Raw genomic sequence first — 57,671 nt, 5'->3', positions numbered from 1 at the left:
AATTGGGCGGCGGTTCGCTAACTGCCCTGCCGGTTATTGAAACTTTGGCGGGTGATGTAGCGGCCTATATTCCCACGAATGTCATTTCCATTACCGATGGTCAGATCATTCTGGAAAGTGAGCTGTTCTATGCCGGTACACGACCGGCTATTAACGTGGGTCTCTCGGTATCCCGGGTAGGCGGTTCGGCACAGATCAAAGCTACTAAACAAGTAGCAGGCCGCTTGCGCCTGGATCTGGCACAGTACCGGGAATTGGCGGCATTTGCTCAGTTTGGTTCTGATTTAGATAAAAGCACCAAAGATCTTTTAGAAAGAGGAAAAAGGATGACTGAGCTCTTGAAACAGCCGCAGTATAAGCCGGTGCCTGTGGAAGAACAAGTCGTCGCTATTTATCTGGGGGTTAACGGCTATCTGGACGCTGTGCCTGTTAATCAGGTAAATAAGTTTGAACAGGAGTTTCTTCAGTTTGTGCGGGCGTATCCCGCGATCGGCAATGGCATAAAAGAAAAGAAATGCATTGAACCGGCTGAGGAAGAGTTGCTTAAGAAAACGATCCTGCAATTCAAAGATTCGTTCATGGCGAGGTGATACGATGCCAAACGCGTTAGATCTACGTCGCCGCATTAAGGGCATAAAAAACATTCAAAAGATAACTCAGGCCATGAAAATGGTTGCTGCGGTGCGTTTGCGCAAAGCCCAGGAACGGGTTAAAGACAGCCTGCCCTACTATGAAGGCCTGGAGGGTACTCTGCTTGATGTTATCGCAAGCGGTGAGGAGTTTAATAGCAAGCTGTTTGAAGAGCGGGAGATAAACCATACCGGCTATCTGGTAATAGGTGCTGATAAAGGGCTTGCCGGGTCTTACGGAAGCAACCTGGTTAAAGCCGTACAACGCCATAGCAGTGATACTGGCCATGTGAGTTTAGTGGTTGTTGGCCGAAAAGTAAAAGATTATTTCCAGCGCCGCCGGGTGGAAATTGATAAATGGTATGTTGGTATCTCGGAAAAACCCGAATACCGCTGTGCGGCCGATATTGCCCGAAATATAGCCGAACTATTTGTAACAGGCCGTTACGACAGGGTTTATCTGGTTTACACCAAGTTCTTTTCGCCTGCCGTGCAACAAGTCGTCGTAGAGCCTGTTCTGCCGCTGGTCATAGAACCCGAAGCTCTCACGCAAGGCCGGACAGTGCAGCAGATTTATGAGCCGTCGTTAAGCGAAATACTGGATGAAGTGGCAAAAAAGTGGCTGGAGGCAGCTGTATATAAAGGGCTTGTTAATGCGGCGGCAAGTGAAGTGGCAGCCCGGCTGAATGCTATGAGTCTTGCTACTGATAATGCCCAAGAGCTTATCAGCCAATTGGTGCTGGAATACAACAAAGTCCGTCAGGCCAACATCACCAGGGAAATAACCGAAATCGTAGGTGGTGCGGAAGCACTGCGGTGAAAGGAGGGAATCCATGGCTAAGGGGCTAGTCAAACAAGTTATCGGGCCTGTGGTAGACATTGAGTTTCCGCAAGAACATTTGCCGTCAGTTAATAATGCGGTAAAAATAACCGGCCAGGCGGCTGGGTACGATATCAGTCTGACCGTCGAGGTTATGCAGCATTTAGGCGATAATTTCGTGCGTTGTGTAGCAATGTCATCTACCGATGGTCTGGTACGGGGAATGACAGCAATTGATACGGGGGCGCCAATTACCGTTCCGGTTGGCCAGGGGACGCTTGGCAGGATATTTAATGTATTAGGTGAGACGGTTGATAATAATCCGGCTCCGGTCGAGGCCAGCGAATATTGGCCTATTCACCGTCCGGCACCGCCTTTTGTTGAACAGGAGACTTCCACCGAAATATTGGAAACCGGTATTAAGGTTGTTGACCTTATCGCCCCCTATGCCCGTGGCGGCAAAATTGGCTTATTCGGGGGCGCCGGAGTAGGAAAGACCGTATTAATTATGGAATTGATCCGGAACATTGCCACAGAACATGGAGGGTATTCTGTTTTCGCCGGTGTTGGTGAAAGAACCCGTGAAGGCAATGAACTCTGGCGGGAAATGATGGAGTCAGGCGTTATCAATAAGACCGCGTTGGTATACGGGCAGATGAACGAGCCGCCCGGCGCCAGAATGCGGGTAGGCCTGACCGGCTTAACTATGGCTGAATATTTTCGTGATATGGCAGGTCAGGATGTACTGCTGTTTATTGATAATATTTTCCGTTTCATTCAGGCCGGCTCCGAGGTATCGGCGCTGCTCGGGCGGATGCCTTCGGCAGTTGGCTACCAGCCGACCCTTGGTACTGATGTAGGCACCCTGCAAGAACGGATTACCTCGACCAAAAACGGATCCGTTACATCGGTTCAGGCAGTATACGTGCCTGCCGACGACTTAACAGATCCGGCCCCGGCGGCCACCTTTGCTCATCTGGATGCCACCACTGTTTTGTCGAGGCAAATTGTCGAATTGGGTATTTATCCGGCAGTGGATCCGTTGGATTCTACCTCTCGGATACTGGATCCATTTATCATCGGTGATGACCATTATCATGTAGCCCGTGCCGTTCAGGAAATTCTGCAACGTTACAAAGAGCTACAGGATATTATTGCTATCCTCGGGATGGAGGAATTATCGGAAGAAGATAAAGTGGTTGTGGCACGGGCCCGCAAAGTGCAGCGGTTTTTAAGCCAGCCGTTCTTTGTAGCCGAGGCCTTTACCGGAACAGCGGGCAAATATGTGCCTCTTAAAGAGACAGTGCGCGGGTTCAAAGAAATCTTGAGCGGTAAGTATGATGCTCTGCCGGAAAACGCCTTTTACATGGTGGGAACTATTGATGAGGTAATTGAGAAAGCCGCCGCCATAAGGAGGAACGGGTAGTGGGCAAACTGCGGGTACAGATTGTCAACCCGGAGAAAAAAGTGTTTGACGGCGAAGCCGGTATGGTAATAGTGCGGGCCGTAACCGGTGAAATGGGCGTATTACCAGGCCATGCAGCGTTAGTTGCTGTTCTTGATGCCTGGCCTGTCCGTATCCTTAAGGACGAGAGGGAAGTACAATTTGATGTCGAGGGCGGCATTCTCCAGGTAAGACCGGAAGGAGTTACTATTCTGACGCCGGGTTAGGGTGGCAAACGATAAAATAAATAACAAGGCTTAACTCCTGGAAAGCAGGGAGCTAAGCCTTGTTATTTTGTTGTCATAAAAAGGATTATCTTGTATTTTCACGAAGTAATAAACTGGATCTGTTATTAGTCTTGTCCTGTGACTTATCCGCTCTTAACTCGCTTACTGAAACAGAGCGGGTTAGTCACCGGATAAATGAAGGGAGTCCCAAATATGTGCGGAATGAATTGGTTTCGTGAACAAATGGAAAGAGCCGATGAAGATTTAAACCAACTAAACCAACTTAAAAAAATGATGGAGGAGCGGTACAAGCTGCCGCTGGCCGATCCTAGTGATAGAGGAGACCTTAACCCCGATATCATTGCTGTTTACCAGGAAATCGTATCCCGTAAAAATGAGTTGTTAATGCCCAAAACCCCGCAAATTTAATATTGCGGGGTTTTGGTTTGGTGCTATTTAAAAGAATCCTCAAGTCCTTGGTTCGCAGTTGCTTGGGAAACATCTGGAGAGTCAGTTTCGGCACGGGTCAGGTCGTCTTGGTCATAATCAGCAAACTTATCCTCTGTTACGCTTTCGGGTGCATCGTCGTCGTCATCATAAGCGAGAGTGGCAAGGAAGAGTTCGGCATCTGACACACTGGAAAACATTCCCGAAATAAGTTTTTTCATGTAATCCCTCCTCGTGCGCAATTTATTAATAGTGTTCCCAATTAATCTATTTCAATAAAAAAATCATAAAAATGAACAAAGCGGCTTTCAGCCGCTTTGTTCATTACAGGCTGTCGACAAAGTCGGCAGCCTTTTTATATTTGAGAACCTCTTCTAATCCGGTGTGAAATATAGTAAAATAGAGATAATAAGAGATAATAAGAGATAATAAGAGATAATAAGAGATAATAAGAGATTGGGAGAGATAATCGTGCTTAAGAAGAAAAACAGAGTGATAACCGACCAAGTCGAATTTGTTTGTCTAAGCGAGCTAGTTCCACAAGATCATTTACTGCGCTTAGTTGATGCAAGCATAAATTTCGATTTTATATATGATGAAGTTAAAGATTTATACAGTGATACTACTGGCAGACCCAGTATCGATCCGGTCGTTCTGATAAAATTGCTAGTACTGCAGATTTTGTACGGTATTACATCTATGCGTCAAACAATTAGCGATGCTCAAGTCAATCTTGCTTACCGCTGGTTCTTAGGCTACGGCTTTCAGGAGAAGATACCGCATTTTTCTACCTTCGGGAAGAATTATGAAAGACGGTTTAAAGAAAGTGACCTCTTTGAAAAAATCTTTGAAAGAGTGTTATTTGAGGCCATAGAATGTGGTTTTATCAAAGCAGATGCTGTATTTTTTGATGCTAGTCATATTAAGGCCAACGCCAATAAAAACAAGTATGTTAAAAAGATGGCCCAGCATCGAGTACATAAATATAAGCGTGAATTGATGATTGAAATTAACGCTGACCGTGAATCACATGGCAAGAAACCTTTTACCGATGACAACGACAATGATTCTGACGGAACAATGATTGAAGAAAAGGAAGTCAAAGAAAGTACAACTGACCCAGAAAGTGGTATGTTCCATAAAGGTGAAAAAGAGCGTTGCTTTGCTTACACCGCCACAGTGGCCTGTGAGCGCAACAATTTTATTCTTGGTGTTAAAACAGCCCCAGGTAATGTTCATGATAGTCAGGTGTTTACCGATGTATTTCAAGATGTCATTGAAAAATTTAATGACATAAAAGCAGTAGTTGCCGATTCTGGTTACAAAACGCCGGGAGTATGTCGTGAAATTATGCAAGCAAATAAAATACCGGTTATGCCCTACAAACGCCCCATGACTAAAGAAGGATACTTTAAGAAATACGAGTATGTTTATGACGAATACTATGACTGCTATATCTGCCCCAATAACCAAGTGCTAAAATATTCCACTACAAATAGAGAAGGCTATCGGGAATACAAAAGCAATCCCAAGATATGTGTCCAATGCTCACTGCGTATACAATGTACCCAAAGCCAAAACTTTACAAAAGTCGTAAACCGGCATATCTGGGAATCTTACGTTGAATATGCAGAGGATGTCCGTCATACTCACCAAGGCCAAGACCTATATCGCCGCCGAAGCCAAACCATTGAACGTGTCTTCGCAGATGCGAAAGAAAGACATGGAATGCGCTATACTCGCTATCGTGGCTTGAGGAAAGTACAACACTACCTCACGCTTCTTTTTGCGTGTATGAATTTAAAGAAGTTAGCAATGTGGAAAAAAAAGCGCGGTATGTTACCGCCTTTTTCAAGAACTTTTCCGTCTATGTTATCAAAATTTATGAAACTCGTAACTATTAACAAATCCCGCTTGTTGGCCTTCCGGCCTGAAGCGGGATTTGTCTACACTCTGAAATGAACAAAGCGGCTTTCAGCCGCTTTGTTCATTATAAGGGGGTCTATTGGGAAGGTTGGGTATTGGTAAGAGCATTTTTGTTTTGAGGGGCAGCGTTAGTAGCCGGAGCTTGCTGCGCTGCGTTATTTTTCGCGGCAGTCTGGCTTTGGTTACTGTTAGAGCCGCCAGGAAGATCTTTAAATCCCATTCCGCTCACCTCCAATACTAGCATTCCCTATTTTGGATAAAAATACCATAAATTTTAAAAAAATATAAAAAAGGGTGGAAAAATCCACCCTGCTAACTATTTACAGCAGTCTTCCTTTGCTTGTTTCCTTGGTTCAGGGCAGATTTCTTTCCCGAACTCTACGCTGCCCTTACCTTTGCAGCCCTTATTACAATCTTTTTGCTTGTTAGCCATATTGTCACCTCCTTTACTAGTAAGCTGGGAGGCGAGTTGGTTAGTCGTCAGTCATATCATGAAACATGAATTTGGCGGCTTGGTAAATAACAGCGCCTAAAGCTACGGCTTTAAGCATTGATCCCATATCCATATCCATGTCCCAATCCATGCCCAACATCGATTTACGTTTCTTTCTATGAAACATAATTACCACCTCCTCGTTTAATAGTGTAACCAGGCAAAATAAGCACAACACGAAGTAAGAAATGGATAGATAACCATAAAAATTTTTTTGCCGCTTAATATTTTCCCGGAATAGTTCGATAAAACTAATATAGAATAAATTTTTTTCAAGACAAGGAGGGCGTACGAGATGGTAGCAAAAATAATGGCTATTCAACGAGTAGATATTGCAAACAAAAACCATCGCGGCGCTACGGAAGGTGCCAAAAAGAAATACCAAAAAAAAGTTCCCTTTAAAGAAATCTTCGCCCGGGAGATGGCTGACAAGAATGTGCCTCCGGTTAACAAAATATAGAGCCTGCGGGCTCTTTTTCAATTTATCAAGCGCCGGCAGTTGTTTTTACAGTTGATAAAGAGTGAAATTTATGGTGAAATACGGATTTTATGCCGAAAGATTACAAATGAACTTAATATATTACGGATGGCGGTAAGTGAGTGAGTTGATGTATTTTTTTGTGGGTATACTAAGGCTGCAGAATCTTTAGGCAATGGTGATGAAGAAATGAATGTAAAAACAGGCTTAGAAATTGTCCGGATGCATCAGGAATATGTTGATAAAATCAACGAGCTTGATTTGGCCGTCCATAAGTTGGAGGATTTCGGCTATACGAAGACAGTGCTTCAAGAGGAGCTTGGCAAACTGGCAACCGATTTACAGACACTAGAAGGTACACGATTCCAGGCACTTGAGCCGGTTATTATCACGACGTCGCTGCTTGGCGGGCGTTCTAAACAGACATAGTAAAGGAGCTGTCTTATTTCAAGGCAGCTCCTTTTTCCAGTCCTAGCCGAAAGTGAAAGTATCCCTTCTTACAGTTCGTCGGCACAAACGGTTTCGGTGCTCTCTACGCATTTGAATTCACACTGACTGCAGCCTTCACCACTGCCGCGGTAGTCAAAGCATTTGTTGCAGCCGTTCAAGTTCTTGCCATTCCAGAAACTATAAATCGGGCAGTCTTCTTTACTAGACAAACTATCACCTCCCGTTAACTGGTAGTGCTAGTTTACCCCGAAGTGTGCAGCAAAATCCTCAAAGCCAAGCCTGTCAATCATTTGTCCTAAACGTTCACCAGGATGTCCTTGCGTTTGGTAATAGCGTATTATTTTTTCCAGCAAGGGGACAACATCGTCGTCGGCAACTTTCGCAGTTAGAATTTGCCCGGCTTTTGCCTTACGGCCAGAATTACCGCCAACGACGACAGTATACCCGCCAGCTACACCATACAGGCCAATATCTTTGACAAAGGTTTCAGAGCAGCAATTAGGGCAGCCGCTAACTCCTATACGCAGTTTGCCTGGAAGATCGGTTCCGTAAAACTTGTCTTCAAGCAGCAAGCCAAGGGCTGTACTGTCCTGTATTGCCCGGAGGCAATGCGGTTTGCCGGCACACACGGCAACACTGCGAATCGCTTTGGCGGATAGCGACTGAGTTTCTAATCCGAGCTCATGTAAGGCCTGGGTGCGGTCACTAGGGCTCAGCCCTAGGATGATGAGACTATTGCCGGCTACTTTTATTGTTCCACCGTACTGTTCAGCAATATTTGCTAGCTGGTGCAGTAAGGCCGGTGATACGAAACCTCCGGGCAGATGTGGAACCAGTGGCAAATTCCTATTTTGCTTAGACATGGTATTCTCCTCATTTGTTCCGGCTGACCTGCCTGGGCCGAACTGCACTTCTATCAGCCGGATGGTAATAGTGGTTGCTTCTTAACAGGAAGCCAGACTTTAAATGAAGTCAAACATGGCCTCCAAGCAACCTTATGATAGGTCTAGTATAACCGTTTTTATCAGCTCGTGCAGTGATGTTGCTCACGGAAATGATTGAAATTTGTTAATGTCAAATATATCTAGTTTTAGTAGGATAAAGCGTCCGAACCCTTAGCACAAAATAGCTATGATTTTAAGAATCGACATTTTTAAAATGTATTTGGTAAAATACAACAAACCTTGTTAAAATAAAAAGGATAATTTACCTCTAGCTAGAATACAGTTAATAATTTGGAATTTATGTTAGGAAATAAAAAGAATACGGTTTGTGCTCAGCCTTTTTGTGAACGTGAAAACTGGGGTTTAAGATTATAAACAGTATACTAAAAAAATATGGGGTTGATTATATGAAAGGGACTGTTGTTGGAACATGGGTCAATACGGCTCGCAAGGTATGGGGCGACAGCTTGACAGACGAGGCCATGCGCCATGTTGGTTGGGAACAGGATAAAATGTTTCTGCCGACAGAAGATGTGGATGATGCCAAACCCAAGGCATTTGTTGCTTACTTAGCTGAGCGCACAGGCAAGACGCAGGATGAAATTTGGTTGAACGTCGGCAAAGATAATGTTATAACCTTTGCACAAGCGTATCCGGCATTTTTCCGTCAGGAAAGCCTCTACTCTTTCCTGCGCTCTATGTATGATGTGCATATTGTTATGGTTAAACGTATACCCGGAGCCAAACCACCAGAACTGTTGATAGAGCCGGTTTCCGAATACGGTGCTGTCTTAAGCTATCGTTCTAAACGAGGCATGTTTGGCTATATGAAGGGCCTTTTAGCCGGTGCTGCCGAGCATTTTAAAGAAGACATCAAGACAGAGATTACGGAGTCGTCTTCGGAACACCTGAAAATGCTAATTACCTTCTCTAAACCGATTACTCGTACCACTGTATACCGGATAAACCAGCTATTATCCTTTGGTATGGTTAAGAGTATCCCGGCTAAGATTGGAGTGGCCGTAACTGTTCTGTCACTGCTTGTTGATGGTGTTTTGGTTATGGCCGGGGCTACCATTCCGCTTTGGACAGCCCTAGTCAGTGGTGTAGTATCAACGGCCGGCGCGTCATTATTATTGCGGCCGTTTGCTGCAATTAAACAGGAAATTGCCGGTATTCAGGATCGGAAGTACTTTACTGAGACTACCCTCAAATCAAGCGATGAGTTTGAGGAGATTATGGGTATGCTGTCCAAGTATAAACAGCGGGTAAAAAGTGAGTTTATCGGCTTTAAAGGTATAACCGATGAAATGAATAAATATGGCGACAATTTTAATGTCCTTGCTTCCAGGATGCAGGATACTTCAGACGAAATCTCCGGTGTAGTTCATGACGTTGCGACAGCCGCTACTAATCAGGCGATGGAAACCGAGAGCGCGGTTGGCATCCTAAATGGCAATCTTGAAACCCTCCAACTGGTTGTAACCGAACAAAGCCGTAACAAAGAACAACTGGAAGCCGCAGTCGACGAAATAAACAAAGGCTTCGGCGAAGTGCAGACTTCCAGCGCCAAACTGGAACAAAGCCTTAATAAGTTTTCCGAAGTAAAAAAGTCAGCCGAGAATCTTCAGAAACAGGCTACGAAAATCAACGAGATTACCGGGATGGTTGCAGCTATTGCCGGACAGACCAACTTATTGGCACTAAACGCCGCTATCGAGGCGGCTCGCGCCGGGGAACAGGGACGAGGGTTTGCTGTTGTTGCGGAAGAAGTCCGGAAATTGGCGGAACAGTCGCATCATCATTCGGAAAGTATCTCCGGTGATTTAAGAATACTTATGGATATTATCAGTTATGTGGTCAGAATGATCGAGGACGAATTTGATATTCTGGCAGCGGAAAGCCGCCAGATGAAAGAGGTAGTCGCTGGAAATGCCCGCCATGTGGATAATATTCATTTAGTAGCTGAAAATATTGTTGATATGATTACCAAACTAGAACACGAGATGACCGGTCTAAATGAGGTATATGGCAAGATTGAATCTCTGGCAGCTATTTCAGAAGAAAACTCGGCAGCCAGTGAGGAAGTCAGCGCTTCGGTGCATGTCTACAACGAGAAGTTGCATGATATGATGGGCAAAATCACTGAATTCAAGACGGTTATTCAGCATTTCAGTGAAGATATTAGTACGTATCGGACCTAAGATTTTTGCACCAAAGGCGGGGAGGGTTAACCCCGCCTTATGTCTGCCTATTGACGAGTTTCCTTTGGTGGGAATGAAACATTCATATATTTGTGATATTATTGTTAGAAACGTATGGGAGGTATACTATGATTCGCGAACGCCGCAATAAAGCCAAACTAGAACTCTACTATGATAAATTTATCAAGGAAGGGGTTGTTGATCCCAATGTTCACCCCTGGATTGCGGAATCTTGGGAGCGCAGCCATAGTATGGGGGTAGGACAAGATAGTTTTTGTCTTGATGTTAAGTTATCCGGACAAGACTTGCAAAAACGTAGCCAGCGCTATAGTCCCGCTATAACGTTTCTAGACGGATTATACGAGGAGATTAAAGAGCATTTTACTACATATAATCTTAGTATGCTGCTTTTAGACCAGGATCTTTATGTATTAAAAAATTATGCCATGCCCTTCTACCAAAAAACAGCAGGGGAACTGGAAGGCGCCAGAATGCAGGAAGAGGATACTGGTACTTCCAGTATTGGTATAGCTTACAGGCATAAAGTACCTTTCCTGATGTTCGGACCGGAAATGTGGATACGGGACTGCCAGAGCGGGGATGCCTGCTCAGCACCTGTTATCATTGATAATCAGGTAAAGTTCATGATTACCGTAGTGTCCATTCAGCAGGAAGATTTGCCGTATAGCGCTATGGTGGCCATGGTGCTCAGCATCAAGTATGCGATGGAACAGCACCTGCGGCTTGTCTCCAGTCTTAAAGCTAAGCACACTATTTTGGATGCTGTACCGCTCGCAGTCTATCATGTATTTCCCGGTGGTGAAGTCGGGTATGCCAATAAGCTGGGACAAAGCCGACTATCAGGCATTATTCCGCCGGGCAGCGAAGAACGTGGCGATAATCCTAACCTCAGTGATGTATTGCTTAACTACCGCCACACCCCAATATATAAGGGTTTCTTAGGCGTGCCATCTTATAACCGTGAGGTAACCTGGATAACACCCCGTAAAACCTATGAAGATATTACTACTGTTGTGCCGCTAGGTGGGGACGATGGCGATGTAGAGAGCATCGTGGCTGTATCGTTGCCGATTGAAGATCTGCGTACCCTTGTGGCTCATACCGCTGGTTACACAGCGCGTTACAGCTTATCGAGTATGGTAGGTAACAGCCAAGCCTTTACCAATATGCAAGATAAAGCCAGCCGCACGGCCAGACACGACTACCCTCTGCTAATTCAGGGTGAGCCAGGTACTGGCAAACAGCGATTGGCGCATGGTATCCATCAGGCCAGCAGCCGGGCCGCCGGCCCTTTGATTGCCGTTAAATGCGGTGATATGCCGCCGGAACTTCTCGAAATCGAATTATTTGGACGCGGCGGTGGTGAAGGGGAAGGCCGTCCGGGAAAAATGGAGCTGGCCAGCGGTGGTACACTGTTCCTCGACGAAATTGAGAAACTTTCGGCCGTGCTGCAGGACAAGCTAGCCGATGTTTTACAGGAAAGCCAACTGTCGCGCTCCGGTGAAGCAGTTTTCCGGACGATTGATGTCAGGGTAATTGCTGCCAGTGATACCGACTTAAAACGACTTGTAGAAAAAGGAGTATTTTCTGCGAGATTTTACGATATTATTTCCCGCGCCGTTGTTCGGGTACCGTCTCTGCGTGCCCGCCGTGACGACGTACCTCTGTTGGCCGATCATATTATTGATGAACTGGCTGCCCTGCATAACCTGCCTGCAAAGAAATTAGCGCCCGATGCTGGCGAGCTAATTATGAGTTATGATTGGCCGGGAAACATCAAGCAACTGCAAGGCGTTATTGAACAGGCGTTCTTCCGTACTGCTGGTGATACTATTACCAAGGACGATATTGTAATGCCTGGGGAACAAGGACTCTCCAAGGCCTGGAAAGAGGATAAAGATGCCTTTGTTGAGGCCTGGAAAGCTGCCGGCGGCAACATTAGCCGTTTGGCAAACATGCTTGATGTCAGCCGGGTGACATTGTATCGGTATTTGAAAAAATACGGCTTAGATAAGGACTAAGGAGGAAAACCGTTGCGATTGCGGAAAAAGCCATGGGTAGCTGAAGCATTGACCGGCTTTAGTAATATAGTATTACAGAATCCTAATGAAGACCTTAAGGGTAAGTGGGCGGAGGTATTCGGGAACGACCTGCCACTGCATGTCGAACTGGGGACAGGTAGGGGCAAATTCATTGCCGGCATGAGTGAACTCTATCAAGGACAGCTGAATTTTGCGGGAATAGAAGCCCAGCAAGATGTTCTTTACTATGCCGCGCAAAAAGTCCAGGACCGGGAATTGCCCAATGTCCGTCTGCTGGTATTCGACGCAAATGAAATCTTAACGATTTTTGCGCCAGGAGAAATCGACAGATTGTATGTCAACTTTTGTGACCCTTGGCCTAAAAACCGCCATGCTAAACGGCGGCTGACACATGTTAACTTTTTAGAAAAGTACCGCACTGTATTAAAACCGGGCGGTCAGTTATGGTTCAAGACCGACAACCAGCCGTTATTTGAGTTTTCTTTAGAGCAGTTTCAAGAATTTGGGCTCAAGCTGGATAATATTAGCTACGATTTGCATAATAGTGGTTTTGCCCCGAATGTTATGACTGAGTATGAGACTAAGTTTAGCACTTTGGGACAGCCAATTTACCGGTGTGAAATAACTTTTTGAGTCATTGCCGCAATTCGGCGCATACAATACACTAAAATCCTTTTTTGTATAGGAGTGTGTTGCTATGCCGCGTCACTCGTCTAGTACAGGCAAGGTTCTGCCGGTGCCGCCGCTTGATTGTGAAGAAATCAAGTTTTGGCTGCAGATTATGGAAGAACACGCGCTTTTCATTAAGACCGGATTGCCCTGTGATAAACCTGATTTAATTGAAGAAGCAGCTGCTTTTGAAAAGGAATTTAAGGCTCTTCGCTTACGGGCCGAAAAGCTCCAAAGCGAAAAGAAGTTTGCTGAGCTAGTCGCTGATATTATTGGTACCCTCAAAGAATTTATCAGATTCAAGAAACTTTTATTAGGTATGTCGCTTACCAATCGACTTGGCAGCGCGCTGCCGCCCTTGTTTTTTGATCACTTAATTCGCGAAGCCGAATATTTCATGGCTATTTTAGAAAAGCTTCGTGCCGGGAAAAAACTGGCTGTTGTCAAGGCATTAGAGGTTGACTTCTGGCTTCGGATTATGGCTGATCATACCAAGTTTATAGATAGCAGGATAGACCCGTCCGAACGGAGCCTGATTGGTGTCGTCAGAGGGTATGAAGTGGAATTTGACGATTTATCTATGCAGGCCCGGGACTATATAAGCTTTTTCGAGCATCACCATACCGAAGTACCTGCATTTGGACGGTTCCTGCAGGATAGCCGGTCAGCTACCATGCGCCTGAGAGACTTTAAACAGGCAGTCCACGAGATGATAGTCAAATGTAAAATTCTGAGTACAATCCCGGCAATTATGGCCGATCATGTGCGCCGGGAAGCCGAGCATTTTCTGCTAGTACTGGCTATGATGGAAAAAGGCGTAATTAAGATAGAATCGGACGCCAACTGTTTCAAACATAAGCATCAGCCTGCATTTGGCATGGATCTAGAAGAGGATTTTTGTGAAGAGGAATTGCCGATGATGGATGAATGTGACGAGATTGAACAGGACATAATTGATGATATTGATCTGGATTGTACCCCTGGTGCTGAACGGGAGCAGGAAGCGCGTCCGGAAGAGAGTGCTGACACAGAAGAAGTGCCAACTTATGAGGAAAGGGAAGAAGTTACGGTTATACCTGCTGAAGCTGAACCTATCTCCGATTCCAATCTTGAAGAAGACATTGAAGTTAAAGCCAAAGTAGTGGCTGCTGAAAAAGTGGTGCTGCCGCCTAAGCCTGGCGATAAAGCGAAAAAGCCAAATAAGTATAAATGGTCCCCTAGTTGGCCGCGCCAATTAGGGAAAATTAGAGAAGAAAAGTAAAGCCAGTTAGAAAGTTACATTAAAAACAACCCCTCTCGCGGCTGCGGGAGGGGTTTCATATGTTTATAGCGAATTAATACGGCAGAACAGCGATAGTGGAGAGAATTTGCCGCTTAGTATTTGTAACAGCCAGCAAAGTCCCACCGGCTAAATCAATCAGACTCAAATCACCAAACAAGTTGCTGGTGCCTATGGCTAGTTCGCTATCAGGGATTAAGTATAGCCGGGATAGTGATCTGCCAATCAGCATCCGGTCAGTGATTTGGGCGGTTTCAAGATCAACGCGGAAGATCGAAGCTCCGTCTTCATTGACAATATAAGCCGTTTGGTTATCGGCGGCAATAGCTGCATGGCAGGGATAGGTTGCCAGCCCGCTGGGGCAGATGGGGCATTGGATGTTCACAACCGTAGGGGAAGGGCGTTTCTTACTTAGGTTAAAGAAAGCTATCCCTTCACCGGTAAAGGCTGTGTTGGTAAACGGCACGATAAGCCGGGTACCAGCGAGGATAACGTTAGTGGGAATTCCGCCGATATCATATTGCCAGGAGAGGCTGCCGGTGAGATCAAGTTCCATAACCGTACCGCCAGCACTGTGCTCCCAGGCTGTATACATTTTTTCCGAATCAACGGCTAAACCAACACAACTGGCTTTTGTTGCCGGGGCGCCTAATAACTGGCTGGACATGGTGGTTAAATCCAACAAATGTAGGTTCCCACAAGGTTCTGCAAGGTAGGCTTTGGACGGAGTTTCTGGCGATAACGCAAATTGTGCGGGATAAGGGATACTTAGCGGCAGGGTGTATGTAGTCAGACTAGTCAAATTTACAGTTAGTATACTGTTTTGTCCATTGGTACTGACACAAGGCAAATAAGATCTGGTAAGGTCTGGGGTTATGGCCAGTTCCGTCGGAGTCAGTTCCGGATTAAAGCTTAGCTCTGTCAAAATTTCGCCGCTAATTCCGTCGACAATAATTATGGCATGGGTAGAATCATCGATAGCCAGCATCTTATATGGCTTTACCCCATGCGATCACCTCTTTTACCCGAAGGTTATAGTTTCGAGAATCATGTAATCTTGTGACTAACCTTCAGACGGTGTAAAAACCCATCTGAATCTAAGTCTAGTTTATATATACTATTGCCTTATTGGCTTTTTGGTTCTTTCTGATCGAAAGTTTAACTTGCACCTGGATAATGGGTGCAGCGGCTTCCGCTTTCGCCAAGGCTCGGCGTAAGCCGCGGTTTCTTTACAGTGTTTTTTTTGAAGGGAGCGTCCACGTGTGGGTAATACAAATACCAGGGGCTTTCCTAAACTATGGGTGAGTCCGGCTGAAGCAATTTTTTTTATTTCAGTTATTTTATTCTTGATTGGTACAGTTAATGTCTTTAGCGCTAGCTTCGTCTTAGGCGGGGAGTTATTTCATGACGGCTACTTTTTTTTAACCCGCCACCTGCTGTCTTTTCTTGTAGGGTTTGTGGCGTTAATCGCTGCCGCCATAATTGACTATCGCAAGATTCGGCGAGGCTGGCTGCTCTTAGCTATCATAGCAGTAATCGGATTATTGGTGGCTGTTTGGATTGCCGGTGTCGATGCTAATGGGGCCAGGCGCTGGCTAAAACTGGGTGGTTTTCAGTTCCAGCCGTCGGAAGTTGCTAAGCTTATCGCCATAATCACTACTGCCAACTACCTGGGAGCAAGATTAGACCGGGGAAGACGAATAACGCTATATTCATGGCCACTAGGGCTGACAGTTGTAATGGGTATTTTTGTACTTAAGCAGCCAGATATGGGCACCGCCGCGGTAATTGTGGGCCTGAGCCTAGTTTTGTATGTGTTAGCAGGTATTCCCAAGCAAGAACTGTATGCCCTGGGACTTGCGGCTGCGGGTATGACAGTATACTTAGTATATGCTGCTGCGTACCGAGCGGAACGGATATGGGCTTGGCTTGATCCTTGGGCTTACCAGCAGACTACAGGCTATCAAACGGTGCAGTCACTCCTGGCTATTGGCTCAGGTGGGATGTTTGGGTCAGGTCTGGGGATGGGAGCAAGTAAATTTCACTATTTGCCTGAAGCGCACACCGACTTTGCTTTTGCGGTGCTCTGTCAGGAGATGGGATTTGCCGGAGCTGTGCTGGTGTTGATTTTGCTTGGCGCAATGGCTTGGTATGGAATTCAGATTGCCAGCCGCGCTCAGGATGGATATGGATTTATGTTGGCTGGCGGAATAACAACCTTAGTTGTGGGACAGGCTGTTGGCAATATTGCTATGGTATCCGGAGTTATACCTGTCACCGGTGTACCGCTGCCATTTATCAGTTTTGGCGGTACTTCACTTATTGTTAACTGTGCTGCTGTTGGCCTCCTAATTAGTGTAGGTCGACGAAACACTGCTAAAATCTTTCAGCCAGGTACCCGGAAGCCGAGTGATAACCGATCCCGGCTTAGACTGGTAAAGAAGGAATGAAAGCCGTCATACTAATAAACTTAATTTAGTGGTGGCCAGGGTTAGTTCCATCTGGTGTATTAATAAGATAAAGTCATGTTTAAAGGCTCTCGTTTTAGGCAATAATTAGTATTGAACTCGTTTTCTACTAATTATAGGAAGTTGGTTAGTGGCCAATTTCGCCTAAAGGGGGCCTTCTCTTATGATTTGGTTAATTCGAGCAGGCGCATACTTGTTTAGCGGGCTGACTGTTTGGCAGTTTGTTCAAGGTGCAGGAACACCGGATATGGCGGGAATTCACAAACATTTGGCGCTAGACCAGGCGCATGGAATGGTTTTTGGTGTGTGCGCCGGCTTTAGCACCTATACAGGAATTGATGTTACGTTAATCCGCTTGGCTTGGGCGTTGTCGGTACTTTACCGGGGAGCCGGGCTGGCACTATATATTCTTGCTTTTTTAATTATGCCAGTATCTTAATTTTGTTTAGGTAGGGTAAAGCTTCACCTAAAGCTAGGTCTGTTTTATATATATTTAGAAAGTTCGTTCGGTAGGTTATAACCTGCCGAATTTTTTTTGTGTTTGTGGGGTGACATTTGCCGGGCTATTCACATAAAATACAGTAAGTCAATGAGAGGAGGCTTATTTGTGAAGAAAACTACCAGACACACTATGTATACAAAACCTAAGAAAAGTAAAGTGATGAAGATGGAAGAAAATATGGACGAGATGGAAGATATGTGCGATATGTGTGACATGGACGAGATGGAAGATATGGATGATATGGAAGAAATGGAGTGCATGGATGGCATGGGTGCCATGGAAGACATGGAGGATATGGAAGAAATGCACAAAATGCATAAGATGCATAAGATGCACGAAATGCATGAAGATATGTGTGATATGGAAGAACATCATTGCCACGAAAAGCCCATGCATATGGATATGTGCGGGAAGGTTCCGGAGTGCGTAGTGTTAGCTCACGCCTATGTACCGTGGCAATGTTATGAAAAGGCCTTTACCCCGTGCGAGGCCCTGATGAAAGGCACCTTATTCCCAGAATTATGGGGCGTCTATAGAATTCCGAAATAGATTGAACTTGGAGGTGTAAATAAGTGAATTGCGAAAAACAACTAGCCTTACTTAGAAAAATCCAAGAGATGGAATTTGTTGCTATTGAACTTAATTTGTACCTGGATACTCACCCCTGCGATCGAGATGCCATAAACGATTTTAATTGTGCAGTAGAGTTACTGAAAAAATACAAAGAGAAATATGAATGTGAATATGGGCCGCTTTTAAATTTTGGTTTTGGCGGTCCGTCAGGGGAACCCTGGCAATGGATCCAAGGGCCTTGGCCGTGGGAACTTTAATTTTGTAAAAGGGAGCAGTGAATATGTGGATATATGAAAAGAAACTTGAACATCCCGTGCGTGTCACTTGCCCGGACGTAAAATTTGCCAAAATGGTTATTACCCAATATGGCGGCCCGGATGGCGAATTGGGTGCGTCCTTAAGGTACTTAAACCAAAGATACAGCATGCCGACAGATAAGGCCAAGGCCATATTGACAGATATCGGAACCGAAGAATTAGCACATATGGAAATGATCGCCGCTTTAGTATATAAGCTCGTTGATGGCGCTACCTGCGAAGATTTTAAAGCAGCAGGCTGGGAAGGGCAGTATGCTCAACATAATCATGGACTTTTCTGGACAGATGCTAATGGTGTACCTTGGTGTGCTTCGTACATCGCCTGCTTGGGCGACCCGATCGCCGATTTGACCGAAGATATGGCAGCTGAACAAAAAGCACGGGTGACCTACGAGCATCTTATCGCCTGTACGGAAGACCCATGTGTAAAAGATACCCTGCGATTCCTGTGGCAGCGGGAAGTTATTCACTTCCAACGGTTTGGCGAGACCCTGAACGATATTCAGGAGTGGATGCACAAGGCCAAGCATGTTTGGCATGGGCATAAGTGTGAGTGTGACTAAAAGGGTTACTATATAAAGCAAAGTGGGTTGTGCAAAACACAGCTCGCTTTAATATAAAAAAGAGTAGCCAGTATCATTCGGAGTGATGTTGGCTACTCTTATTTAATGATTTAAAGAAAAAATTGATTTTTTATTTTAGCGTGTATACGAATGTAAGACAAGCGACTGTTTTATTGCTACTCCAATTTCATCAAGTAAGGCAAATCTTTTGCGATAATAATTACGTTTGTGTGATACTACTTCATCTATGGTTTTTCGTGGCTCAATTATAGGAAGCTCGAAGAAACGAGGGTCATCACAAACTGATCCGCCAGTTTCGTTCCAAAATATATCAAGAGATGTTTTTAGCTTTCGGTTGAGACGTATATGGTTATTCGCATAATAACCATAATCAGATACTGCAAAAATTTGTTTAATTGACAACTCTTCGGCAATTGTACGCAACCCAAAAAGAATAAAGTTCTTAGGTCTATAGCCGAAAAAATATTTAGTGATTTCACGATTAATTCTTAAACCTTCCCGTGTTCCCTGAAGGGCACCTATTTTTAGTACTGGCTCCCCTTTTTTGTTCAATTCAACCCAGAAGGTTACCGTATAGGCTGCATAACCGCCTATTTTTAAAACTAATCCCATCATTCCTTCTCTATAATAAGTATGAAACAAACATAATTCTAAAGATATACTTTCACCGTGATAATCACTTTCCCAAATAGTAATGCCTTTACCCATATATATCTGTCGTATTGCGTCCTGAGTCAGTTTATTTTCAAAAAAGAATAAGTGTTCTTTAATAAGTGCCATTCTTTGACTAAAGGTAGATCCTCGATAAAAAATGCAACGAGTAGCCTGTTCATAAATTGCCGGATGAGAGGAAAGAATATCGCGTCGTAAAGCATTTGAATGAAGAAATTCTCTTAATTCCTGTATCTTTTTATAATTAACCATTGAACGAATGATAAATACTAATGAACGTCGGTAAGCACTAAAATTATTATCATCGTAAATTTTAGCGCTCATCTTGACGTAATATATCATAATTTTTATACCCCCTAGGTAATATCAACGTGTTTTAACTTTAGTCAGGAATTAATTTACAATCACGACATCTGTCATAATATAGCATTTTGCTATATTTTGTCAACAAAAAATATGATTTATTGTTTATTTAGTTATATAAACTATTCATTCGCTTCCGCCGGATTGGAGCAACCAACGGACTAACACCTTCGCGGGCAAGATGATTAATATTTATTTGATAGTAAGCGACAAAATAAAAAGCAGAAATAACCGAATTATTTCCGCTTTCGAGGTGTCATAATTTATAAACATGTTGTTTTAATATTGTAAGGTAACACTTATTTTATTAGGCTGATTGCAACATTGGTATGGAGATAAATTATCTTGTCGTCTGTTGTTACATTGGAGACGCTAAGTTTGTCCCCGATCGCTTGTCCGATACCAGTGTTGAATAGGGTTGTGGCAAAAGGCTTTAGATTAATATCGATGATGTTACCATTTATTTTGCTGTCAATACTAGCTTGCGCGAGTGGGTTGCCGTAAATATCAGCGATCATCCCTAGGCTTACTTGGTTCATAAGCCAGGAGCCGATAGAGTTGCCGACGAGTTCTTTTTTGTCAATGTGAAGTTTCAGTAAGGCATCGTCTTTATCAAAGTGAAATTCTTTAATAGTGCAATGTAAGCGTAAGATACCCGTCTTTTCGACAGTTGTTGTTAGCGTAAGTTTGTTATTTTTATGGATGGTAATGTTGGAGTCCTTTACCTTCGGGTTATCGGCAAGGGTTGCAGTAAAGTAGGTATTGAGAATATCTTCAGGAATGGCGTAGATACCATTTTGCATGTTAGGCAGGGTTTGTGTCTGAAAGATGGTAGTAGCGATGTCAGGTGTTTCCGCGCTGACGGTCAGGGTTAAGGAGCAGAGTAGTAAACAACACAAAAGTAGCAGTCGTTTCAAGGGAATCATCTCCAGTTTATATCATTATTTTGTTACTGCTTACATAGTGGTCAGAGATATGTAAAACATCTCCATAAAATATACTTCATTCGAAAAGTTTTTTTAAAAAATGTAGCAGGAGTTATTTTCTCTGAACATGCTTTTCCAAGGAAAAGAGGTCCTCTAGCTGCCCAGTCATAAAATAATGGGTATCTTTTAAGGCTTGGTTATAAATTAAAGGGCCAATTTGTTTTAGGATAAAATCAAGCAGCAGCGAGGCTGACAAGTCGGTAATTTCTTCGTCTTTTTCGTTGAAAAAGTAGCTTTTTATAGCTTCTATAGCGTCCGCTTTTTCTTCTTTGGTTAGGTTAATATCCTTCATGCTACCTCCGTGCAAGGTCCTACTAGCCAACCTTAGTAGCTAATAGGGCTGCTATTTCTCTGATATCAGTACCTTTAATAAACTCAAATTCAACAAAGCCGATACCGGATGCCCAAAGTTTGCATTCGGCATCCAAATCCCAGGTTCCGGCGCTTTCTACCGAAAAGGCGGTTATCTTGGAATAGGGCACTACAAGGAATTCTTTCTTTTTTCCCATGAGGCCTTGCACATCGACGGCTATTATCTTTTTTGAGGTAAGGATAACTAAATCCCGCATGGCTTTGTATTCTAAAATAACCGTTTCATTTTCTACCAGCAGGAAATCGTACAAGGCAGCATTAGAAAGAGTATCTACTTTTGTTAAGGTAGTTACTCTTTTAGAAGCTTGCTTTTCAGACATTGATATACGCTCCTTTTGTATATGCTGTAAAAGAAAACACGGCGCGCAGGAATTGCCGTGTTTTTTCATGATGAAAATATGAGATAATGGCAGCGGTAGGCAATTTGTTGGTGTCAGCCTAGCATTGCTTATTTCCGGCGTTCTTATTCGCGATTAATGTTCTGAGGTTCGTATGCTATTTCTTAAAAAGTGTAGTAACTTTTTGCCTGCTTCGTTAAGGACGGTTCCTTGCCCTTGACAGGTTGGACAAGACCCCGTGCCTAGTCGACCGGTGCCCTTACAGGTACCGCAGGGCTCTTCTAAATTTAATTGTTCTTTCATTTTAAAAGTCCCCTTGTAGTTTTCTAAGTGTAACTTTCCTTGGAATAAGTGCATACCAGCCGCCGCTTTTACCAGGTATTGGGGCAAGCTGTGTTTTCTCTAATTTCTCATAATTTGGCAATGTTGTCAATAGCTGTAGCCGGCAAAAATAGAACACGGCGACTTAACAGGACGCCGTGTCTTCGTGATAATTATTATTCAGCCGGATGATTTTCGTCAAATACTTTTGGCCGGGATTTAAGTGGCTGCTCATATTCCCAAGGACTGTTTTTTTGTTTTACCGGTATGATTACCTCAAATTCTTCGGCAAAATCTTTTTTAGATTCGACGTTGTTATTTTTCACACTACCACCTCCGGTGTTAGTGTGTCCTGATTGTAAGCTTTCTAAAATATCCGAGAATATGAATAGAAAGTGCCAAGTTAATTTTCAGAGTCGGCTGGATTGGAATTGCTTGTTGCTGGTGGTTGTTCACTTTCAGATTGCCGTCCGGTGCTAATCTGATTAAGCAAATCAATCATCTGCTTATTTTGAGCAATAATGATGTTTTGATTTTCGATAGCCTTTTCGAGCGGTGAAAGTGCGCGATCAATTCTTTCGGCTAGGTATTTTATTATTTTGTCATAAGAAGCCAATATATAAACCCCCTTTTAACTCTTGCTACAGTATATTGTTGGCAAAGCCAAAAGGTGAAACAAGGAACCATTAAACACCGACAGAGGAATTTAGCTTATTCAAGAGAATTAAGAAGAGAATTTGTATTATTAATGAGAGAGAAAGGCAGATAAGCTGACAGAGGAGAATAGCATGAAACTTGGAGATTTAATCAAAAACCCAAAAGGATTTAAGGTAACAGGTATATATCGTGTTTCGAGATTCGAGGTGAAAACCGCTAAAAACGGTAAAGCTTATGGTGATTGTCTGATTAGTGACCAGAGCTTTGACGTGCCGGCTAAGTATTGGGATATACCGGGTGATATGGTAGGTTTATTTCAAAACAATGGCTTATTGCGGATAGAAGCAACGCTGGACTATTTTAAGGAAAGCCCGCAGTTAACTATTGATGGGGTTAAGATACCGTTACAGCAAGATATCGATGAGTCGCTTCAAAGCCTGGGTTTGATGGCCACTCACAGTTTGGAAAGTATGTATACCAGGCTGAGGACTATCATCGCCGGTGTGGAGCAGCCGATGCTCAAGCAGTTGCTTATGCATATATTTGTAGAGAATAAAACGTTTGCCGCAAAATTTGTTCGCCATCCGGGCGCTGTAAAAAATCATCATGCCTATATCGGAGGCTTACTGCAGCATACTCTGGAAGTAGCGGAAAACGCCTTAGCCTATTGCGGTCATAATGCCAGGATTAATAAAGACCTTTTAGTAAGCGCCGCTTTGATTCACGATATCGGTAAAGTTCGCGAAATTGACATAGATGCCTTGGGCTTGCCGGTAGGCTTTACCAAGGAAGGAAAATTACTGCGGCATATATCACTGGGAATGGAACAGATAGAAGCTGCCTGCCGGGAGATTGGCGTAAATGAAGAGATAAATGTAATTCTCAAACATTGCATTTTATCGCATCATGGTATGCCAGAATGGGGCAGTCCGGTAGAGCCAATGGTTATGGAGGCTGAAATCTTACATTACCTTGACAACTTGAGCGCAAAAGCGGAACAGTTTGCGCGTGAGGAAGATAAGGTTGAGCCAGGGGAATTTAGCAAAAGCTATTTACTGCGGAGGGACGTTTACCGGGCAATTTATTAACGGGTGATTGCCGCAAGCTGTGGGCATATTATATAGATAAGTAAGGTCTGTTGAATTTTTTGTGGGTAGAGCAGGAAAAATCGAGGTAATGTCATATACTTGCATAAGATGTATATTATGGTGGTGTTAAATTGACTGATAATAGTTATTTTGAAAATGCAGTCCGCGATCTTTATGAAGCAATCGTGCATGTCAAATCCGTAGAAACTATTAGTGCTCAACATAAGTCTAATATTCAGGGCAGAACGTCATCCCATGATGTTGATCTCTATTGGGAGTTTACTGATGGCGATCTTACGTACAAAACCGTTATTCAGGTGCAGGAAAAAACAACTCTTGGTGAATTGTTTACCTTCATGAGAACGATTAGAGATATTCCGGGGCAGACGGTTGGGGTTGTTCTTACTCAGCCGGTTTATCAGAAAGATATTAAGGAAATGGCTGCTAACGCCGGAATTATTCTTTACGAACAAATAATACCGGAACAGGACATTGTAGAGCCTGTGCTCAGCAATATCCAGGTAAACGTGGATAAGGACTGGGTTAAAGTAGAAAAAGAGCGGGTTGGTATCGGGGACGAACAGGTGCAAGTCATGAGCAACCCCAAGTATGCTTTTATCTATGACGGTCAAGGCAATTGTATAGATTCGGTGCAAGGTATCTTTGACAGTTATGGCAAACAGCAGAGTGGTCTTAACCAGGGGGAGAAAAAATCTATTGTTCATCAATTTAACACGCCGGTATTTTTAGAGACCAATCACGAATTGGTGCCATTCGTCAAACTCAATGATATAAAGTTTGATCTTGAGCTTGTTAGTGTTAATGAGCTATCCGGCGAGGAAATGGTGGATTATGTTTTAGATAAGGTATTTAGGTATTTCGGCGGCTGATAGAGTAAAATAACAAAAGCCTCATGTAGTATAGTTCGTTTGAACAGAGCTACGTGAGGCTTTCTTTATCTGGATAGAAAGTATATATAACGTTCACCAAAGGCTCGGCGCAAGCCGTGTTTCCTTTATTAAAATTTAGTTTCGCCAAAGGGAATGTCGATAACTTTTGCTACATCATCAGACAGTCGAATATTGAATAGGAATGTTTTTTTACTCATGTGTTCGCTGGGGTTAAGGTCTGGACGGAGTTCAATGGAGGTTATTGGCAGTTTATCACTTAAGTTAATGGAAAGACTACGATCAGATTTTAAAATCATATAGTCTGATAAATTTATAATCTCAGTCACCGGTTTGTCGGGTTTTTTTATGGAATCTGACCAAATAATAGGCTGATATTTTGCCGATGCGGTTGGAATTGTTGCCAGAATAAAGGCGACCAGAACTATGTAAGCTTTAAACAACACGCTAATCACTCCTTATACAGTAACAAAGTATAACATATTAGTAAGACAAAACAAAGAGACTTTTGTCCCAAAATATGGAATTTTATTTGCTTGCCTGGGTACGGCGGATGCGGTATAATTAAACAGAACATACGTTCCAAACTGGTGTTAGGCGAGGTGAAAACTATGCAGCGCTGGGTTATTCATGTAGATATGGATGCTTTTTTCGCAGCAGTGGAACAAAGGGACAATCCGGAGCTGCGGGGTTGTCCGGTGATTATCGGCGGCACCGGAACACGCGGGGTAGTATCTACTGCTTCCTATGAAGCCCGCAAATTTGGCATCCGTTCTGCCATGCCTTCTGTGGAGGCTAGGCGGCGTTGTCCGCAAGGCATTTTTTTGCCGCCTGACCATAAGAAATATAGTAAGGTGTCACAAGAGATTATGCATATATTTGCCGATTTTTCTCCGTTAGTCGAACCGCTATCGCTGGATGAAGCGTTTCTTGACGTAACGGGTATGGAAGGGTTATATTCCGATCCGGCGGATATTGCTATTAAGATTAAAGAACGTATCAAAGCAGAGCTGGAATTAACCGCGTCAGCAGGTGTAGCGCCTAATAAATTTTTGGCAAAGCTGGCGTCTGATATGAAGAAGCCGGACGGGTTAATGGTTATCCGCCCGGACCAGGTAGCCGAGATATTAGCCAATATTCCGGCAACCAGATTGTGGGGAGTAGGACAAGCTACTGCGCAAACGCTGCAGAAGCTGGGACTAACGACGATTGGCCAGGTGGCTGAAGCCGATCCGGAGGTACTTCACAAACATTGCGGACAGTTAGGTTATGTCCTTCATCAGTTAGCTAACGGTCGGGATGAACGGCCGGTAGAAGGAGAATGGCAGCCTAAGTCTATCGGTAAAGAAACTACTTTTGCGGAAGACTTGTACAACCCTGAGGAGCTTAGAACCGAGCTTTGGGCGCTGGTGGAAAAGGTAGGCTGGCGGCTAAGGCGCCAAAACGTCAGCGGGCGGACAATAACGATTAAAATCCGTTTTACCTCATTCCGGACAATTACTCGCAGCCGGACGCTGGCGGTGGCTGCTAATCTTGATGAAACCATATACCGTATTGCCGACGAAATAGTAGCGAATGTAAAGCTGAGTGAAGGTGTACGACTGCTGGGTGTTACGGTAAGCAGTTTAGTGACGGCGGGGGGCCAAATTTCCCTTTTTGATCAAGATGATAAAAAAGGTACAGAGGTTGCCAAAGCTATAGATATTGTTAAAGAACGGTTTGGTGAAGCCGCTGTCGTCCGTGGGAGGACATTGTTGTCGCGTCACCGCTGACTGCGTTACAGATGGGGACGATGCGCCAGATGATGGTGTAAAGAATCTATAATTTCTCTGGTTTTTAAGCCGGTTATATTGAGCATAATAGTACTATTATGCTCAACTGTGGTATAATGGTAATTGCCAATACTAATATCGGCGTGGCCGGGGTGAGCGGTGAGAAAGTCCACTGTATCAGGACGATAACTGGTGTATAGATAGGCGTCAGCTGCCTGCATTGTTTCCAAATACTGTGAACCATCTACTACTTTGAAGCCCTGAGCAATAAGTTCGTTAGCAAGTTTGGGGCTATAGCTGGCTAAGGCGATTGTTTTTGGCACAATGATCACCCTTTCGCGATAGGTAGTAAGTTGGAGCAGTGCTATGTTGGCCTTCTGCCACATAAAAGACTGCTTACTAGTCTTAATATGACTGGGTGCATCGGTAAATATGTAGGGGGGATTCGAAATGATTAATCGTAAACGTATGCTTGGCGAGTTTTATGAGTTGGTGCAAATTAAGTGCTCTACTCGAGCGGAACGGCAAGTGGCTGATGTACTTAAACAGAAAATGGCTGATTTACATATGGAAGTGTCTGAAGATGATGCCGGCAGTAAGATTGGCGGCAACTCCGGCAATGTTTTTGGTTTCTTACCGGGAACTGTGGCCGGCGCCCCGACCTTAATGCTTTCTGCTCATATGGACTGTGTAGAGCCTTGTGCTGATGTTAAACCTGTACTAAAAGACGGCATTATTACCTCAGAAGGCGATACCATCCTTGGTTCGGACGATAAAGCAGGGGTTGCAGCTATTTTAGAAGCCATCAGAGTACTCAAAGAACAAAATATCCCCCATGGCAATGTTCAGGTAGTGTTTACCATTGCTGAAGAAGGCGGCCTGAACGGTTCAAAAAATATGAACCCCAGCCTTTTGAAAGCGGACTTTGGCTACGCGCTGGATTCCAGCGGTGTTCCTGGCGAGATTATCAATATGGCTCCCGGCCAAAATAAAATTAATATAACGGTTACCGGTAAAAAAGCACACGCTGGCGTTGCTCCGGAAGAAGGACTTAATGCTATCGTGCTTGCCGGTAAAGCGTTGGCTGTTGTTAAAGAAGGCCGTATAGACGCTGAAACTACCGCCAACATCGGTATTATCAAAGGTGGTTCTGCTACTAATATTGTGCCTGACAAAGTAGAAATTGTAGCCGAGGCTCGCAGTCGAAACCAAGAAAAATTAGCCGCTCAGACAGAACAAATGCGTAAAGCTTTTGTTGATACTATCGAAGCAGCCGGCGGTAAAGTAGAAGTAGTGGTTGCCAAAGCTTATGATCCCTATGTATTAGCCGAAGATGCACCCGTAATAACACTTGCCCGTAAAGCTGCTGAAAGCATTGGTTTAACCGCTACCACCAAAGGTACCGGCGGCGGCAGCGATGCTAACTTCTTCAATGGTTATGGTGTGCCTACTGCCGTATTGGGAACTGGTATGTCCAAGGTTCATACAACCGACGAATTTATCAAAGAAGAAGACCTGTATAAACTTGGCGAACTGACAGTATCCATTATTAAGACAACTGCACAGGAAAAAAAATAAGAGTTTAAATAAAGTGAAAGACGGGATTGCTCCTTCGGCAATCCCGTCTTCACTTTATTTTTATAATATCGCTTTTTTTCTCAGCAGGCAGCAGAAATTATACATAAGCCGGGGATATAATCCAGCAGATTGCAAAAGGTCGTCACGGATCTCTCGCACCGGCTGGGGGTTAGTTTTTGGGTCGGACAAGTACATGGCTAGCAGCCCATTAACAACCGTCTGAGCGAAAGCAGTGTCCGGCAAGGTCTCAGCCTGGGTGCGTGCTTGGCGGCTAAAGTACTTAAGCCGATCGCGCTTTTCGTCCGGGCTGGAATAGTAAAATACGAAATTTAGGTCGCCGTTTAAACGGTCTTCGGTTTCATCAATAAAATAGTCTAATAAAATATGCAGGCCATTAATCCAGGGAAAGTAAGCGGCAGAAATTTGACTCACCTCTCCGGTTGTCAGCTTAGGGTTATAAGCGGCTGCACTAAGCATAAACATCCCTAAGGTGGAACCGGTGGCAGCGGCAAACTCCCAGGGCATAATTCCAGGATAGTCGGGCAGATGCTCATTAATCCAGGTGAGCATTTTATCTTCTCTTACCTTGAGGTCAAGGTGTTTGTACGTCTGCAGCTCGCTGTATAGTTTTGCCTGCCGAAGAACTTCCGGTTTGACCAAGTGATAGGAAGGCAGCTTCGCTAATTCCCGGCGGCAGGTGGTAACCAGGCTGTCTAAATAACCACCGTCATCTTTGTAAGGATAGGCGGTATAGTAATGATGTAACGGCCTGTCTGGATCTAGAGCGTCAGTCATGGCCAGATGCAGCTGACGAAAAGCCTCTTCGTCGGCAATTCCCGCCCGGTCACAGAGATTATCAAGGTAGTCGCTAATGGTCTGTAATGCCACGACAAATCTGACGAAATCCGGGGTGGTCACGCCCTGGTACAAACTATAGACACTACCTCCCTGGCAGTGAAATTTTTTTGTATTGATACTAGCCAGCGCCTGGTCGGCTAAATCGCGGGAGCCGTAATTGCTGGCGTAATTCTGCCAGACCGACAATTCACTATTGACCAGAGGGAACACCTTGCGCACAAAGCTCGCTAAGAGCTTAAGGCTGGCAGCAGTAGTGGTTACCTGGGTTACCATACATGTCCTCCTTACTACAAACACTTAGGAATATTGTAGCCCGATAGTTGTATTTTCGCAAAGTCTAAATACTGTCACAACATTGTATTATAGGAAAATATCAGCTAAATATACATTTAGATATAACAAAGGCGTACAGCTTCCGAACTGTACGCCTTACCTTTATCCTGTAGGAAAGTATAACTTTCCGCCTGGATAAGGGCAACATCGGCTTCCGCTTTCGCCAAAGGCTCGGCGCAAGCCGTGTTTTCTTTATTGAATAATAAGTTCGAACCCTAAATCTTTTTTAAACCACTTACGATGGTGGGCTGCTGCTTGACGCTCAATACTTACCGGATCATTGGTCAGCAGGGTTAAAACAGCTTGTGACCCCATGATTGACGGTTCAACGTCTTTTACCAGACCCAGCTCGGTGGTTTCCAAACTTTCGGCTAGCGATAGGAGGAGAGCTAATTTCCTGGCGGTCTGCCAGTTGTGTTGATCAAGGAATTCACTGTAGATCCGGTTACGCACATATTTGGATGCCGGACCGTTATGCCAGCCGGCAACTACGGCGATCAGCATTTGTTCACGGTGAGTCAGCCCAAACAGACGTGCGTTTTCTACAAGGTAGGCGCTGTGGCGGGCATGGTCATAATAGTTAATGGTTATGCCAATATCATGCAGCAAAGCCGCTACCCGGAGCAGCCGTCGATCACGGTTGGATAACCGTAGAATGGGCTGCCACTTGTCGAACATGGTTTCCGCTAATTTGGCGACATGTTCGGCATGAGTTTCATTACCCTTATAAAATAACAGCATATTACGGGTGGAGTGCATCAGGATATCAGGAATTATCTCAGGCTGTTCCTGTCTTTTCAGATAATACTCTAAAAACATACCTTCCCGCACGCCGCAGCCGCTAACAACAATATTGGTAGCTTGCGATACCTCAATGAGCGATTTGACAATGGTAGTTCCAGCGATAATAATATCAGCACGTTCACTGCTTAAGCCCGGACATTTGCGGCGTTGGGACAAATTAGTTTTAACAAGTGAGCGCCATAATTCATCAAAGGCCATTAAGCCAAACCGGTAATTATGTACTTTGGGAAAGGGATAGTTCTTATTTTTTTGATCCATTTTGGCAATATTACGAGCAGTACCGCCTACGCCGACGATGGGGATATTCAGGCGTTTAAGCCAGGGAAGGCGCTCCAGCTTGCTGCCGATATAATCACGCATAGAGGTAAGCTGAGATTCGCTTATTTTGTCTTGGGCACCAAACTTTTCCGTCAAGTTAACGGCGCCAAACGGGATGCTGAACATTTCGACTGGCTGGCGATCTCTTACCAATGTCACCTCGGTACTGCCGCCACCCAGGTCAAATAACAGTGCGTCATCAAAATCAATGGTATTAATGATCCCCATATACCCGAGATGTGCTTCTTCCTCACCGCTAATCGCCCGGAGTGGAATACCGGTATTTTGTTGTACCAGGTGAACAAACTCGCGGCCGTTTTTTGCATTGCGTACGGCAGCGGTAGCGACAGCCAAAATCTTGTCCACTTTTATCAGTTCACACATATGGGCAAATACTTTCAATGTGCCGATGGCCCGCCACATGGCATCACGGGAGAGCACTCCGGTTTCAGACATGCCTTCGCTCAAGCGTACGGATTCTTTTTGATTGTATACCAGGTTGTAAGCTCCATTATGATAGATATTCATAACAATCAGGCGGGCCGAGTTTGAACCCAAGTCGATGATTGCCACTCGTTCAGTCAAAATTATTCAGCTCCTAACGATCTGAGTAAAGAATTATATTACTTATTCGCTATTATTGATAAAATTCTTGCTCACATTCAACCTTACTATAGATTTTTTTGTATGATTCTTCACGAGTTAACCGTATGCGACAAAATCCGAGTTTGCCGCAGCGTTATTAGGACAGCTAAAGTTAAATTGTATAAATTTACAGTAAATTTAGCATTAAGTAATAAAAAAATACAGGATTTTTGGTTTTAACTGTCGAATTTATTAATATATATATTATAAATCTCGATTAGGGGGTTCTACATGGCCAGACATGCACCTGACAGGTTTGCCGCCATTCATGTCGGCTCAGAGCAGATTGGCGTCCAGATAGTAGAATATAGCCAATTAGAAGACGTCAAAATTGTAGAACAGAGTTACCGGCAGGTAATGCTGGGTGAAGAGACGTTTAAAACGGGCCGAATTAGTTTTGGCGCTGTTAGTGAAATTTGTGAACTATTGAAGGGCTATCGCCGTATGCTTGCCGAATATGGGGTGCGTGACTATCGTTTAGTAGCTACTACGGCTATTCGCGAAGCCCAAAACCAGCCATATATTATCGATCAGATTAAAGTCAAAACCGGTTTTAACGTTGAGGTCGTTGAAATGCCGCAGGAGATATTTTACAAGTATGTGTCATTGGTGAGAACGGTTCAGGAACACGGATTGATGAACGCGAAGGATGGCATGTTGTTTGTTGATATTTCTTCCGGTGGTCTGGGTTTTACGTTATATGAAGAAGGCAATCTTAGATATCAGCAGAACATTCATATCGGCGCGCTGCGTATTAAAGAGAGTTTTGACAAAAATCAGCGTGAATCTTCCCACTTTCATCAAGCCCTATCTGAGTACATCAGCAGTACCATCGAGCCGGTAGAAAAGGAAATGAGCCGCCATGACATCAAGCGTCTGGTGTTGTCAGGACCTGAGACCAAACTGCTATTGAAAATGCTGGGCAAGGACCAAGGTAAGGTTACTTTTGTCAGTTTGTCCGAGTTTAGCGCTCTTTATAAACAAGTGCGTTATCTTAATTTGCCCCAAATAATAAAAAACTTCGACCTTACAGAACATAAGGCTGAGATTGTGTTGCCTACGATTGTGCTCTATAAACAAATACTGTCGTTAACCAATCCGGAAGAGATCGTTATATTAAGTGATCAATTTATTGACGGTATTGTAATTAAGCACATTGCCGAGAAAACCGGACATCCTCACGACAAACTGATTGAAGATCAACTTATTAATTTGTGTTGGGAAATCGGCAAGCGATTTTACTATGACCCCGTCCATGCGGCTACTGTTGAAAAATGGTCATTGATGCTGTTTGATAAGCTGGCTCGAATCCACGGCCTGGGTGAACGCCACAGGCTATTATTAAAGATATCTGCTATTCTACATGATATCGGAAAACATGTAAACCTGAGGAAGCACTATTTTTATTCTTATCGGCTCATTATTTCTTCCGACATGATGGGCTTTTCGGAAGCCGAAAAGCATATAATTGCTAATGTCGCTTTTTATCATTCCAAAGGAGTGCCATCTGACGCAGATGCTTCTTTTGCTAACTTAACGCCCAATCAGAAAGTTACAATATCCAAACTATCGGGGATAATCCGGCTGGCCGATGCTATTGATCGTAGCCATCGGCAAAAAGTCAGTCATGCAGAAGCTGTACTGCGCGGTGACGAACTAATAATTACCGTCACAAGCAGCGACGATATGTCGCTGGAAGGCTGGACCTTTGCAGACAAAGCTGACTTTTTTGAAGATGTTTTCGGAATAAAAGCCACATTAATCAGACGGACGGGGTGATATAGTGCCAAACAGCAAGAAATGTGATATACATGACAATCCCGAATATTTCTTTAACAGGGAACTGAGCTGGCTTAAATTCAACCGGCGGGTCTTAGGTGAAGCCGACGTCAAAACAAAGCCGCTGCTGGAACGCTTGAAATTTATTGCTATTACCAGTTCCAATCTGGATGAGTTTTTTATGATTCGGTTTGCCGGTTTAAAGCACCAGCTGGAAAGCGGTGTGAACAAGGTTGATGCTGCCGGACTGTCGGTACGCCAGCAGCTGGTTTGCATTACGGAAGATACCCATGAAATGGTCAAACTTGAGTATAAATATTTGAAAAGTATTATGTCTGAACTGGAGAGTTCCGATATTTCGTTTGGTGATATTCCTAAGTTGGATGAGCGGGCGCAGGAATGGCTCGAAAATTTTTTTAATAACACAATTTTTCCGGTAATTACACCGATGGCGGTCGACGCCGGGCATCCGTTTCCCTTTCTGGTCAACCGCAGCTTAAATCTAGCAGTTCTTTTAAGTCAGGAGAAAAAAGACGATCATGCGGCAGTTATCCAGGTTCCGGCTGTATTGCCTCGTATTGTTGAAGCGCCTTCCGGCGGTACGAAACGGCAATTCGTTTTCCTTGAAGATATCATCAAGCACTATTGCGGCCATCTTTTCCACGGTCATACGATAAAAGATGTGGTGCCATTTCGTATCACCAGAAACGCCGACCTTTCCATTGATGAAGAAGACGCCAAAGACCTCTTAGCCGAAGTGGAAAAGTCTCTAAGACAACGCAAAAAGGGGCAAGCCGTACGCTTGGAAATTGGTAAAACCAATAACCGGCCGCTCCGGGAACTACTGATACACAACTTAAATATTGGCGAACAGGACGTTTATGAAATTCCAGGGCCTTTAGATGCCACTTGTTTTTTTAAATTTACCGGTTTTCCTGGTCTCGAACACCTAAAATACAGCCTGGTTATACCACAGCCGCCACAGGAACTGTCCGGAGTAACCGATTTATTTGACGCGATAAGCGAGCGCGATATCTTACTGCACCATCCCTATGAATCCTTCCAGCCGGTTACCGAGTTTGTCCGGCAAGCAGCTCTTGATCCTAAAGTGATGGCGATCAAACAAACCTTATACCGGGTCAGCGGCAATTCGCCGATTGTAAAGGCCCTGGCGCAAGCTGCAGAAAATGGTAAGCAGGTAACAGTACTTGTCGAGCTAAAAGCCCGGTTCGACGAGGAAAATAACATCCTGTGGGCCAGACGCCTGGAGGAAGCCGGCTGCCATGTTATTTATGGTTTGGTTGGTCTAAAAACTCATGCCAAAATGATTTTGGTGGTTAGGCAGGAGCAAGACGGCATTAAACGCTATGTACACATGGGTACAGGCAATTATAATGACGCCACTGCTAAAATTTACACCGATATGGGCTTGTTTACCGCCAACGAACAGTTCGGTGCGGATGCCTCGGCCTTCTTTAATGTGCTTTCAGGCTATTCCGATCCGCCAGTATGGAATAAAATAGTTGTAGCGCCGTTAGGACTGCGGGAAAAAATCAAAGCCCTCATTGACCGTGAGATCGAATTTGCCAAAGCAGGAACCGGCGGCCGCATGATTGCGAAAATGAACTCACTTGTTGACAAGGATATCGTATTGAAATTATATGAGGCTTCCTGCCATGGAGTAAAAATTGATCTTATCGTAAGAGGCATTTGCGTACTCCGGCCGGGAGTACCGGGAGTCAGTGAAAATATAACGGTACGCAGTATTGTCGGGCGGTTTTTGGAGCATCACCGTATCTTCTATTTCAGCAACAACGGTGACGAGCGTATTTTCTTGTCAAGCGCTGACTGGATGCCGCGTAATCTCAATGAACGGGTCGAACTATTCTTCCCCATTGAGAATCCCGACCATATTGCAAGGATAAAAAGTATCTTGGATATAACGATCGCCGACAATCAAAAGGCGTATGTCATGAAAAAAGACGGAACCTATCGACGGGCCGATAAACGTGGTAAGGCTGTAAACTCGCAGATGGAGTTTTTTGCTCAGGCCCAGTCAAAAAACAGAGCAGCAGATATCACAATTGAGCAGAGACTAAAACCTTTATACCGCCGTGCGGAATAAGTAATAATACCGGCAGGAGTTTGTCTCTTGCCGGTATAATATTATACTAAAGGGAAATAATTTGTTTTTAGGGAAAGAGGCGATGTATATGCAAGAAAACTACAAAGTGGCCGTTCAGTATAACAATGAGTGCGGCTATGTTGAATACGACAGAGAAGCGAAAAAAATCATAGTAAAGTTCGACAACGCAACTGTCCGCCAAATCATTGAGACTTATTTGGCGGCAGAACATGTTATCAGGGTAGCTGGGGAAGGGTTGCTTGATTTCAAAGATGTAACAATTCGTCCGGCAGAAAGTGTGGATAATCTAAAAACAGCTCTTACCCGCATATGGGAAAAGACAGGCGTACATGTTGATTGGAGCCGTCCGGTAGCGTGAGATAATCACGCTCCTTTTTTTATCCTTAGAAAGTATAACTTTCTAAGGATAAGGGCAACATCGGCTTCCGCTTTCGCCAAAGCTCGGCGCAAGCCGTGTTTCCTTTATCGTTTTCTTTATTCTAAATAGAATACTTGTTATCCCCAAGGTATGGCATAGGCCTAGTTGGGGATATCTTAAAGGGCTGATAGCAAATGTGCTAAATTCGCATTTGTATTCAGTCTTTTTTTACGAAGTTATTCAAGTTATCCACAAAGTTATCCCCAAAACACCTAAAAATGTGGATAACCTAGTTGATAACTGTGGGAAAATGATGCCTAAGGAATGAAAAATACCCTAAAAATGGGGAATAACATTGTGGATAAATGAGAGTAATGTATGTGTGGATAATCTGAAAAAAGCTTGTTTGGGGATAACTTTAGATAGCGAGAGGGAATTTTTAAAAGTATTTGTTCAAATGTTGATAAACAAAACAGATACCAATGCAAAACCCGGTAGTATGCTATATGTGCAGATACATGTGGGCGCTATTGTGGCTTATCAAGTAGTAGGGTGGTGCCTAAGTTATAATTAGTATTTTTTTTAGCAATCTTTGAATAAAAATAAGCTACTTTTCACCCTAAAATGAAACTTATTAGAGGTATTTTAAGATAGTATGACGAAATCACAAAAAGTAATCATTATTAATATTTATTGATTATTTTTAACAATTTATTCCAACAAAGGAGGAATTTTTACTAAAATTTTATAGCGGCGACGAAGTAAATACAGAAAGAGGAGAATTGGCATGAGTTGGTTTTTAAACATGAAAATATCAAAGAAATTGCTTATTTTAACGATGATATCTTCTATATTAATAGGTTTTGTCGGCTTCGTTGGCTATTACTACACAAGAGCGGGAAATGAAAGTTTCAAAGGGCTGTTTGAAATAGATTTAATAATGCTTGATACTGCTCAAGATATGAGACAGCAAAATAGGGCTCGTCAGGCAAATATATATAAATTAATTGTCACAGATAAAAATGAGCACGCAACAATTGTTGCAGACATGCGTAAACGGGATAAGGATTTTGAAGAGTTGATTACCAAATTTGAAAAAATGAACTTGACCGATGAAGAAAAGGTAATGATAAGCAACATTAGAAGATCAGCCGAACAATTAATAAAGCAGGAAGATACTGTTATATCGTTGGTAACTGCAGGAAAAACGCAGGAGGCATTGCTGCAAGCCAGGCAAGGGGATGCAATTTCTGAAGAATTTGCTGATCGTATTAGAGAACTGGTAAAGTATCAGGAAAAAGAGGCGGAAGAACGATATAAAAAGAACCAATCTGACTTTGCCACAACGAAAACCCTACTGCTTGGTTTAATAGGCATTTCAATTGCTCTGTCCTGTGGTATTGGTCAATTTTTAGCCAAGTTGATATCGAAACCGCTCGAAGGGGTGGTTTACGAAGCTAAATCAATAGCAAGTGGAAACTTATCAACAAAAGACCTAATTGCAGAAAGCAATGATGAGGTTGGTGTGCTTACCACGGAGTTCAACCGTATGAAAGCTAACCTGCGTCAACTGATAAAAAATGTAGCCTTAGCATCAGAACAATTAGCGGCTTCTTCCGAAGAATTAACGGCGAGTGCCGAGCAGTCGGCCCAGGCGGCGACCCAAATAGCAACGACAATAACAGAAGTTGCTGATGGGACGGATCAACAAGCGAAAGCGATTGATGATACCTCCGCGACAGTCGAGCAAATGTCTGCCGGAATACAGCAGGCGGCGGCTAATAGCAATACGGTTGCCCACACCTCTGACAAGACGGCGGGAGCGGCAAAAGCAGGACTGGAAGCGGTAGGAACAGCCATTGAGCAGATGAGTTACATAGAAACGACGGTAAATACTTCGGCAGAAGTGGTTGCTAAATTGGGAGAACGCTCTAAAGAAATTGGGCAAATTGTCGATACTATATCAGGTATTGCGGGACAAACCAATTTGCTTGCTTTGAATGCTGCTATTGAGGCGGCCAGAGCCGGAGAACAGGGCAGAGGCTTTGCCGTGGTTGCCGAGGAAGTCCGCAAACTGGCCGAACAGTCCCAGGAGGCTGCCAAGCAAATAGCGGCTCTAATTAACGACATTCAAATTGATACGGATAAAGCCGTCATAGCTATGGCCGATGGAACGAAGGAAGTAAAAAAAGGGACAGAGGTTGTAACTGTTGCCGGGCAATCCTTTGGGCAAATTGCCAAACTTATCGAGGAAGTTTCAGAAGAAGTTAAAACAATTTCCGCCGCCATGCAGCAAATGGCCAGTGGCAGTCAACAAATAGTTTTAGCCGTAAGAGATATTGATGAGATAGGTAAAACAACGGCAGGTCATACGCAAACCGTTTCGGCAGCAACAGAAGAGCAATCTGCTGCCATGGAGGAAATTGCGGCAAACAGCCAGAGTCTTGCTAAAATGGCGGAAGAATTACAGCGTACAATCCAGAAATTTAAGGTCTGATTCAAAACTAGACGGGCGAAAAGCCCGTCTTATTTTTCTGCCAAGACTGCAATTGGGTAAAGAGTTTTAAGACACGAACGGCACAAGGCTGGTCGTGTCTTTTTTGTGTGAGCCGAGGGGATAAAACAAGAAAATAGGGTTTCATTGTTTTTAAGAGGTGGACAGAAAAAATCATAAAATGGTCAAAAAGTAATACTTATATAGGGAAGAATAAAAATTGCTATAAATTCGGCCGATATCTCAAAATGGCGTTTGAGAATAGATTGTTTAATGGCGCCTGAATTTTTGGGTGCCATTATTATTTGCTAGCATCCCTTCTTCATTTGGCAAACTTGTGAGTTAGAAACTTTATTTGAGACAAAAGGAGTGAAGATTAGCATGACTAATCAACAGAATGCTAAAAAAATTACAAAAGAGGAGGTTTTTGAGATTGTCAGGGATTCAGTAGTTAGTGTTCTAGAATGCGATAGAAATATTTTGACGCTGGAAAGTAACTTTATTAACGATTTGTACGCTGATTCTCTTGACAGAGTCAATTTGATTGTAGCTTATGAAGATGCTATGAAAATGCGTATTCCGGCCGATATGGCGAGAGAATTGCGGACGATAGAGCAAGCGGTTGATTATCTTATGAAACGCTTATGTGAAAAACAATCTGCTTGAAGTTGTGTTTCTGGGGCTATTAATCAAAAAGGACGGGGAGAATAGCGATGAAAAGAAAAAAAGTGTATTTAGGCTATACAGAGGTGTGCGATAAGATACTAAACTCACCATATTGTGCATTAATTGAGAATCAAAAGGAATTTTATACAACCACTAAATTTACGGAGGATCTGGTTCATGAAAGATATTACTATAATTGTTTAGCCCCTTCTTTTCCGGGAATTACGTGGGATCGATATATATCAGGAATTAAACGTATGGCAGAAGGGCATTTTGTTCCATTAATGCTGGATCTTGTTGTAACAGGAAAATGCCATTGTAATTGCTGGCATTGTTTTCGGGGGGACTATCAAGATCAGCGGGAGCTTTCTGTTAAAACGATTGAAAGAGTGCTAAGCGATGCACAGGAAATGGGCACGGCAATAGTAGGGATTACTGGGGGAGAGCCTTTATTGCGAAAGGATATTATGGATATTCTACGGTTGATTCCAAGCAGTATGGAAGGCTTGCTATATAGTACCGGGATTCATTTTCATGAGCAATTTGTGCAAGAGTTGGCCGAGACAAGGATAACCCGGTGTTTTATCAGCTTGGATCACTATGAGCGGGAAAAAGTAAATAAAATGCGGGGCTTTAGTCATGCGTACGATTATGCGCTTAACGCTTTGCAGTTGTTAAGTGATGCAAATATTTATACGGGCGTAACCCTCTGTGCGACGGAAGGAATCGATTCAGTAGAAGAATTCTGGCGGTATATGGATTTTGTTTATAGTTTGGATTGTGTGGATGAAATTAGAATTGTGCTTCCGATCCCGCAGGGCAACTTGAAAGGAAAAGACTTCAAACGTTTCTACCGGGACGTAATTCGTTGGACACGGGAAGCAAAAAAGAAGGCCGACCAAGATACTGACTATCCCAATGTAGTTCTTTTTAATGAATATGAGAGTGAGGATTATGTTGGCTGCGGAGCGGGGTATACCTATTTGACAGTTAATAATGACGGGGCTATAACGCCGTGCGTGTGTGTTCCTTTATCCATTAGCAATGTCAACGAAGTTGATCTAAAAACGGCGTACGCGGAATACAATAAATTCTTCACTACAACAGGGTGCACTTGTTATGGTCGACGAACTTCTCAATTCTTACCGAAAGATGGCGGGGATACTATTCCGTTACCTGAAAATATATCCCGCGATATTATCGAAAAGTGTATAGTGAAGGATGGTAATGCAAGCTATTACCGTAATGTGGAAAATATGATCAATAAGGCCTGAGGCCTACGATGATGGAGGCAAAGACTATGATTGCTATAGAGAAAGCCGCTTGCTTCCCTTTGACTCATGCGCAAAAACGTATTTGGTATAACGAGATTATGCATCCGGAGTTGGAAATGGCCAATGTGGGATATATTATCCGCTTTCTCCGGTATATGGACCCATTGAAATTGGAGTTTGCTTTCAATGTAGTTTTACAGGCAAATCCAGGACTGAGAATTCGATTGAGTAAAGTAGATAATGGCGATCCCTATGTTGTGCAGTATGTAAGTACATACCAACCGGTAAGACTGGCGCGATTACAGGCGCGGCAATTGCAAGATGTGATAAAAGAAACGGAAGAAATCCACAACAGGAAATTTAAACTTCTGAATGCCAGTCTCATATATGTCGCTTTTATTCATTTCGACGACAACCGCACAGGTCTGTATGTTAAAATGCATCATATTATTGTGGATGGTATTTCGGCGGTAAGTATTATTGAGCAGCTTCTAAAAGCTTATCAGCAGGTGGAAAATGGGGAGATTGGTGCATATGAGGAAAAGCCTTCCTATGAAGAATACGCTGACTATGAAAGGGAATATTTGAGTTCTGCCAAATTTGGCGTTGATGAGAAGTATTGGCTGACCAAGTTTCAAACCATATTGCAAGATACGACTGTTGCGGCTAAACCGGATATTGTATCAAATATGCAAGTAAAACGGTATGTTTTCTCTTTTTCACCATTACTGCACAAAAAAACGCAAGAGTATATTGTCAGAAGCAGTTCAAATATCTTTTTACTATTAACAGCCGCGTTGTCCGTATACTTTAACCGCTATCAACGACAAAAAGAAATTGTGGTCGGACGGGCGGTGCATAATCGGCAGAACAGGCACTTCCGTGAAATGGTCGGCATGTTTGTAACTAGCCTGCCCTTTAAGGTGGTCATTGACGAAAATATTTCATTTACTCAAATGCTGCAAAATATGGAGAGAGAATTATGGTTGGATCTACGGCATCAACAGTATCCTTACGATATGTTGGTTAATACATTGCGGGAAAAAAAAGTAGGCTTTCGCAAAATCATTAATATACAAATATCAGAGAATCCGGCCTTCGTTAGCGATGGGTTTGAAATTATCCAGCAATATTATGCGTTATACCAGGATACGGAATTGTTCTTTCTGGTAAACCCCAGAAATACAAATAAAACCCAAACAGAAATTGCTTTGGATTATCAGAGTGACCTGTTTACCGAGACGGAAATTGTGGCTCTTGTTGAAAGGCTGCTTATAATATTAGAAAATTTACTGGACCATCCGGGAGAATTACTAGGTAACATTCCGACAGTAACTAAGAACGAATATCAGCAGGTCATATATGAGTTTAACAATACGAAGCGCGAGTATCCCAATAATAGCATTCCGGATTTATTTGCGGAGACGGTCGCGAAATATAGCGGTGAAATTGCTGTAAAATCGGCAGCACAACAATATTCCTATAAACAATTGGACCAAATCAGCAATACAGCAGCGTCGAAACTACTGAAAAAAGGCGTTGGAAAAAATAGTTTTGTCGGAGTTATGACGGGGCGATCGGTTAATTTTGTTATTGGTATTCTCGCTGTTTTAAAAAGCGGGGCCGCTTATCTGCCGATCGACACTGATTATCCGCCGGAGAGAAAAAAATTTATCCTTGAAGACAGCCAGATCAACCTTGTTCTTGCCGATAGGGAGGCGGTACTGCCTGAGGAATACACCGGGGCTATCCTGCGAATACCTGACGATATTACATCAGGAAATAATGAACAACATAACCGGGTACCCTGCGGACCTAATGATTTAGCGTATGTCATGTATACTTCAGGGACAACCGGCAATCCAAAGGCAACTCTGATTACCCATCAAAATGTAGTGCGTTTGGTGAAGAATCCTGATTATGTGACGCTCAGTGCGGGCAGCAAAATGCTTATGGGTGGCGCGGTAGGTTTTGACGCAAATACTTTTGAAATATGGGGCGCTTTATTAAATGGCGGTTGCGTGTACGTTGCAGAAAAGAATGAAATACTGTCGCCGGATGTATTTGGTCGTATCCTGGTACAAGAAAAAGTAAGTGCTTTGTTTTTAACAACTGCCTTATTTAATAAGCTGGTGGATGAGCGGGAAGATATTTTTGATCAGGTTGATGTTTTATTAGTTGGCGGCGAGGTTTTATCCCCTCAGCATATCGGTAAAGTGTTCAACCGTAAACAAAAAGTAAAGATGATTAATGTCTATGGACCGACGGAGAATACTACATTTTCGACCTGGCATCCGATACATCGTGTTACCGGCGAACTAATTCCGATAGGCAGGCCGATCAGTAATTCAACCGCATATATCCTTGATCCTTGTTTACAACCACTGCCGGTTGGTGCGATCGGCGAACTTTGTGTGGGGGGAGACGGAGTCGCGCAGGGGTACTGGCAGCGGACGGAATTAACAGAGGAGAAGTTTGTAACCGATCCGTTCGCAAAAGCCGGTCGCCTTTATCGAACCGGGGATTTCGCCTATTGGCTGGCAGACGGCAGTTTAATGTTCGTCGGCAGAAAGGATAATCAGGTCAAAATCAGAGGACACCGGATCGAACTGGGCGAGGTGGAAGCCCAAATAATGAACACAGGTAAAGTGAAAAGTATTGCCGTGATCGACGCCCAAGATGCGAGAAAAAGTAAATATCTGGCTGCGTTTTATATTCCCTTGCCCGATATTCCGGCTGCTTCCATTCGGACCGATTTACAGCATATTATGCCTGAATATATGGTGCCCCGCGTCTTATTACCCGTTCCCGATATTCCGCTCAATGAAAATGGAAAGGTTAACCGCAACGAATTAAGAAAAATCTTATCAAACCAGCCAAATAAATTAGAGCATGACGACCAAACTCTTACTGACTATGAGAAAAAGGTGCTTGCCATATTTGAAGTGGTTTTAGGGCAAAAAGGAATTCGGATAGATGACAACTTTTTTGAAGTCGGTGGGGACTCACTCGGTGTTGTGATGATTGTGACAAGGATTAAGCAAGAATGGGAAGTGGAAGTGCCGGTACAATTTATTTTTGCCCAGCCAACGATAACCGCCATTGCACACTATGTAGAGATGCAAATAAAGAAAAAGAACCGGGATGAAAATACTCAAGGCAAAGTATATAACGCAACAGGACATAACCTGTTTTGCTTTCATTCCCTACTAGGGGATGAAAGCGAATATCAAACGTTGGCAAACCACATTACGAAGTATTCGTTCCACAGTTTGCAGGTGGATTATACGCGGCCTTTGCCAATAAAGAGTTTCGCCGAATATATTGAACGAAATCGTCAGGGTTATGATCCGGTTGTGCTAATCGGCTATTCTTCCGGGGGAGTCGTTGCCTTTGCCGTTGTACAGGAATTGGAAAAACGTGGTATCATGGTAGCAGCTGTAATTATGTTAGACAGTTATATCATAAACGCCGATAACAAAAACGATGTTATAAAAGAGATGACCGATAACATGTTCAAAAATAGAAATAAGGAGAATAGTTGTCAGGCGTGGATAAATGATTTGAAAAAATGCCTTGAACATTTTGGTACTATTGATTTTTCTGTACCGATTTCTGCAGACATAATTAACCTTCGGGCTGTAGACGAGCGGGACGAAAAAATGATCGAGTATGCAAACTGGCGTATATGCAGCAAAAAGTCATTTTATCCTATTGACGGTTATGGCGATCATATTGCCATGCTTTCCAATGAATTTGTGAGTTTAAATGCCCTAATAATCTCTAGGGTTTTAACTACCTATTCTGAGCCTACCGTGATTTCATCACTGGATGCAGGTTGAGGCAAGACGGGTTAAGGGTAATCCCTTGTACCATATCTTAATCACACAAGGAGGAATATATCATGGATGAAAGAGTCCGCGAGTTAGCGAGAAATCTGATTGGATATTCGGTTCGTTTGCAGCCGCAGGAGAAGATTTTGATCGAATTGTTTGATGATGGATTGCCGCTGGCGAAAGAATTGATCAAAGAAGCCTACCGGGTCGGCGGCATCCCGTTTGTTACCATTAAAAGCAACTCAATTCTCCGTCAACTGTTAAAAGAGGCAACCATTGAGCAGCTAAAAATGATAGCCTTGTGGGAAGCTGCGCGTATGGACAGCATGGACGCCTATATCGGCGTGCGCTCCGCCCAGAATATCAGCGAGCTGGCCGATGTACCCGCCGAAAAAATGCAATGGTATCAGCAATACTGGAGCAAGCCGGTTCATACGGACATCCGCGTGACGAAAAAGTGGTGCGTGCTGCGCTACCCCAATAACTCGATGGCACAACTAGCGAACACCAGCCAGGAAGCGTTTGAGGATTTCTATTTCAACGTTTGTAACCTCAACTATGCCAAAATGGATCAGGCCATGGAGCCGTTAATTCAACTGCTCGATGCAACCGACAAGGTTCACATTATTGGCCCGGGGACCGACTTGCATTTTTCCATCAAGGGCATTCCGGCTGTAAAATGCTCCGGCCATATTAATATTCCCGACGGGGAAGTGTACACCGCGCCGGTAAAAGATTCCGTCAATGGTTATCTCACCTATAATACACCTTCCCTGCAGGGCGGTATTACTTATGAACATGTGCGCTTTGACTTCGTCAACGGGAAAATCGTGAACGCCACCGCCAATCAAACCGAAAATTTAAACAAAGTTTTGGATACCGACGAAGGCGCCCGCTATATTGGCGAATTTGCGTTCGGCGTTAATCCCTATATCACAACCTCCATGAACGATATCCTGTTTGATGAAAAGATTAGGGGCAGTTTCCATTTCACCCCGGGGAATTCTTATCAAAACGCCTTTAATGGCAATCGTTCCGCCGTCCACTGGGATTTGGTCTGTATCCAAACTCAGGAGTACGGTGGTGGGGAAATCTGGTTTGATGACCGGCTCATCCGCAAAGACGGCCTGTTTGTCATTCCGGAACTTGCCGGGTTAAATCCCGAAAACCTCTTGTAAGGCTTAAATGTCCAGTTATCCCTGCCATTTTGGTGCAGTAAAGTAGATAGAAGTAACAAGGGCAGATATTTGAATCAGGAATAAAGTTATATTTTGGACTAGATGGGACACAAATACGCCCTTTTGGCAGCCAAATTTATGGAGAACTACTATGAATAGTAAAAAAATGCTAGCAGAATCGCTGGAAAAACTGCTGCTTAAGAAGAACCTCGATGATATTCAAGTCAGTGAAATTGTAGCAGGAACATCGCTTTCAAGGAAAACCTTTTACCGCCACTTTAGAGATAAATATGATCTTGCCAGTTGGTACTTTGCCCAGTTTTACAAAGCTAGTTTTGGCCGTGTAACAGATGACCTTACTTGGGAGGAGGCATTGTTGCGCTGCCTTGAAATTTATCAAGAAAAACAGAGTGTACTAAAAAATGCTTATGCAAGCCATGATATTAACGGCCTTCGTAGTTATGACATTGCGATAACGAAAAAAACATATGAGCAATATTTGACGAGTAAGGGTGCTGATATATCTACGGAGATTATGCGTTTTGCTATTGACATCGCCTCACGCGGTGGCACTGATATGGTTATCGAATGGCTGCTTGGCGGAATGAAAATGGAAAAGAGTAAACTGGTTTGGCTGCTTAAACAAACGTTGCCAAAGAATATTCTCACGTACATTGATTGAAAGAAATTATAAAATGTCACACATGTGTCATTCTGTGGCTTTACTTTTACTGCTTAATCAACTAGAATTTAATAAAATTAAATTATCAAAAGCAATGAAGGGAAGAAGTAGGTCAAGACTTACGTCATTCAGAGAGCAACCGGTTGGTGAGAGGCTGCAGACGTACTGACACGAATACATCCTGGAGCCGCTGCCTGAATAGTTTAGTAGGGTTTGACGGGTATGCCCGATACAGCGTGCGAGTGTGTTGTTGCACTTGATGAGGGGAATTCTGTGAGGAATTTCCGATACAGAGGTGGTACCGCAATTCTGCCCTCTGTTCCGAATGGAGCAGAGGGTATTTTTATTATGAATTTTTGGTAATGGAGTTGTTATAATGAAAATTTACGATGAACTGGCAGCTCGTGGCTTGATTGCTCAGGTTACAAACGAAGAAGAAATTAAAGAACTTATTAATAGTGGCAATGCAACCTTTTATATTGGCTTTGATCCAACGGCAGATTCCTTGCATGTTGGTCATTTTATGGCACTATGCCTTATGAAACGTTTGCAGATGGCGGGAAACAAACCGGTTGTTCTTCTTGGGGGCGGAACAGGCTATATTGGTGATCCATCTGGTCGAACGGATTTGCGTTCTATGATGTTACCGGAAACAATCCGGCATAACTGCGATTGTTTTAAGAAACAGATGGAAAGATTCATCGAATTTGGTGACGACAAGGCAATTATGGTTAACAATGCCGACTGGCTCTTAGAACTGAATTATATTGATTTTCTTCGTGATGTTGGAGCCTGCTTTTCTGTGAATAATATGTTACGTGCAGAATGCTATAAGCAGAGAAGGGAAAAGGGGCTGTCCTTCTTAGAGTTTAATTATATGAGTATGCAGTCCTACGATTTTTATTATCTATATCAGAATTACGGGTGCAATATGCAATTTGGTGGAGACGACCAGTGGTCTAATATGTTGGGTGGTACGGAACTGATTCGTCGTAAGCTAGGAAAAGATGCTTATGCCATGACAATTACACTGCTAATGAATTCCGAAGGCAATAAGATGGGAAAGACCGCAAAAGGTGCTGTCTGGCTTGATCCTAACAAAACCTCCCCCTCGGAATTTTTCCAGTATTGGCGTACTATTGGTGACGCTGATGTTCACAAGTGCATGCGTATGCTTACCTTCTTGCCACTTAAAGAGATTGACGCCATGGACAACTGGGAAGGCTGTCAACTAACCGAAGCCAAAGAAATATTGGCGTATGAACTGACTAAGTTGGTTCATGGTGAAGAAGAAGCCTATAAGGCAAAGAGTGCTTCTCATCAAGGTAAACAGCCCTGACAGAGAGTAGATATCAGGGCAAACAGAAAACCCGCTAAAAGTTTTTGTTTTAGCGGGTTTTTTGGCGATTTTCATAACTTTTTTATGCATATTTCTTTGTCATCCAGTTTTTCCCTTCTACTAATCTGGCAATCAGCATGGAGCATACTATATTGCCTGTAGAATTTAACAAGGTTGCCGGAGCATCAATGATCGTGCTAATGACAGCAATAATGGGGAGAACTTCCGGTGAAAATCCATATACGCTAATAATCAGCATTTCACCAATCATACCACCGCCGGGTATCGCACCCATAACAGCACCAACCAGGAAGGATACGCCAATAATGCCTATACAGGTAGAGAAACTGCTCATATCCATGCCAAAGAGGCCGAACAGAAAGGTGATCTTTAAAACTCCACCGAAAACCGAGCCATCTTTATGAATATTAGCACCTAAAGGAATAATGGTTTCAACCATATCTTTAGGTACGCCAATCGCCTTGGTTGCTACTATATTAATTGGGATGGAAGCAGCACTTGAACAAGTGGCGATAGCTGTAACCGAAGGGGATAGTGCGTTACGCCAGAAAGCTTTGACCCCTTTCTTTTTTGCAGCAATATAGGCATATAAAGTGAAAAAACCAAAATAATAGATACCTGTCAACACTAAATAAGTAATAAAAGTCTTTAAATAACCGTGTAAGATTTGTGTTCCTAATTCACCAACCACATTAGCGAAATAAGCACCTAAACCAATTGGCGCATAATACATAATAAGTTGGACTAACTTCATCATAACCTGGGTTGCTGCCGACAGAAAAGCAGTAACTGGTTGAGCTGCTTCGCCCACTAATGCGGTGGAAAGGCCTGTTAAAGCTGCCAGGATAATTAACGGTAAAATATGTTCTCTAGACAAAACTAATGGGAAGTCAGTTACGGTAAAGGTTTTGACGAGTTGCTCCAAAACGCCGGGCGTTTTTGTCTTTTCCGGGCTGCTTGGTTCAGATTGCACGACACTTTGCAAAGAGGAATAATTGATTCCCTCTGTCGGATTCATTATTAAAGCCACCCCAAGACCCAGAGTAGATGCAATTAAAGCAGTAACAAAGAAAACAAGAAGAATGCTGCCCATGATCTTGCTTAAGCGATTTATTTCTCTCATTGAAGCAATGGCTGACGCAATACTAAAAAACACCATCGGTACAATAATCATAAATAACAGATTGACAAACAAATCGCCGAAGGGTTTGAGTACAGAAGCTTTTGGACCTAAAACGATCCCAACCACTCCACCTAGAAGAACAGACCCTAACAATACTGCGGAAAATAAATAATCCTTAGAAAATAATTTCATAAATAGCTATCTTCCTCCCTAATTTATTATAAATGCTTATTATGGTAATTAATTTCAAAACTATTCCACGTGAAATAGTTAAAACCTCTAAATTTGTTATGTATATCTATGATAGATTTCGTGTTAGTAAGCATTGATGGTATACTATACAGTAGTATGTTTTTTTGCTTAGACAAGATAGCTGAGGTGTTTTACACTTGATAAAGTTTATGGGGAAAAGGAGAATACTATGTCGGAAATAATAATTAGATCAGTTATTGCTAAAGATATACAGCATGTAGCGGAGATAGAAGCAATCTGTTTTCCGGAAACCGAAGCGGCACCCCGGAAATCATTTGAAGACAGAATCGCTGCTTTTCCGGAATACTTCCTGGTAGCCGAGACAGAAGGCCGTTTAATCGGCTTTATTAACGGATGTGTTACAAATAGCTCGGTGGTTTATGACGAATTGTTTTACAGTACGGAACATCACGTACCGGATGGGGAAAATTTAGCTATTTTTGGCCTGGATGTTATTCCTGCATACCGTGGACAGGGAATAGCGGCCCGGCTAATGAATCAATTTATTCAATTGGCGCGGAATACTGGGCGAAAAAGTGTTATTCTAACCTGCAAAGACCGGCTTGTTCATTACTATGAATCTTTTGGTTATGTGAATAACGGGGTCTCCGAATCAACACATGGTGGAGCACAGTGGTTTGATATGACGCTTGCTCTTTAAAAAACATGTAAGGAATGATGAGTGCAAGTCAGACATTCGACACAGTGCTTACCGCGGCGGTGTTATGATTAAGTCGTAGCTGTTAGCTTGTAAAAATCTATTGTTTAGGAGGTTTGTATGGAAGAGAAGTTAAATGCAGTAACGCATGGTATAGGAACCTTGTTCGCCTTGGTCGGGCTTTTTATACTCCTGTTCTCTTCTCGCCTAAATGGTGATGTATGGCATCTCGTAAGTTCCTATATCTATGGTATTTCACTAGTTTTGTTGTATTTGGCTTCAACACTATACCATAGTGTAAGTAACGAGAAACTAAAATATATCTTTAAAATTTTTGACCATGCGGCGATTTATTTATTAATTGCCGGCACGTATACCCCGTTTGCGCTCGTTCTGTTTCGGGGTGCTTTGGGCTGGACCGTTTTTGGGGTGGTTTGGGGGCTAGCCTTAATTGGAGTTGTTTTAAAAATCTTTTTCGTTAAGCGGTTCAAAGTGATATCAACTATATGTTACATCGTAATGGGCTGGCTAATGCTTATATTAATAAAACCGCTCGTAAATGCTTTACCTACAGCAGGAATTTACTGGCTGGTTGGCGGCGGTCTCTTTTACACATTAGGCACTATATTTTATCTGTATCGATTTCCTTTTAATCATGCGATCTGGCATTTATTTGTTCTTGCAGGCAGTGCTGCTCATTATATAACAGTCTATTTTTATATAATGAGCAACTAAATTGGTTTATGAGGGCCAGAAGGAATCATGGGGACGGTAATACTCGTCACTGAAATGATGAGTATTACCGTCCCCATGATTGTCTAGTAGGTTTATCACACGGTGTAATGCGAGAAGTCGATGAATAAAGAAAATGGCCTCAACCGTTGCTCAATGCCGAAGTCCAGGCAGTTTAATAACGAAAGTTAGCGATTAATTGCCGCCACTTCCTGATATAACTCAATGGACGGCTCTTCCGATAACAGTTCTTTAATTGTGCTGAATAATTCTTTTAGATAGGGTGTAGAGCCATGAAAATTAAGGGCGTCTTTGTCTGCATATTTTTCATAAAAGAAAAATACGCCTGCATCCTTCTGGGAACGGTGTAAGATATATTGTAATGTGCCTTTTTCTAGTTCTACCTTAGGAAGCACCGATTTCAAAGCATGTTCAAGCTCAGCTTCTTTTCCGGGTTTTGCTTTCATAGTGGCTGCTAAAACAATCATGAAATACTCCCCTTGTATATCAATTATTTCTTTAATTGTGAGCCCACAGAATATGCCTGTCCCAATTCCTGCCCCATAGCAAAGTATGTCCTGTCGGGTGGGCTATAGGAAATGGGACTTACTTTTATCAAATTTGGCAGTCCGTTTTCTCCCAATATAGCAGCTTCTGCTTTTATATCTACTATTTTCCCGATAAACTGGGTATGTAGACCAAGATCAACTGTTTGCAATAGCTGACACTCTATAATAAGCGGAAACTCCTGTACATAAGGCGCGTCAACCAAGTCGCTTTTCACGGCAGTCAGGCCAGAGACAGCAAACTTATCTGTATTTTTTCCACTGGCCATGCCGGCATAATCCGCCTCTACTACGTGAGCTTTTGATGGTATGCTGACAGTAAATGCTTTGTGTTTTAGTATATTTTCATAGGACGCGCGGATTTTTTGCAAAGACACAGTCACACAAGGAGGCTCGGAGCAACAAATACCGCCCCAGGCAGCAGTCATAATATTCGGTTCGCCGTTTTCCCCATACGTTCCTATTACCCAGACAGGTGTGGGCATTGCAAACGTTTTTGCTCCTATTGATTTTTTCATGACACCACTTCCTTTTTAAAAAGTAATTTAGGTTTATATTGGTCTTTTCTCTAATATAACAATAAATGACCATCTATATTTTGGCAATAGCGCACTTTTTGGTTTTATAGTATCTATTTATATACCGCCTAACTAATTGCAATACCAGTGGCGTTAATTAATATAGTTACCATTTGTGTAAATATATATTATTTGACCCCAAAAAATGCTAGTAAGCAAGTGGAATAAACAATATCGCCTATGGTGCGGATTTCCATTTTCAAACCATTTCTAAGGAAATTCTAAAAATAAATATTTATAATCATCAATATAGAAAATTCATAGAAGGCATTGCCTTTCTATTGAACATAAATTTTTTTCGTAATCCTTACCCATAAGAAGTACCCAGCAACTACGTGTTGCTGGGTACTTCTTTGTAATGGTATTAGTAGACTGTCTTAAGCCAATGGCTGGGGTGGGACGACCACTTTTTATAAACGATTCTTGCCACCCCACGTACACATCATATCTAAGATGGGGATGAGTGATTTTCCACGCTCAGATAAACGATATTCCACTTTTGGCGGAATTTGAGGATATTCTTCGCGTATTATTAGTTGGTCATCTTCCATTTCTTTAAGTGTTTTACTTAAAGTCTTGAAGGAAATTGTACCAATAGATCGTTGGAGCTCATTGAACCTCATGACTGGCTTATATTCAGCAAGCCAGTACATGATAATCATCTTATATTTACCGTTTATAAGTGACAACGTGTATCCGAAATCAGTGTCCTTTATATTTATACCGGTTGGGCTACAAACTTCAATAGACATTTTTACACTTCCCTTCGGGTAAGTACGTAACATTAATGTGCGTACTTCACTAATGTCATATTGTAATTTATACTGTAATTGTTGTCAATGATACCAATGAAAGAAAGGATGGATGAACTGTGAAAAAGAATATTCTGGTATTAACTGGTAGCCCGAGAATGGGAGGCAATAGTGATGTATTGGCTGATGCATTTATAAAAGGAGCAACTGCAGCGGGACATGATGTAGTTAAATGTGAAGTTGGTAAAAAAAATATTATGGGGTGCAAAGCATGTGATACCTGCTACAGTAAGGGGAAGCCTTGTTCATTTGATGATGATTTTAATAATATTGCTCCTCTTATGGAAAAAGCAGATGGAATTGTTTTTATAACACCGCTTTATTGGTTTACATTTCCCACACAGCTAAAGGCGGTCATAGATAAAATATATTCGTTTCTTATTGGAGGTAAGGCACTGAAAATAAAAGAAAGTATGCTTCTGGTTTGTGGAGAAACCGATGTTGTGTCTGATTTTGACGGTATTGTTAGTACCTATAAACTAATTGTCGACTATCAAAAATGGACGGATAGAGGCCAACTGATGGTTCCAGGTGTACTCAATAAAGGAGATATATTAGCTACTGAATATCTTGAGCTTGCAGAAAAAATGGGGCGTAATATTTAGTAGCTATATAACTAGACTCAAGGGGATAAGACAGTGTAATAAGAAACCAAAAGATAAACTCCTGCTGAATTTGGCAGGAGTTTATCTTTGCGTAACAAATATTTCAAGACCAGGAGTTGGGAGTGGCTCCTGCTTGTCATTTGCGTTCAAATATTTTTTCATAATGTTTTTCCAGCAGCAGCAGGAGCGGATAGCCTATTACGTAGCAGGCAACGATTTCTCCGGCAGCTACTAAGACCATGGTAAGTGCCATAGGAAGTTCCGCCGTGTAGTACAGTAATATGCCTACATAGACGGCATTTAGGATAACAGGCGGCAGAGGCACCAGATACTTGTTTGGCATCTTGGCGGTAAAAAATGCCGCCAAGAGGGTGACCAGTGGTCCAAGCAGAATATCATAGATTCCTGCCCCGGTAAAAATATTGGCGATAAAGCAGCCAACAAATAAGCCGGGCATGGCGGCAGGCGTAAAGTACGGCAATATCGTCAGGGCTTCCGCAACTCTTACTTGCAGCTGCCCGGAACTTATCGGCACAAGCAAAATGGTCAGCATGGCATACAGGGCCGCAATTACGGCGGCTTCGGTAATAAATTGAACTGTTTTTAATCGAATGAGCTTCATCGTATAATCCTTTTCTTTGTCGATAGTTCGGTCACAGAGGAAGAAACTAAAGAAACTCCCGGGGAGCGTCATCCGGCTGCCGAGCGTTTTGGCGAGTGGCAGGCACAAGTACTTCACAGACTTTCCCTAGTTTTGTTTTGAGGCTGGATGGTTCCGAACTGTCTTATGTAAATTTTAAACATATTATAGCAGGGATTAGCTCTGGCGCCAACAAATCCTTTTTTTGATAGCGAAGAAATAGGTCTGTATAACGACTTATTCTTGACAGTTGCTATATTTGTGACTATAATTATTTCATAATTTGATAATAATAAAAGCTGCATATTACAATTATGCGCTAGGTGGATTTTCTGAAAATCTAGATTTTCATTTCGCCACTCATTTCCTTTCGGAGAATGGGTGGTTTTTTATTTATATAACAGGAGGATTTTAGGATAATGGAGCTTTGGAAATATTCTATTCTAGTTTTTCTTGGTGGATGTTCCTATGGTGTTGTTTCAACATTTGTTAAACTTGCATACGAGGATGGTTTCACAGTCAGTGATGTAACAGGGAGCCAATATTTTTGTGCAGCAATAATCACATGGTTAGTGGCAATCTTTGTTCCTAAAATAAAATTATCGGTAAAACAGTGCTTGATATTACTGATAAGTGGTATGCCAATGGGATTAACAGGCGTTTTTTATAATAAATCTCTTGGATATATTAATGCTTCTTTTGCGGTTATTTTACTATTGCAATACATATGGATTAACCAAGGTTTACAATATATACTTGTTAAAAAAGTTCCGAGTATAAGAAATATAATCTCAATTGTTGTTATACTTTTTGGTTCATTCTTTGCTTCTGATGTTTTCAAAAGTGACATTTCTTTTTCCTGGATCGGAATAGGGTGGGGCCTGCTTGCTGCATTATCGTTTGCTACATTTGTTTATGTAAGCGGACGCGCCAGCATTCCTATTCATCCGATCTATAAAAGCGCAATTATGACTAGTGGAGCAGGATTGGTTGTTATGATTTTAATGCCTCCTATGTTTCTTTTTAATGGAGTACTGATAAATGGTTTGCTCAAATATGGAATTCTTACAGGACTCTTTGGCTCAATTTTCCCACTAGTATTATTTAGTATTGGTATGCCTAAAGTCTGCAGTTTAGGTAATATTTTATGCGCTTCTGAGTTACCAATGGCGGTAAGTATGTCTACATTGGTTTTGGGTGAAACTGTAAATTTTTCACGGTGGTTAGGTGTTATATTCATTCTTATAGGAATTGCGTATCCAAATTTAGAAAAAAACCGATTACCATCTTTATAATCAGGCTTCCAGATTTGTTGGATGATATAAAAAGCTATTTGTCTATTATGACACCAACATATATTAGCGGTGGACAAAAGAAAAAGTGTTGATTACCAAAAGCCTCTGTGAGAAAATTAGTACAGTTATGACAGATGAAATTATCGCCATCAAGGGTTAGCACAAAAATTAATGAATCATATTAAAAAACGTTTGAGGAATCCGCCAAAAACCATGAATATCAAACGTCCTTTTATGACTTTGATCCAGGTAAGGCAGATAACGTTTCTATTGCCCCCATCATTTTGTTATAATAAATCGAATAGAAGTAAAAAAAAGAGGAACTCCTGCCAAATTTGTATTAATTTGGGAGGAGTTTAGGCTTGTGTGGCGAACATTTCAAAATAGGAAATAGAGTAGTGTATTGGACTCGATGGAACCCGACATTAAATAAAAAAGTAGAGGGAGAGGTGAGGTAGAAATGAAAAGATTGGGGGAGATACTTACTAACCCTGGCGGCGGTGCGGAAATTGTCATGGGGAATACGGCAATTGTTCGAGCGATGCTTGAGGCCGGAGTCAGGGTCGTGACGTCTTATCCCGGATCGCCGACGCCGGAAATCGCCGAAGCCATCGCGGCCATACCGAAAGACGTAAACCCATTGCATTTTGAGTTTTCTACCAATGAGAAGGTCGCGACGGAAGTTGCTTTTGGGGCAGCGGTTAACGGGTACCTTTCCACTGTGTTTTTTAAAAGTGTAGGAATCAATGTTGCCGCCGATAGTTTCGTTCAGCTCGGCCATATGGAGATAATTGGCGGGATGGTTATTGTCCTGGGAGATGACCCTGGCGCCAACTCTTCGCAAAATGAACAGGACAACCGTCATTATGCCCGCTTATCCTATATCCCGGTATTTGAACCAGCAACTCCGGCCGAAGTCTATATAATGTTTAAAGAGGCTGCCCGCCTGTCTAAAGAGCGCAGGATGCCGGTTATTTTAAGATTGACCACCCATGTATGCCATGCCAAAGAAAAGGTTGCTTTCGCTGCCTGGAAACCGCAGGTTTTTGACGATAACCCTCGATTTTCACCCCAGAACGGACCCTATGTTCCGATTACGGCTAAAGTCTTTCCTTTGAAAAGAAAAGCGTTGGAAAAGCTAGCCGATTTTGCGCAATATGCTGATATATCAAAACTTAATACTCAAGTGGATAACGGCAATCGTAAGCGCGGTATTATTACCATGGGAGCCCCTTTCCTGTCGCTAATGGATGTCTTGGCTGATTCGACGGGCAAGCCCGACATTTTAAAACTAGGTATAGTTCATCCGATACCCCGAAAATTAATCGCCGAGTTTTTACGGCAGCATGACGAAGTAAAAATACTCGAAGAACTCGACGACGTGCTGGAACGAGACGTTAAGGCGCTTGCCTACGAACAGGAAATAGCAGTTAAAATTATCGGCAAGACTGATATTGACGATTGGATGAATGAATATACTCCCAGTAAGGTAGAAGCAGTAGTAAGAAAAATATGGCCGGATATTTTGCCTCCGGGGGCTGAAGGTCCCGGTGATACGCATGAGTATCCGGAATTGGCGCCCCGTCCGCCGCAAATGTGTCCGGGATGCGGGCACCGGTCAGCTTTTTATGCCATTAAACAGGCTTTGGCCGAAAATGACATTACGGTTGGGGATATAGGCTGCCACAGCTTAGGGCATATTGAGCCTTATAATATGGGGCAAGTATTATTGTGCATGGGACACAGCTGTGGTACCGCTGCCGGGCTATCCTTATTTAACAAAAAGCGCAAAGTCGTCGCGTTTCTTGGCGACTCAACCTTTTTCCATGCAGGACTGCCGGGGATTATTAATGCATTGTACAACAATCATAATTTTACGCTTATTATTTTGGAAAACGGCACTACCGCAATGACAGGGCATCAAGACCACCCGGGAGTAGGAAAGAACTTTAATGGGGCAAGTGAGAAAATTCCTGTCCGGCGAGTGTTGGAAGGATTAGGAGTTACAAGCATCCGCGAAGTGGATACCTATCTTCAGGCAAAACTTAAGGCCGCGGTAGAGGAAGCGCTGGCCGAAGATAAATTTAATGTTGTTATAGCCAAACATCCTTGTATGTTAAAATTGACCCGTGATCTGAAAAAGAGCGGCCGACCGCTGCCTAATAATCAGGTTGAGGTGACGTCAGTATGCAATCAGAGCCACAACTGCGTGGCGGACTTTGCCTGCCCGACTTTCCAGCGGGAGGCGAATGGTACGGTTCGCGTTCAACCCGATCTTTGTATTGGCGATGGCTCATGCAGGCAGACTTGTCCTGTCGGGGCAATTGCTTACAAAGCAACTGAACATCCCAAGGAGGGATAAGGATTATGAGGATCGAGGATAAAATGGATATTTATCTGATCGGTGTAGGCGGACAGGGCATAGGCCTCCTGAGTGAAGCACTAATCAGGGCCGCTGATTATGCCGGGTTGCCGGTGCGCGGAGTGGATACCCATGGCCTTGCTCAGCGCGGCGGCACGGTTACATCTCATGTAAGGATCGGTGCGCAGGCTCACTCGGCATTGATTAAAGACGGTTCGGCGGATATGGTGGTAGCGCTGGAACGTTATGAGGCGTTACGTGGTCTGAACTCTCATCTGACTGACGGCGGTACTTTGGTTTATTACGACGCTGTATGGCAACCGCTGGACGTAAGGTTAGGCAAGAACCCGCCGCTAGATTGGCAAGTTATTAGGGAAGAATGTAAAAGACGCAGTGTCCGGAATTTGAGAGTGAAATCAGAGACGCTGCCTGATGCGCGAATGCAGAATGTTGTAATATTGGCGGAAATAGCAAAACATACTCTGATTTCCGGGGTTGCCCTTGAAGATTATGAGCACGCTTTACGGGATTTACTGGACGGACAAGTCCTGGAAAAAAACTTAGCGCTATTTAACTCACTGTTATAACTCTATTTACGGAAGGAAGCTCCTGAAAAATGTCCCAGCCTGGGAGCCTCCGAAGGCCTATCTTGAAATTAAGCGACCAATTATTAATATAAAAATGATGGAGGGTTAAAATTATGAAAAAATATGTATGTTCGGCTTGCGGGTATGTCTATGATCCGGTTGCTGGAGATCCTGACAGCGGCATAGCACCTGGTACCGCTTTCGAGGATATTCCGGACGACTGGGTATGCCCGTTATGTGGCGTCTCAAAGGGTGATTTTGAACCGCAGGACTAAATGTGAATCGAAACTGTCTAGACTAACAACACTAATTTCACCGCCCTTATTGGCCTAAGATTTGTAGTGGTAACAAACAGAAAAACTCCTGCTAAATTGTATTAATTTGGCAGGAGTTTAAGTTTGTATAGCAAATATTTTGGAACAGAGAATAGCGTTGTGTATTTGGCTCCACCATGTAAAGCGGCAGGCGGCTACATCAAGATTATTCTTGTTGCATTTCGGCCTTTTGGCGAATGGAGGCTTCCATAAGTTCACTGAATTTTTGATTGTTCGGATCTTCGTGGCAAAACTGTAAAAACAGATCGGCTACAGCCAAAGCTGCCTGCTGCTCACGGATGGTTAATGCATTTTTTCCTATTAATGCCGCCGCATCTCTGCCTGACTTTAAAACTAAAGCCTGTCGTGAGGAAGGCAGTAAACCTATGATTGCCGGGACTGTTTGCGAAAGCTCAATTTGTTTTGAATTTACACCCATGTAGATTACCTCCAAGCAGCTTTATAATCCTCTTGATCATACTCCAGTGTATCGTTAAATTATTAATTTTTTGTTTGAAAGTAATATCCAGGACCGTGGTGCACAGTGGTTTACTATTGTTCTCACCATTTTGCTGCAATAAATTGATTAGAAGTAACGTAATCAATCATTAACTAAAATGCTTTAAATATGCTAATGAAAGAGTTAGCAAAACAACATGATGTCGGATTCGTTGATGTTAGTGCTGATGATGGAGACGTTATTTTGCCATAGACATATTTTACAAGGGATTAGTTTATTTTCTAGAGAATTTCATATTTAGATAGTTAAGTTTTATTTTGATAATTATTTAAGGAGAAGCAGTCAATGCTAATCAAACGAAAAGAAGCCCACCAATTCTACGAG

At 43.0% G+C, this 57,671-nt stretch carries 60 protein-coding genes, 1 pseudogene and 1 other annotated feature (1 of these 62 running past the window's edge); of the genes and pseudogenes, 38 read left to right on the top strand and 23 right to left on the bottom strand.

The genetic code is table 11. The features are described from left to right. The 5 genes from atpA to SRRS_RS26610 form a co-directional block, all read left to right on the top strand. Positions 1–590: the 3' portion of a F0F1 ATP synthase subunit alpha gene (gene atpA, locus SRRS_RS26630; RefSeq protein ID WP_371364790.1), read on the top strand. 919 nt of this gene lie to the left of the window's left edge; only the last 590 of its 1,509 coding nucleotides appear in the window; the start codon falls outside the window, past its left edge; its stop codon occupies positions 588–590. Between the two features lie 4 nt (positions 591–594). After that, a complete protein-coding gene (atpG, locus tag SRRS_RS26625) occupies positions 595–1,449 on the top strand; it encodes an ATP synthase F1 subunit gamma (protein WP_371364788.1) in 855 nt (284 codons plus the stop codon). 13 nt (positions 1,450–1,462) lie between these two features. Further along, positions 1,463–2,875, top strand: a complete 1,413-nt coding sequence (gene atpD, locus SRRS_RS26620) for a F0F1 ATP synthase subunit beta (RefSeq protein WP_371364786.1) — start codon at positions 1,463–1,465, stop codon at positions 2,873–2,875. Beyond that, positions 2,875–3,120 (top strand): ATP synthase F1 subunit epsilon, encoded by a 246-nt coding sequence (atpC, locus tag SRRS_RS26615; protein ID WP_371364784.1) that lies wholly within the window; start codon positions 2,875–2,877, stop codon positions 3,118–3,120. Before atpD ends, atpC begins: the two co-directional genes overlap by 1 nt. Before the next feature lie 213 nt (positions 3,121–3,333). Further along, on the top strand, positions 3,334–3,549 hold the full coding sequence (locus SRRS_RS26610) for a hypothetical protein (protein WP_371364781.1): 216 nt from the start codon (positions 3,334–3,336) through the stop codon (positions 3,547–3,549). A gap of 23 nt (positions 3,550–3,572) precedes the next feature. Here SRRS_RS26610 and SRRS_RS26605 read toward each other — a convergent pair whose 3' ends face one another. Continuing rightward, positions 3,573–3,788: a hypothetical protein gene (locus SRRS_RS26605; protein WP_371364779.1), complete on the bottom strand. Its 216-nt coding sequence runs from the start codon at positions 3,786–3,788 to the stop codon at positions 3,573–3,575. A gap of 250 nt (positions 3,789–4,038) precedes the next feature. On the opposite strand from SRRS_RS26605, the gene SRRS_RS26600 reads away from it, so the two are divergent. Further along, entirely contained in the window at positions 4,039–5,529 is a 1,491-nt protein-coding gene (locus tag SRRS_RS26600) for an IS1182 family transposase (protein WP_371364777.1), read from the top strand. 40 nt (positions 5,530–5,569) lie between these two features. Here SRRS_RS26600 and SRRS_RS26595 read toward each other — a convergent pair whose 3' ends face one another. Both SRRS_RS26595 and SRRS_RS26590 read right to left on the bottom strand, forming a co-directional pair. Further along, complete coding sequence (locus SRRS_RS26595; RefSeq protein WP_371364775.1) at positions 5,570–5,713, bottom strand: hypothetical protein; 144 nt, start codon at positions 5,711–5,713, stop codon at positions 5,570–5,572. A gap of 253 nt (positions 5,714–5,966) precedes the next feature. Then, complete coding sequence (locus SRRS_RS26590) at positions 5,967–6,113, bottom strand: hypothetical protein (RefSeq protein ID WP_371364774.1); 147 nt, start codon at positions 6,111–6,113, stop codon at positions 5,967–5,969. A 168-nt stretch (positions 6,114–6,281) separates the two neighbouring features. Here SRRS_RS26590 and SRRS_RS26585 point away from each other — a divergent pair, with 168 nt between their 5' ends. Continuing rightward, complete coding sequence (locus SRRS_RS26585; protein WP_371364771.1) at positions 6,282–6,446, top strand: hypothetical protein; 165 nt, start codon at positions 6,282–6,284, stop codon at positions 6,444–6,446. Positions 6,447–6,653: 207 nt separating this feature from the next. After that, entirely contained in the window at positions 6,654–6,893 is a 240-nt protein-coding gene (locus SRRS_RS26580; protein WP_371364770.1) for a hypothetical protein, read from the top strand. A gap of 68 nt (positions 6,894–6,961) precedes the next feature. On the opposite strand, the gene SRRS_RS26575 is transcribed toward SRRS_RS26580, so the two are convergent. Next, positions 6,962–7,123, bottom strand: coding sequence for a hypothetical protein (locus SRRS_RS26575; protein ID WP_371364769.1), 162 nt, complete (start codon positions 7,121–7,123; stop codon positions 6,962–6,964). Between the two features lie 27 nt (positions 7,124–7,150). Then, the gene (locus SRRS_RS26570; RefSeq protein ID WP_371364768.1) at positions 7,151–7,777 is read right to left on the bottom strand and encodes a nitrite reductase; all 627 of its coding nucleotides are present in this window, start codon (positions 7,775–7,777) and stop codon (positions 7,151–7,153) included. Between the two features lie 488 nt (positions 7,778–8,265). On the opposite strand from SRRS_RS26570, the gene SRRS_RS26565 reads away from it, so the two are divergent. From SRRS_RS26565 to SRRS_RS26550, 4 genes are all read left to right on the top strand, one after another. After that, positions 8,266–10,062 carry a heme NO-binding domain-containing protein gene (locus SRRS_RS26565; RefSeq protein WP_371364766.1) on the top strand — a complete coding sequence of 599 codons (1,797 nt, stop codon included), beginning with the start codon at positions 8,266–8,268 and terminating at the stop codon, positions 10,060–10,062. A gap of 128 nt (positions 10,063–10,190) precedes the next feature. Next, a complete protein-coding gene (locus SRRS_RS26560) occupies positions 10,191–12,104 on the top strand; it encodes a sigma-54-dependent Fis family transcriptional regulator (RefSeq protein ID WP_371364764.1) in 1,914 nt (637 codons plus the stop codon). A gap of 12 nt (positions 12,105–12,116) precedes the next feature. After that, positions 12,117–12,758, top strand: a complete 642-nt coding sequence (trmB, locus tag SRRS_RS26555; RefSeq protein WP_371364763.1) for a tRNA (guanosine(46)-N7)-methyltransferase TrmB — start codon at positions 12,117–12,119, stop codon at positions 12,756–12,758. A 64-nt stretch (positions 12,759–12,822) separates the two neighbouring features. Next, complete coding sequence (locus SRRS_RS26550; protein ID WP_371364761.1) at positions 12,823–14,055, top strand: DUF2935 domain-containing protein; 1,233 nt, start codon at positions 12,823–12,825, stop codon at positions 14,053–14,055. Between the two features lie 73 nt (positions 14,056–14,128). Here the strand turns inward: SRRS_RS26550 and SRRS_RS26545 are convergent, their stop codons facing one another. Then, positions 14,129–15,061, bottom strand: coding sequence for a YncE family protein (locus SRRS_RS26545; RefSeq protein ID WP_371364759.1), 933 nt, complete (start codon positions 15,059–15,061; stop codon positions 14,129–14,131). 274 nt (positions 15,062–15,335) lie between these two features. Between SRRS_RS26545 and SRRS_RS26540 the strand changes: the two genes are divergently transcribed. From SRRS_RS26540 to SRRS_RS26520, 5 genes are all read left to right on the top strand, one after another. Continuing rightward, positions 15,336–16,523, top strand: a complete 1,188-nt coding sequence (locus tag SRRS_RS26540; protein WP_371364757.1) for an FtsW/RodA/SpoVE family cell cycle protein — start codon at positions 15,336–15,338, stop codon at positions 16,521–16,523. A 181-nt stretch (positions 16,524–16,704) separates the two neighbouring features. Then, positions 16,705–16,980 carry a PspC domain-containing protein gene (locus SRRS_RS26535; protein WP_371364756.1) on the top strand — a complete coding sequence of 92 codons (276 nt, stop codon included), beginning with the start codon at positions 16,705–16,707 and terminating at the stop codon, positions 16,978–16,980. A gap of 168 nt (positions 16,981–17,148) precedes the next feature. Further along, entirely contained in the window at positions 17,149–17,592 is a 444-nt protein-coding gene (locus SRRS_RS26530) for a spore coat associated protein CotJA (protein ID WP_371364754.1), read from the top strand. Between the two features lie 23 nt (positions 17,593–17,615). After that, positions 17,616–17,873, top strand: coding sequence for a spore coat protein CotJB (locus SRRS_RS26525; protein WP_371364752.1), 258 nt, complete (start codon positions 17,616–17,618; stop codon positions 17,871–17,873). Positions 17,874–17,896: 23 nt separating this feature from the next. Continuing rightward, positions 17,897–18,496, top strand: a complete 600-nt coding sequence (locus SRRS_RS26520; protein ID WP_371364750.1) for a manganese catalase family protein — start codon at positions 17,897–17,899, stop codon at positions 18,494–18,496. A 135-nt stretch (positions 18,497–18,631) separates the two neighbouring features. Here the strand turns inward: SRRS_RS26520 and SRRS_RS26515 are convergent, their stop codons facing one another. From SRRS_RS26515 to SRRS_RS26485, 7 genes are all read right to left on the bottom strand, one after another. Continuing rightward, positions 18,632–19,531: a VirK/YbjX family protein gene (locus tag SRRS_RS26515; RefSeq protein ID WP_371364748.1), complete on the bottom strand. Its 900-nt coding sequence runs from the start codon at positions 19,529–19,531 to the stop codon at positions 18,632–18,634. A 320-nt stretch (positions 19,532–19,851) separates the two neighbouring features. Next, positions 19,852–20,469, bottom strand: coding sequence for a hypothetical protein (locus SRRS_RS26510; RefSeq protein ID WP_371364746.1), 618 nt, complete (start codon positions 20,467–20,469; stop codon positions 19,852–19,854). Between the two features lie 121 nt (positions 20,470–20,590). Further along, a complete protein-coding gene (locus tag SRRS_RS26505) occupies positions 20,591–20,830 on the bottom strand; it encodes a DUF2164 domain-containing protein (RefSeq protein ID WP_371364744.1) in 240 nt (79 codons plus the stop codon). Between the two features lie 22 nt (positions 20,831–20,852). Further along, positions 20,853–21,230: a PH domain-containing protein gene (locus tag SRRS_RS26500; RefSeq protein ID WP_371364742.1), complete on the bottom strand. Its 378-nt coding sequence runs from the start codon at positions 21,228–21,230 to the stop codon at positions 20,853–20,855. A gap of 153 nt (positions 21,231–21,383) precedes the next feature. Continuing rightward, positions 21,384–21,551: a tryptophan RNA-binding attenuation protein gene (locus tag SRRS_RS26495; RefSeq protein ID WP_371364740.1), complete on the bottom strand. Its 168-nt coding sequence runs from the start codon at positions 21,549–21,551 to the stop codon at positions 21,384–21,386. Positions 21,552–21,745: 194 nt separating this feature from the next. Beyond that, complete coding sequence (locus SRRS_RS26490) at positions 21,746–21,895, bottom strand: hypothetical protein (protein WP_371364738.1); 150 nt, start codon at positions 21,893–21,895, stop codon at positions 21,746–21,748. A 77-nt stretch (positions 21,896–21,972) separates the two neighbouring features. After that, positions 21,973–22,185: a hypothetical protein gene (locus tag SRRS_RS26485; protein ID WP_371364736.1), complete on the bottom strand. Its 213-nt coding sequence runs from the start codon at positions 22,183–22,185 to the stop codon at positions 21,973–21,975. A 172-nt stretch (positions 22,186–22,357) separates the two neighbouring features. Here SRRS_RS26485 and SRRS_RS26480 point away from each other — a divergent pair, with 172 nt between their 5' ends. Beyond that, positions 22,358–23,314, top strand: coding sequence for a 3'-5' exoribonuclease YhaM family protein (locus tag SRRS_RS26480; RefSeq protein ID WP_371364734.1), 957 nt, complete (start codon positions 22,358–22,360; stop codon positions 23,312–23,314). 131 nt (positions 23,315–23,445) lie between these two features. Further along, the gene (locus SRRS_RS26475) at positions 23,446–24,204 is read left to right on the top strand and encodes a hypothetical protein (RefSeq protein ID WP_371364732.1); all 759 of its coding nucleotides are present in this window, start codon (positions 23,446–23,448) and stop codon (positions 24,202–24,204) included. Between the two features lie 128 nt (positions 24,205–24,332). Here the strand turns inward: SRRS_RS26475 and SRRS_RS26470 are convergent, their stop codons facing one another. After that, on the bottom strand, positions 24,333–24,668 hold the full coding sequence (locus SRRS_RS26470; RefSeq protein WP_371364730.1) for a hypothetical protein: 336 nt from the start codon (positions 24,666–24,668) through the stop codon (positions 24,333–24,335). A gap of 165 nt (positions 24,669–24,833) precedes the next feature. On the opposite strand from SRRS_RS26470, the gene dinB reads away from it, so the two are divergent. After that, positions 24,834–25,994, top strand: a complete 1,161-nt coding sequence (gene dinB / locus SRRS_RS26465) for a DNA polymerase IV (protein WP_371364728.1) — start codon at positions 24,834–24,836, stop codon at positions 25,992–25,994. A gap of 5 nt (positions 25,995–25,999) precedes the next feature. On the opposite strand, the gene SRRS_RS26460 is transcribed toward dinB, so the two are convergent. Further along, positions 26,000–26,317: a hypothetical protein gene (locus SRRS_RS26460; RefSeq protein WP_371364726.1), complete on the bottom strand. Its 318-nt coding sequence runs from the start codon at positions 26,315–26,317 to the stop codon at positions 26,000–26,002. A gap of 127 nt (positions 26,318–26,444) precedes the next feature. Between SRRS_RS26460 and SRRS_RS26455 the strand changes: the two genes are divergently transcribed. After that, positions 26,445–27,572, top strand: coding sequence for a M20/M25/M40 family metallo-hydrolase (locus tag SRRS_RS26455; RefSeq protein WP_371364724.1), 1,128 nt, complete (start codon positions 26,445–26,447; stop codon positions 27,570–27,572). A gap of 60 nt (positions 27,573–27,632) precedes the next feature. Here SRRS_RS26455 and SRRS_RS26450 read toward each other — a convergent pair whose 3' ends face one another. Both SRRS_RS26450 and ppx read right to left on the bottom strand, forming a co-directional pair. Then, a complete protein-coding gene (locus SRRS_RS26450; RefSeq protein WP_371364722.1) occupies positions 27,633–28,703 on the bottom strand; it encodes a tetraprenyl-beta-curcumene synthase family protein in 1,071 nt (356 codons plus the stop codon). Between the two features lie 252 nt (positions 28,704–28,955). Further along, positions 28,956–30,470, bottom strand: a complete 1,515-nt coding sequence (gene ppx / locus SRRS_RS26445) for an exopolyphosphatase (RefSeq protein WP_371364721.1) — start codon at positions 30,468–30,470, stop codon at positions 28,956–28,958. A 291-nt stretch (positions 30,471–30,761) separates the two neighbouring features. Here ppx and SRRS_RS26440 point away from each other — a divergent pair, with 291 nt between their 5' ends. The 10 genes and pseudogenes from SRRS_RS26440 to tyrS form a co-directional block, all read left to right on the top strand. Next, complete coding sequence (locus SRRS_RS26440) at positions 30,762–32,309, top strand: HD domain-containing protein (RefSeq protein ID WP_371364719.1); 1,548 nt, start codon at positions 30,762–30,764, stop codon at positions 32,307–32,309. Between the two features lie 28 nt (positions 32,310–32,337). After that, positions 32,338–34,434, top strand: coding sequence for an RNA degradosome polyphosphate kinase (locus SRRS_RS26435; protein WP_371369932.1), 2,097 nt, complete (start codon positions 32,338–32,340; stop codon positions 34,432–34,434). A gap of 88 nt (positions 34,435–34,522) precedes the next feature. Beyond that, on the top strand, positions 34,523–34,813 hold the full coding sequence (locus tag SRRS_RS26430; RefSeq protein WP_371364718.1) for a hypothetical protein: 291 nt from the start codon (positions 34,523–34,525) through the stop codon (positions 34,811–34,813). 787 nt (positions 34,814–35,600) lie between these two features. Further along, the gene (locus SRRS_RS26425) at positions 35,601–37,310 is read left to right on the top strand and encodes a methyl-accepting chemotaxis protein (RefSeq protein ID WP_371364716.1); all 1,710 of its coding nucleotides are present in this window, start codon (positions 35,601–35,603) and stop codon (positions 37,308–37,310) included. A gap of 378 nt (positions 37,311–37,688) precedes the next feature. After that, a complete protein-coding gene (locus SRRS_RS26420; protein WP_371364714.1) occupies positions 37,689–37,973 on the top strand; it encodes an acyl carrier protein in 285 nt (94 codons plus the stop codon). A gap of 47 nt (positions 37,974–38,020) precedes the next feature. Beyond that, positions 38,021–39,247, top strand: coding sequence for a radical SAM/SPASM domain-containing protein (locus SRRS_RS26415; protein ID WP_371364712.1), 1,227 nt, complete (start codon positions 38,021–38,023; stop codon positions 39,245–39,247). 26 nt (positions 39,248–39,273) lie between these two features. Then, on the top strand, positions 39,274–43,089 hold the full coding sequence (locus SRRS_RS26410) for an amino acid adenylation domain-containing protein (protein ID WP_371364710.1): 3,816 nt from the start codon (positions 39,274–39,276) through the stop codon (positions 43,087–43,089). A gap of 62 nt (positions 43,090–43,151) precedes the next feature. After that, entirely contained in the window at positions 43,152–44,261 is a 1,110-nt protein-coding gene (locus SRRS_RS26405) for an aminopeptidase (protein WP_371364708.1), read from the top strand. 151 nt (positions 44,262–44,412) lie between these two features. Next, positions 44,413–44,943, top strand: a complete 531-nt coding sequence (locus tag SRRS_RS26400; RefSeq protein WP_371364706.1) for a TetR/AcrR family transcriptional regulator C-terminal domain-containing protein — start codon at positions 44,413–44,415, stop codon at positions 44,941–44,943. Positions 44,944–45,028: 85 nt separating this feature from the next. Further along, positions 45,029–45,263 (top strand) — a binding site (T-box leader). 56 nt (positions 45,264–45,319) lie between these two features. Next, positions 45,320–46,261 (top strand): annotated as a pseudogene (tyrS, locus tag SRRS_RS26395) (tyrosine--tRNA ligase); the annotation flags it as partial. Positions 46,262–46,364: 103 nt separating this feature from the next. Here tyrS and SRRS_RS26390 read toward each other — a convergent pair. Continuing rightward, on the bottom strand, positions 46,365–47,618 hold the full coding sequence (locus SRRS_RS26390; protein ID WP_371364704.1) for a dicarboxylate/amino acid:cation symporter: 1,254 nt from the start codon (positions 47,616–47,618) through the stop codon (positions 46,365–46,367). 229 nt (positions 47,619–47,847) lie between these two features. Here SRRS_RS26390 and SRRS_RS26385 point away from each other — a divergent pair, with 229 nt between their 5' ends. Together SRRS_RS26385 and SRRS_RS26380 are read left to right on the top strand one after the other, a co-directional pair. Then, positions 47,848–48,339 carry a GNAT family N-acetyltransferase gene (locus SRRS_RS26385; protein ID WP_371364703.1) on the top strand — a complete coding sequence of 164 codons (492 nt, stop codon included), beginning with the start codon at positions 47,848–47,850 and terminating at the stop codon, positions 48,337–48,339. A 117-nt stretch (positions 48,340–48,456) separates the two neighbouring features. Further along, positions 48,457–49,071: a hemolysin III family protein gene (locus SRRS_RS26380; RefSeq protein ID WP_371364702.1), complete on the top strand. Its 615-nt coding sequence runs from the start codon at positions 48,457–48,459 to the stop codon at positions 49,069–49,071. A gap of 185 nt (positions 49,072–49,256) precedes the next feature. Here SRRS_RS26380 and SRRS_RS26375 read toward each other — a convergent pair whose 3' ends face one another. The 3 genes from SRRS_RS26375 to SRRS_RS26365 all read right to left on the bottom strand — a co-directional run bounded on the left by SRRS_RS26375 (position 49,257) and on the right by SRRS_RS26365 (position 50,964). Then, positions 49,257–49,556 carry a putative quinol monooxygenase gene (locus SRRS_RS26375; protein ID WP_371364700.1) on the bottom strand — a complete coding sequence of 100 codons (300 nt, stop codon included), beginning with the start codon at positions 49,554–49,556 and terminating at the stop codon, positions 49,257–49,259. 23 nt (positions 49,557–49,579) lie between these two features. Continuing rightward, positions 49,580–50,152 carry a flavin reductase family protein gene (locus SRRS_RS26370; protein WP_371364698.1) on the bottom strand — a complete coding sequence of 191 codons (573 nt, stop codon included), beginning with the start codon at positions 50,150–50,152 and terminating at the stop codon, positions 49,580–49,582. 470 nt (positions 50,153–50,622) lie between these two features. Continuing rightward, positions 50,623–50,964, bottom strand: coding sequence for a winged helix-turn-helix transcriptional regulator (locus SRRS_RS26365; RefSeq protein WP_371364696.1), 342 nt, complete (start codon positions 50,962–50,964; stop codon positions 50,623–50,625). A gap of 119 nt (positions 50,965–51,083) precedes the next feature. Between SRRS_RS26365 and SRRS_RS26360 the strand changes: the two genes are divergently transcribed. Then, the gene (locus SRRS_RS26360) at positions 51,084–51,629 is read left to right on the top strand and encodes a flavodoxin family protein (RefSeq protein WP_371364694.1); all 546 of its coding nucleotides are present in this window, start codon (positions 51,084–51,086) and stop codon (positions 51,627–51,629) included. A 136-nt stretch (positions 51,630–51,765) separates the two neighbouring features. On the opposite strand, the gene SRRS_RS26355 is transcribed toward SRRS_RS26360, so the two are convergent. After that, positions 51,766–52,368, bottom strand: coding sequence for a QueT transporter family protein (locus SRRS_RS26355; RefSeq protein ID WP_371364692.1), 603 nt, complete (start codon positions 52,366–52,368; stop codon positions 51,766–51,768). 320 nt (positions 52,369–52,688) lie between these two features. Here SRRS_RS26355 and SRRS_RS26350 point away from each other — a divergent pair, with 320 nt between their 5' ends. From SRRS_RS26350 to rd, 4 genes are all read left to right on the top strand, one after another. After that, positions 52,689–53,564 (top strand): EamA family transporter, encoded by an 876-nt coding sequence (locus tag SRRS_RS26350; protein ID WP_371364690.1) that lies wholly within the window; start codon positions 52,689–52,691, stop codon positions 53,562–53,564. Positions 53,565–54,024: 460 nt separating this feature from the next. Further along, on the top strand, positions 54,025–55,926 hold the full coding sequence (locus SRRS_RS26345; protein ID WP_371364688.1) for a thiamine pyrophosphate-dependent enzyme: 1,902 nt from the start codon (positions 54,025–54,027) through the stop codon (positions 55,924–55,926). A gap of 5 nt (positions 55,927–55,931) precedes the next feature. Beyond that, on the top strand, positions 55,932–56,513 hold the full coding sequence (locus SRRS_RS26340) for a 2-oxoacid:acceptor oxidoreductase family protein (RefSeq protein ID WP_371364686.1): 582 nt from the start codon (positions 55,932–55,934) through the stop codon (positions 56,511–56,513). A 113-nt stretch (positions 56,514–56,626) separates the two neighbouring features. Further along, positions 56,627–56,788: a rubredoxin gene (rd, locus tag SRRS_RS26335; RefSeq protein ID WP_371364684.1), complete on the top strand. Its 162-nt coding sequence runs from the start codon at positions 56,627–56,629 to the stop codon at positions 56,786–56,788. A gap of 205 nt (positions 56,789–56,993) precedes the next feature. Here the strand turns inward: rd and SRRS_RS26330 are convergent, their stop codons facing one another. Continuing rightward, the gene (locus tag SRRS_RS26330) at positions 56,994–57,266 is read right to left on the bottom strand and encodes a hypothetical protein (protein WP_371364682.1); all 273 of its coding nucleotides are present in this window, start codon (positions 57,264–57,266) and stop codon (positions 56,994–56,996) included. Positions 57,267–57,671: the final 405 nt, after the last annotated feature.

This window comes from Sporomusa rhizae (genome assembly GCF_041428845.1).
In the GTDB taxonomy this organism is placed as follows: domain Bacteria; phylum Bacillota; class Negativicutes; order Sporomusales; family Sporomusaceae; genus Sporomusa; species Sporomusa rhizae.
This window is presented reverse-complemented; position numbering and strand designations above follow the sequence as displayed.

Bases quoted from the DNA above. Each gene is read 5' to 3' on its own strand.
- atpG (WP_371364788.1), top strand. From the start codon at position 595: ATGCCAAACGCGTTAGATCTACGTCGCCGCATTAAGGGCATAAAAAAC.
- atpD (WP_371364786.1), top strand. From the start codon at position 1,463: ATGGCTAAGGGGCTAGTCAAACAAGTTATCGGGCCTGTGGTAGACATT.
- SRRS_RS26610 (WP_371364781.1), top strand. From the start codon at position 3,334: ATGTGCGGAATGAATTGGTTTCGTGAACAAATGGAAAGAGCCGATGAA.
- SRRS_RS26605 (WP_371364779.1), bottom strand. From the start codon at position 3,788: ATGAAAAAACTTATTTCGGGAATGTTTTCCAGTGTGTCAGATGCCGAA.
- SRRS_RS26595 (WP_371364775.1), bottom strand. From the start codon at position 5,713: ATGGGATTTAAAGATCTTCCTGGCGGCTCTAACAGTAACCAAAGCCAG.
- SRRS_RS26590 (WP_371364774.1), bottom strand. From the start codon at position 6,113: ATGTTTCATAGAAAGAAACGTAAATCGATGTTGGGCATGGATTGGGAC.
- SRRS_RS26585 (WP_371364771.1), top strand. From the start codon at position 6,282: ATGGTAGCAAAAATAATGGCTATTCAACGAGTAGATATTGCAAACAAA.
- SRRS_RS26580 (WP_371364770.1), top strand. From the start codon at position 6,654: ATGAATGTAAAAACAGGCTTAGAAATTGTCCGGATGCATCAGGAATAT.
- SRRS_RS26570 (WP_371364768.1), bottom strand. From the start codon at position 7,777: ATGTCTAAGCAAAATAGGAATTTGCCACTGGTTCCACATCTGCCCGGA.
- SRRS_RS26565 (WP_371364766.1), top strand. From the start codon at position 8,266: ATGAAAGGGACTGTTGTTGGAACATGGGTCAATACGGCTCGCAAGGTA.
- SRRS_RS26560 (WP_371364764.1), top strand. From the start codon at position 10,191: ATGATTCGCGAACGCCGCAATAAAGCCAAACTAGAACTCTACTATGAT.
- SRRS_RS26550 (WP_371364761.1), top strand. From the start codon at position 12,823: ATGCCGCGTCACTCGTCTAGTACAGGCAAGGTTCTGCCGGTGCCGCCG.
- SRRS_RS26545 (WP_371364759.1), bottom strand. From the start codon at position 15,061: ATGCTGGCTATCGATGATTCTACCCATGCCATAATTATTGTCGACGGA.
- SRRS_RS26535 (WP_371364756.1), top strand. From the start codon at position 16,705: ATGATTTGGTTAATTCGAGCAGGCGCATACTTGTTTAGCGGGCTGACT.
- SRRS_RS26520 (WP_371364750.1), top strand. From the start codon at position 17,897: ATGTGGATATATGAAAAGAAACTTGAACATCCCGTGCGTGTCACTTGC.
- SRRS_RS26515 (WP_371364748.1), bottom strand. From the start codon at position 19,531: ATGATATATTACGTCAAGATGAGCGCTAAAATTTACGATGATAATAAT.
- SRRS_RS26505 (WP_371364744.1), bottom strand. From the start codon at position 20,830: ATGAAGGATATTAACCTAACCAAAGAAGAAAAAGCGGACGCTATAGAA.
- SRRS_RS26500 (WP_371364742.1), bottom strand. From the start codon at position 21,230: ATGTCTGAAAAGCAAGCTTCTAAAAGAGTAACTACCTTAACAAAAGTA.
- SRRS_RS26495 (WP_371364740.1), bottom strand. From the start codon at position 21,551: ATGAAAGAACAATTAAATTTAGAAGAGCCCTGCGGTACCTGTAAGGGC.
- SRRS_RS26480 (WP_371364734.1), top strand. From the start codon at position 22,358: ATGAAACTTGGAGATTTAATCAAAAACCCAAAAGGATTTAAGGTAACA.
- dinB (WP_371364728.1), top strand. From the start codon at position 24,834: ATGCAGCGCTGGGTTATTCATGTAGATATGGATGCTTTTTTCGCAGCA.
- SRRS_RS26455 (WP_371364724.1), top strand. From the start codon at position 26,445: ATGATTAATCGTAAACGTATGCTTGGCGAGTTTTATGAGTTGGTGCAA.
- SRRS_RS26450 (WP_371364722.1), bottom strand. From the start codon at position 28,703: ATGGTAACCCAGGTAACCACTACTGCTGCCAGCCTTAAGCTCTTAGCG.
- SRRS_RS26440 (WP_371364719.1), top strand. From the start codon at position 30,762: ATGGCCAGACATGCACCTGACAGGTTTGCCGCCATTCATGTCGGCTCA.
- SRRS_RS26430 (WP_371364718.1), top strand. From the start codon at position 34,523: ATGCAAGAAAACTACAAAGTGGCCGTTCAGTATAACAATGAGTGCGGC.
- SRRS_RS26425 (WP_371364716.1), top strand. From the start codon at position 35,601: ATGAGTTGGTTTTTAAACATGAAAATATCAAAGAAATTGCTTATTTTA.
- SRRS_RS26420 (WP_371364714.1), top strand. From the start codon at position 37,689: ATGACTAATCAACAGAATGCTAAAAAAATTACAAAAGAGGAGGTTTTT.
- SRRS_RS26415 (WP_371364712.1), top strand. From the start codon at position 38,021: ATGAAAAGAAAAAAAGTGTATTTAGGCTATACAGAGGTGTGCGATAAG.
- SRRS_RS26410 (WP_371364710.1), top strand. From the start codon at position 39,274: ATGATTGCTATAGAGAAAGCCGCTTGCTTCCCTTTGACTCATGCGCAA.
- SRRS_RS26405 (WP_371364708.1), top strand. From the start codon at position 43,152: ATGGATGAAAGAGTCCGCGAGTTAGCGAGAAATCTGATTGGATATTCG.
- SRRS_RS26400 (WP_371364706.1), top strand. From the start codon at position 44,413: ATGAATAGTAAAAAAATGCTAGCAGAATCGCTGGAAAAACTGCTGCTT.
- SRRS_RS26390 (WP_371364704.1), bottom strand. From the start codon at position 47,618: ATGAAATTATTTTCTAAGGATTATTTATTTTCCGCAGTATTGTTAGGG.
- SRRS_RS26385 (WP_371364703.1), top strand. From the start codon at position 47,848: ATGTCGGAAATAATAATTAGATCAGTTATTGCTAAAGATATACAGCAT.
- SRRS_RS26380 (WP_371364702.1), top strand. From the start codon at position 48,457: ATGGAAGAGAAGTTAAATGCAGTAACGCATGGTATAGGAACCTTGTTC.
- SRRS_RS26375 (WP_371364700.1), bottom strand. From the start codon at position 49,556: ATGATTGTTTTAGCAGCCACTATGAAAGCAAAACCCGGAAAAGAAGCT.
- SRRS_RS26370 (WP_371364698.1), bottom strand. From the start codon at position 50,152: ATGAAAAAATCAATAGGAGCAAAAACGTTTGCAATGCCCACACCTGTC.
- SRRS_RS26365 (WP_371364696.1), bottom strand. From the start codon at position 50,964: ATGTCTATTGAAGTTTGTAGCCCAACCGGTATAAATATAAAGGACACT.
- SRRS_RS26350 (WP_371364690.1), top strand. From the start codon at position 52,689: ATGGAGCTTTGGAAATATTCTATTCTAGTTTTTCTTGGTGGATGTTCC.
- SRRS_RS26345 (WP_371364688.1), top strand. From the start codon at position 54,025: ATGAAAAGATTGGGGGAGATACTTACTAACCCTGGCGGCGGTGCGGAA.
- SRRS_RS26340 (WP_371364686.1), top strand. From the start codon at position 55,932: ATGAGGATCGAGGATAAAATGGATATTTATCTGATCGGTGTAGGCGGA.
- rd (WP_371364684.1), top strand. From the start codon at position 56,627: ATGAAAAAATATGTATGTTCGGCTTGCGGGTATGTCTATGATCCGGTT.
- SRRS_RS26330 (WP_371364682.1), bottom strand. From the start codon at position 57,266: ATGGGTGTAAATTCAAAACAAATTGAGCTTTCGCAAACAGTCCCGGCA.